Source organism: Actinoplanes sp. NPDC051537 (assembly GCF_055586105.1).
Genome location: NZ_JBVJIU010000004.1, coordinates 280787 through 336886 on the forward strand (window position 1 = coordinate 280787; position 56100 = coordinate 336886).

The window sequence follows — 56100 nt, forward strand, 5'->3', positions numbered from 1 at the left end:
GCTCAGCCGCCCGAATCGTCCCGGCCGGCGTCCGCCCCCGGGCGCCGCGCCGCGCACCCGCCCGGATCGCGCCGGTGGCCTCCGCGCTCACCACGCACCCGCCCGAATCGCGCCGGTGGCACCCGCGCTCACCACGCACCCGCCGGTCGCCCGGGCTTGCGCGACCGAGCCGGCGCGGCCCCGTCCGCGCCTTCCGCCGCCCGACCAGCACCCGGCGCCGCCCGACCAGCACCCGGCGCCGCCCGACCAGCACCCGGCGCCGCCCGACCAGCACCCGGCGCCGCCCGACCAGCACCCGGCGCCGCACGACCGGCACCCGGCGCCGCCGCCGTCTCGGCCGCCAGCGTCACCCCGTCACCGGTCAACCGGTACAGGTGGCGTGGCGGCCGCCCGGCCGGCGGCGCCGACTCCCACGAGGACTCCAGCAACCCGCGGTCGTGCAACCGCATCAGGATCGGATAGAGCGAGCCGGCCGGCAGGCCGACCTGCCGGCCCAGCTCGTAGCCGTAGCGCCAGACGGCGGGCCGCTCGGCCAGCGCGTGCAGCACCGCGGCGGTCTGCGGCGAAGGTCTCCGGGATCGGGTCACGCCGGTAACTCTATATAGGTAGAATAACGCCCGTCAATCCAGCGGCGAGCGAGCGATCGCCGGCGGTTCCCGGCCCGCCAGCAGCCAGGCGGCCACCGCCGCGATCAGCGGCAACCCGACGATCAGGCCGGTCAGATGCTCGACCGGCACGTCGGCCAGGGCGTGCAGGTTCTTGTGGTACCAGGCGATCAGCGCCGCGTACGCCCCGGCCGTGCCCAGCACCGCGCCCAGGACGGCCAGGGCCAGCGCGGTCGAGGCGGTCAGCCGGCGCCGGGTGCCGCGGCCGGCGCCGTTGGCGGTGAGCGTGCGCAGGTCGCGGGCGCTCTCGCCGCGGATCAGGCCGACCGTCATGGCCAGCACGCCGAGCGCCACGATCGCGCCGACGACCACCGCGCCGGTGCGCACCCGGGAGAGGTCGGCGGCGAGCGGGCGGGTCTCCACCGACAGGGCCAATCCGGCCGTACGCGCGAGCTCCTCGGCCTTGTCGACCTGGGCCGGCGTGAGCTGCCGCGAGGACGTGACCAGCCAGCCGACCGGCTTCGTGGTGAGGCCGAGGGCGCGCATCCCGTGCTCGGTGAGCAGCGTGGTCGGGTCGGAGGTGAACCTCGGCAACGCGCCCGTGTGCTGCACCTTGGGCTGCCAGCTCTCACTTCCGCGGCCGGCGCCGATCAGCCGGTACGCGCCGAGGTCGCCGTGCGAGGTCAGCACGTCGGCCGCCGGGTCGATCGAGGACGCTGAGATCCCGTACCGCTGCAGGATCTGTGGTGTCGCCACCAGCAGTGAGATCATCTCGTCGCCGTGGTACTCGATGCCGTTGCCGCTGCGGTGCGGGATGCCGAGGGTGGCCACCGGCTTGCCTCGCTGCCCCTGTTCGTCGGTCATCGCGTCCGCGTTGGGGCTGAGGCCGCCGAGCATCGGCAGCGACGTCCCGCCCGGCATCGTCGCCACGATCGACGCCACCGCCGACCGGACCCGGGCCAGCTGAGCGGCGTCGAGCTGGGGCACCGGACCCATGGTCTGCCCGGGGCTGAGCCAGACGACCAGCTCGTCGTCGGGGAGGTTGCCGCCGGACGGCGACGCCTGGACCGACGCGCCGGCGCCGATGATGACGGCGGCCGCGATGCCGACGGCCATGCTGATCGCGGCCAGCGCGGCGCCCGAGCGGGCCCGGTAGCGGGCCAGGTCGCGCAGGGCGACGCGGGCCGCGACCGGGCAGGCCCGTGCGATCGGGGCGAGGGCCGCGACCAGCAGGGGAGCGAGCAGCAGCACCCCGGCCGCGGTGCCGACGATCCCGCCGATGTCGACGAGCGGGCGGTCCGGGCTCTGGAATCCGAGGGTGACGAGCCCGCCGGCCAGCAGCACCCCGCCGGCCACGGCGAAACGGTGCGCGGGCCGCGGCTGCGGCGGCCGGGACGAGAGGGCGGCCACGATCGGGACGCGGGCGGCGGCGCGGGCCGGCCACCAGGCGGCCGCGATCGCGGTGAGCACGGCCAGCCCGAGCGCGAGCAGCAGCGGCAGCCAGGCCAGGTCGAACCGGTCGATGCGGTGCTGCACGACCGTCTCGAGGCGGGGCGCGATCAGGAACCAGGCGGCCAGCCCGAGCGCGCCACCGGCCAGCGCGGCGACCCCGCCCACGACCGCGCCGTTGGCCAGCATGACCAGGCGCAGGTGGCGGTGGCGGGCGCCGACCGCGGCGAGCATGCCGAGGGAGCGCAGCCGGCGCTGCGCCAGCACGGTGAACCCGGCGGTGGCGAGCAGGCCGACGAACAACAGGCCGATGGTGGCGAGGATCAGCACCACGTACGCGGGATCGGTGCCGTCGCCGCCCTCGCCCCGCATCTGGATCTCGGCGTTCTCCGGCCGGCTCGCCGCGGCGAACTGCGCCGCCGTGGCCCCCACCAGCACGTTCACCCGCTGCGGAGAGCCGATTTGGCCGGGGGCGACCAAGGCGAAGGAATCCAAGAGGTTGTACGGGTTTTCCACCGTCCCCACCACCGACCAGCTCTGATCGCCGGCCCTCAGCGTGGAGCCGACCGCGACCTGCAGCAGGCGGGCGGCCCGGGCGGTGACCGCGATCTCGCCGGCCGCCACCGGGTAGCGGCCCGAGTCGAGCCGCAGCATCGCCCCGGCCAGCGCGCCGGACGGCGACTGGTCGCGCATGTCGACCCCGTTGGCCGTGCCCGGCGCCGGGATCGCCCGGTGGCTGATGACCTCGGCCTGCGGATAGGCGGTGCGGGCGGCGGCGACCTCGCTCGCGAGCATCCGGTCCTGGCCGCGGAAGACGAGCAGGTAGTCGGCGTCGCCGAACTGCGCGGAGCCTTCCGGCAGCCCGGCGCCGGCCGTGCCGAGCCCGAAGACGGTCGCGCCGACGGCGACCGTCAGCAGCGCCAGCACCAGCGCCTGGCGCCGCCACTCGCGCCGGAACAGCCGCCAGGACCAGCGCATCACCGCGACGCGGGCGCTCATCGGTCCGCTTCCAGCAGCGACTCGGGGCCGGGCGGCGGGACGGTGTGGTCGATGACCCGGCCGTCGCGCAGGAACACCACGCGGTCGGCCCAGGCGGCCAGCTGCGCGTCGTGGGTGACGATGACCGCCGCCACCCCGCGCTTGCAGGCGGTCAGCATGAGCCGCATGACGGCCTCGCCGGTGGCCGAGTCGAGCGCGCCGGTGGGCTCGTCGGCCAGCAGCAGCCGCCGCTCGCCGACCACCGCCCGGGCGATCGCGACCCGCTGGCGCTCGCCGCCGGAGAGCTGGTCGGGGAAGTGCCCGGCCCGGTCGGCGAGACCGAGCAGGTCGAGCGCCTCGAGCCCGCGCTGCCGCGCCCGGCGGCCGCCGATGCCGTCCAGCTCGAGGGGGAGCGACACGTTCTCGGCGGCGGTCAGGCCGGGCAGCAGGTTGAAGTCCTGGAACACGTACCCGACCGAGCGCCGCCGCAGCCGGGCCAGCTCGTCGCGGCTCATGCCGGCCAGATCGGCGCCGCTCACATGCACCGTGCCCGACGTCGGCGACTCGAGGCTGCCGGCGATGGTCAGCAGCGTGCTCTTGCCCGAGCCGCTGGGCCCCATCACCGCCACCATGCTGCCCGGATCGACGGACAGGTCCACGCCGGCCAGCGCGACCACTTCGGACGGCCCCCGGCCGTACACCTTGGTCACCTCGCGCATCTCCAGCACGCTCATCGCCGGCCTCCCACCCGCCGCCGCAGCTTGGGCAACGGCCCGGTGGCCGCCGCCCGGCTCGCCGCCGGCGCCTCGGCCGAGGCCCGCCGCAGCCGCCCGTCGGCGCTGTCGAGCCACCGGATCACCGAGTCGAGCCGGAACAGCTCGGCGTCGACCACCAGCGCGAGACCGAGGTCGGCGCCCCCGTCGTCGTCCTTGAGACGCGTCCACTGCTGCATGAGCTCGACCAGGTAGCGCCGGTGCACCTGAATGACCTCGTGCACGTCCACCCCCGGCATCCGCGCCGCGATCAGCACCTTGATGACAAGCTCGTCCCGCGGCGGCGCGGCCAGGTCGGGCGGCGTGCGCAGCCACCCCGAAAGCTCCTGCGAGCCGCCCTCGGTGATCCGAAACCCCTTCTGCGGCCCCGCGTCGGCGACCTCGCCATCGGACTCGACAAGCCCGTCCCGCTCGAGGCGCTGCAGCGTCGTATAGACCTGCCCGACATTGAGTGGCCACACCTCCCCGGTCCGCGCGACGAACTCCTCGCGCAGCTGAAGCCCGTACTTGGGCCCCTCGGCGAGCAGCGCCAGCAGCGCGTGCCGCACGCTCATGACATCGATCCCACGCGTATCATGCCGAGGATAATACTGAGTATATAGAAAGATCACCAGACCCGATCCCGACCCGGCGTGTCCTGACGACACCGCCCGGCTCCTCGATCCGATTGATCGTCCGGGGCAGCACTGCCACGCTTCACCGATGTCCGAACTCGACGCGGAACCGCTGATCGCGTCATACCTGGACGGTGGACGGCACGTACCCCGTGACTGGCTGGTCGATCGGGTGCGGGACGCCCTGGAATTGCCGCATGCCCGGTTCGTGCTGCTGACCGGGGAACCCGGGGCCGGCAAGAGCGCGCTGATGGCGCACCTGGCCCGGCTCCACCCGGACGCGGTTCGCCACTTCATCCGCCGCGACTCGGTCAGCACCTTCTCGGGCGGCGACGCACGCGAGTTCCTGTTCTCGGCCGGATACCAGGTCGGCCGGCGGCACCCGGAGCTCTTCGAGTCGCGGCACCTCGAGGTCGCGGTCCGCCAGCGCGCCGACCACATCGCGGCCGGCGCCCGCGTAGCCGGGATCACGGTGGACGACCTGCTGGCTTCGCCCTTCCAGCCCACCTCGTTGCGGGTGACGCAGCAGGCCGGGACCGTGGACGGTGACCTGGTGGGGCTCGCGGCGAGGCGGATGACCCTGGAGCCCCGCCTTCTCGAGCTGTCGAATCTGCAGTACCTGGCCCTGCTCGATCCGGCTCGGGCCCTCCAGGATCGGGATCCGCGGGCGCGGCTGCTGGTGCTGATCGACGCCCTCGACGAGATCCGGCGCGGCGTTCGCGGCGAGGACGTGCTGTCCTGGCTGGCGGACTGCCCCGAGCCGCCGGCCAACCTCCGGTTCGTGCTGACCGCCCGACCGGACGACGACCTTCTGCGCTCCTTCCGGCACGCCCGGAGCGCGGAGCTCGTGGAGCTGACGATCAGCGCGGAGCACCGCGACGAGATCCGGGGCGACGTCTGCCGCTTCTGGAGCGGGTGGTGGCCGAGCCGGCCATCGCGGAATCGCTGCGAACGCACGACATCGACGCGGTCGCCTTCGTGCGGAACGCCGCGGACCGGGCCGACGGCAACTTCCAGTACGCCACCGCCCTGGTCCGGGGAATCGAGGCGGCCACGCCGCATGTCGAGGATCTGCTGCGGCTGACCGGAATCCCGGCCGGCACGACGGAGCTCTACCGGTATTTCCTCGGCAAGATCAAGGAAAGGGCGGACCGGGCGCCGGTACGGGTTCCGAGCGGCCCGCTGACCGAACCGGTCGAGCGCCCGGCCTGGGACGCGCTGTTCCGCCCGGTGCTGTCCGTGCTGGCCGTCGCCTTCGAGCCGCTGTCCCCGGAGCAGTTGGGGGCCTACGCCGGGGCGCCGCCCGAGGCGATGCCCCGGGCGCTGGAGGAACTGAACCAGTTCTTCGACACCCAGCCCGATGGGCGGTTACGCCTCTACCACCAGAGCTTCCCGGAGTTCCTGACCGGCGACGGCGGGGTCGACGCCGGCTCGGCGCACGGACTCCTGGCGGGCCGCCTGTTGCGCCTCCACGACGACTGGGCGGCTTGCGATGATCGCTACGCGCTGGCGCACACCCCGGCGCACCTGATGCGTACGGTGTCCGCCTCGCCCGACCCCGGCGATCGGGACGAGGTCCGCGGCCGCCTCTTCGCCCTTCTCGCCGATCTCGGGTTCCTGGAGCGGAAGTCGGCGGTTCTCGGCGTGAACGCGGCGTTGACCGACTTCCGCGCGGCCGACCAGGCCGCCGCGCCGACGGCCGCCGCGCCGACGGCCGCCGCGCCGACGGCCGAGGCGGCGACCGCCCTGCGGCGCGTGCTGCTGCGCGAGTCCCACATCCTGTGCGAGTGGGACGCCGCCGCCCAGCCGGCGTTCTTCGCCCAGCAGATCTACAACCGGGCGACCGTCGAGGGTGCGGCCGGGCCGCGCGCGGCGGCGTCGCGGCGACTGCGATCGCTCGGCGCCCCCCACCTGGCGCTCGATTGGCAGATCGGCCCGGTGCAGCACGGCCTGGAGCGCACGCTTCTCGCCCCCGAGGGAATCCGGGCCATGGCCATGACGCCCGACGGCCGCCGGGCGGTCTCGGGCTCGCGGGGTGGATCGGTGCGCCTGTTCGACCTGGAGAGCGGGGAAACCGCGGTCCTCGGCTATCACGAGAAGAAGGTCCGGGCGGTGGCGATCTCGGCGGACGGACGTCGCGCCGTCTCCGGGTCCGAGGACCGCGGATTCATGGTCTGGGACCTGGTCGATCGCCGCCCGGTGACGGTCGTGCCGAGGGACGAGCAGATCTTCTCGATCGCGGTCACCGCGGACGGCGGCCGCGCGGTCTGCGGACTGAATCCTGTCCTGGAGGTGTGGGACCTCGACGAGGAGCGGCTGATCCGGACCCTGGACGGCCACCACGACGTGGTCTCCGCCGTCGCGGTCACGCCGGACGGCCGCTGGGCGGTGTCCGGCGGCATGGACGCGACCGTCCGGCTCTGGGACCTGACCTCGGGCGACCTGGCGCGGACCCTGACCGGCCACGATGCTCCCGTCTACGCCGTCGCCGTCACACCCGACGCCCGGCACGTGGTCAGCGGCTCGCTCGACCTCGCCATCAAGGTGTGGGATCCGGCCGAGGGCGTCCTGGTGCGGACCCTGACCGGTCACCGTCCCGCGCCGACCCGGACCGCCGGGATCAACTCGCTGGCCATCACGGCCGACGGCCGCGTGGCCGTCTCCGGCGCGGATGACGGCGACGTCCGGCTGTGGGAGCTCGACGGCGACGGGTCACGGGTGGTGACGCGGCACGAGAACGAGGTCCGGGCGGTCGCCGTCACGGCCGACGGCCGCCACGTCGCCTCCGGCTCGGACGACGAGGCGCTCAAGATCCTCAATCTCGGCCTCGGCCGCGACCCGGATCGGCGGACCGAGGCGGTCACGGCGGCGGCACTCGGGCCCGGCGGCCGGCAGGTCGTCGCCGGCACGCGGGACGGCCGCCTGTTCGTGTGGGACGCCGAGACCGGGACCGAGATCCAGGAGCTGGCCGGGCGGGATCTCCCGCTGGCGGTGACCGCCATCGGGGTCGGCGCGGACGGGCAACGGGCGGTTTCCGTGCAGGGCCAGGCCGTGGTCCGATCGTGGGACCTGCGGACCGGGCGCGAGATCGCGGCCGTGCCGGTGCGGGGATGTTCCGGGGTGGCGGTCGCCCCGGACGGCAGCCGGGCCCTTCTCGTCATCGCGCGCAAAGGCCTGTCCGGATGGGACACCGGGCACGGGACGGTCGAGGCGCTGCTGAAGGCCGATGACCAGGACTGGGCGGTGAGCTCGGACTTCGGCCGGGCCGTGTCGTGCAACTGGCTCGAGGGCTCGGTCCGGCTCTGGGATCTGGCGGCCGGGGAGGCCGTCGTCGCCGGAAACCACGAGCTGGCGATGGCGGTCGCGATCACTCCCGACGGTCGCACGGCCATCTCCGGATCCCAGGACGTCAAAGTGTGGGACGGCGTCGGCGGGAAGGAGATGGCGGCCACCCCGCCCGGTCATCGCGACCTGATCCTGTCGCTGGCCATCAGCCGGGACGGGCGGCGGGCCGTGTCGGGCGCGAACGACCGCACCGTGGCCGTCTGGGACCTCGAACGGCGGGAGCGGGTGGCCACGGCCACCTTCGGCGGCCGGATCCTCGCCGTCGCCACGGACGAGGACGGGAGCACCGTCCTCGTCCGGGACGGACTGGGCAACCTGACCTGTCTCCACCTCGCCGGCGGAGAGTGAAGCGGGCGGCTACCAGTCCTCGGGGTCGTCCGGCGGGAACGTCGGGAACGGCGGCGGCGTCACCGACGGGTCGGCCGTGGGCGGCACGTCCGTGGTGGGCGGCTGCGAGATCGGGTGGCCCGGCGGCAGCGGGAAGTCGGTGCAGTCGGGGTCGACCGGGTCGCACGGGTCGTCGCCGCCCGGCGGGAACGGCGGCGGGCTGAGGGTCTCGCCCGTCGGGGGCGTCGTCGGGTCGGGTGAGCCGGTCGGGATCGGCTTGTGGGGCGGCTCCGGGAAGCTGGGATCGACCGAGACGGTCGGCGTCGGCGCCGGCGTGGGATCGCCGGCGTAGGCGGGCCAGGCGCCGGTCAGCAGGCCGGCGGTGAGAGCCGCGACCGTGGCCACGGACAGAGCATGCTTGCGTCGCATCGCATTTCCCCCGTTTGGAAATCACGAACCGCCGGATGGCGGCCCGGCGCGGGAAAGATATCAATCGATGCGCGGCGCTCGCTGCCCCGTTTGTTGTGGTGTTCGACATGGCCTGCGAGGCTGATGACCATGAACATGGTCGCCTTCGCGCTGGTGGATGTCTTCTCCGATCGGCCCCTCGCCGGGAACCCGCTGGCGGTGGTGCCGGACGCCGACGACCTCGACGAGACGGTCATGCCGCGCATCGCCGCCGAGTTCAACCAGTCCGAGACCACGTTCATCGTCGCGCCCACCGTGGCCGGCGCCGACCATCGGCTGCGGTCGTTCACGCCGGCCGGGGTCGAGGTGTACGGCGCCGGGCACAACGCGCTCGGGGCGTGGTGGTGGCTGGCCGACAGCGGCCGGCTGGACCGGACCGGGGTCTGGCACCAGCAGCTCGGCGACGTCGTGCTGCCGGTCGAGGTGAGCGCGGACCGGATCGCCATGCGCCAGGAGCCGGCCCGGTACGGCAGCGAGGTCGACCCGGCGCCGCTGGCCGCCGCGCTCGGCGTCGACCTCGCGCCCGGCCTGCCCCGCCCGCAGGTCGTCGAGACGGGAGCGCCGCACCTGATGGTCGGCGTGCGTGACCGGGCGACCGTGGACGCGGTGCGACCGGACACCGCCGCGCTGCGGGCGCTGCTGCTGAAGGCCGACGGCGAGGGCTGCTACGTCTACGCACTGGACGAGAACGAGGCGTACGCCCGGTTCTTCAACCCCGTCGCCGGCATCGTCGAGGACCCGGCCACCGGCACCGCCGCCGGGCCGCTCGTCTGCCTGCTGCACGACCGCGGCCTGGCCGGCGAGACGGTCACGATCGTCCAGGGCGCCAAGCTCGGCCGGCCCTCGCGGCTCGAGATCAGGCTGGACGGCACGACCCCGGTGCTGTCCGGGCGGGCCGTGGTGAGCGCGACCGGAACGCTGAACCTGCCCTAGGGGATCAGGCTGCGCGCCACCTGCAGGTCGGTGATCAGGACGTTCACCCAGCCACCCCGCAGCGCGGCCCGGATCGCGGAGCTCTTGCGCGCGCCGCCGGCCACCCCGACCCGGCGGGGGATCGCCCGCAGCGTGTCGACGCCGATGCCGAGCACCCGGTCGTCGAGCTCGGAGTCGATGTGCCGCCCGGCCTCGTCGAAGAAGCGGATGCACACGTCGCCGACCGCACCCGCCGCGCGCAGGGCCGGCAGCTCGCTCTCGGCCACCGCGTTGCCGCTCTCGCGCAGCAGGGGAGAGGGCTCGATGCTGCCGATGCCGACCAGCGCCATGGTCAGGTCGTCGCAGGCGCGCAGCACCGGCTCGATGTTGGGATCGGTCACGAACATCTGCCGCATGTCGCCGGAGGCGAGCAGCCCGGGCGCCTGCAGGTAGACGGCCCGGGCGCCGGTCAGCGCGGCCAGCCGGCCGGTGATGCGGGTGGCCTGGGTCTGCGCCGTCACGTTGCCGACCCCGCCGATCATCTGCACGACCTGATCGGCGACCGGGGTCGGGCGCGGGTGCATGGCCTCGACCGTGGCCAGGATCGTCGAGCTCCAGGACGAGACGCCGATGCGCTCGGCGCCCATCAGCGTGGTCTCCAGGTAGACCGCCGCCGCGGCGCCCAGCGCCCGGATCACCTGGGCCTCGTCGGCGTGGTCCTCGGTGTCGGCCACGATCACCTCGGTGAGCCCGTACGCCTGCTCGATCTGCTCCTCGAGCTCGGCATAGACCCCCCGCGGCGCGATCACCGTGGTGCGCACGATGCCGAGCTCGACGGCGCGTTTGAGCAGGCGCGACACCCGCGGCTGGGAGATGTGCAGCTGCTGGGCGATCTGCGGCTGCCGCATCCCGCGCTCGTGGTACATGCGCGCGACCTTGGTGAGCAGGCGGATCTGATCGTTGGCGATCTCCGCCGTGTAGCTGTCCACGCGACGAAGAATATCCATTCACCGGCGGATGAGAGCGCGCGGATGAGTGAGCACCAGTCGCAAGACCCGTTGACAAGCACGACATCGACCGTTCACAGTACAGGCATGGCCAGTCGCCCGTGAATGGATATTCAAGATGCAGATGATCGTACGCCGGATGGCCGCGCTGCTGACGGTGGCCGCCCTGACGGCGGGCTGTTCCAAAGTGCCGGGCGTCTATGTCTACGAGAAGGACGGCCAGGCCTCGGCGGCGAAGCCGGGCGCCACCGACCCGAAGTCGTACGTGGCCGGCAACTGGTCGTCGAAGATCGTGCCGACCGTGCACGACAAGGCCCTCGACGTGACCACGGTGGCGGCCGCGATCGCGAAGGACCCGGCGGCGGCGGGCAAGCAGTACGGCCACCAGTCCGGCACCGGGAGCCCGTACGCGTACCTGGTCAAGGGCGAGGGAACCGTCACCGACGTCGACACCTCGGTGCCCACCGGCCCGGTGACGGTGATGGCCGGCGACACCAAGGTCACCATCGCGACCGGCCCGGTCATCGCCGGCACCGCGATCCGCGACGCGGTCGGGATCGCGTTCGGCGACTTCACCAACCAGATCGACTACGCGAACGTGGCCAACCAGATCAATCTCAAAGTGAAATCCGACGTGCTTGCCAAGGTCGACGTCAAGTCGCTCAAGGGCAAGAAGGTCGCGTTCTACGGCGCGTTCTCGGCCCTGAGCCCGGGCACGATCTTCCTGGTCCCGACCGAGCTGACGGTGACGCCGTGAGTGAGATCGTCGAAGCCCGCGAGATCTCCAAGAGCTACGGCGGCGTGCGCGCTCTGAAGGACGTGACGTTTACCGCCTACCGCGGCAAGGTCAATGTCCTGGTGGGCGAGAACGGCGCCGGCAAGTCGACGCTCATGAAGATCCTCTCCGGCTCCGAGCAGCCGACCAGCGGCGAGATCCGGCTCGACGGCGAGCCGGTGACGCTGGCGAGCCCCCGCGATGCCCAGGCGCTCGGCATCGGCATCATCCACCAGGAGCTCAGCCTCTTCCCCAATCTCTCGATCGCCGAGAACATGTTCGCCGGCCGCGAGCTGCGTAAGGGACGCCGCTTCGTCGACGCCGCCGAGCAGAAGCGGCGCGCGGCTGCGGTCCTGACCCGGCTCGGCCAGCACGACCTGGACCCCGGCCGGGAAGTCGGCGACCTGCCGATCGGCCAGCAGCAGCTGGTGGAGATCGGGCGGGCGCTGCTCGAGGACGTCCGCGTCCTGATCATGGACGAGCCCACCTCGGCGCTGTCCAACCACGAGGTCGACGTGCTCTTCGAGGTGATGGCCGACCTGCGCGAGCAGGACGTCACGGTCATCTACATCTCGCACAAGCTCGACGAGTTCCGCCGCATCGGCGACTGGGTCACGGTCCTGCGCGACGGCAGCCTGGTCGCCCACGAGTCGATGAGCCGCACCGACACCGGCTGGATCGTGCGGCAGATGGTCGGCCGCGACCCCGATTCGCTCTACGTCCGCAACAGCTCCTCGACCGGCGACATCCTTCTGGACGTACGGGATCTGAGCGTCCCCGGCACGGTACCGGTGCACGACGTGTCCCTCACCGTGCGCGCCGGGGAGGTGGTCGGCATCTACGGCCTGATGGGCGCCGGCCGCACCGAGCTCATGGAGTGCCTGATGGGTATGCGTCGCGGCGCCGGCGACGTGATCGTGCGCGGCCGGAAAGAAGGGGAAGGCACGGTCCAGGCGCGGATCGCGGCCGGTCTCGCGCTCGTGCCCGAGGACCGCCAGCGCGACGGCCTGGTCCCGACCATGTCCGTGCGGGACAACATCGTGCTCGCCACCGTGGCCCGGCTGACGCGCGGCGGGCTTCTCTCCGGCGGTGCCGAGCAGCGCACGGCGGCCGCGAAGGTCAAGGACCTGGCGATCCGGATCCCGGGGCTGTCCGCCGCCGTCACCGCGCTCTCCGGTGGCAACCAGCAGAAGGTGGTGCTCGCCCGGGCGCTGCTCACCGAACCGGTGGTGCTGCTGCTCGACGAGCCGACCCGGGGCATCGACGTCGGCGCGAAGTCGCAGATCGCCGCCCTGATGGCCGACCTCGCGGCCCAGGGCTTCGGGGTGCTGTTCATCTCGTCCGAGCTGGCCGAGGTGATCGCCATGGCCGACCGCGTGCTGGTGATGGCCCGTGGCCGGATCACCGCCGAGTTCACCGCCGACACCGTCACCGAAGAGGCCCTCGTCGCCGCCTCCGCTTCCGACCGCGTCCTGGAGGGCCACTCATGACCGACACCCACGTCGCGACACCGTCCACGGCGGCGGCGCCCGAGCCGGAGCAGCCCCGCGGCCGGGCCCTCGCGCGGGCCGCGCTCCTGCTGCTGCGGGGGCGGACCCTGGTCGTCCTCGTGTTGCTGGTCATCTTCTTCAGCGCGATCTCGTCGGAGTACCTGACCCAGAGCAACCTGATCCTGATGACCAAGCACGTGGCGATCAACGCGATCCTCGCGATCGGCGTCACGTTCGTCATCCTCACCGGTGGCATCGACCTGTCGGTCGGCTCGATCGCGGGGCTGGCCAGCATGGTCGCGGGCGGCCTGCTGTTCAAGGGGCTGGGCGTGCCGGGCGGCACGGTCTTCTTCTCGGTGGCCGTCGTGGTCCTCATCGGCATCCTGGTCGGCGCGCTGGTCGGGGCGGTCAACGGCCTGCTGGTCACCCGGTTCAAGGTGGCGCCGTTCATCGCCACCCTCGGCATGCTCTACGTCGCCCGCGGCCTGGCCCAGCTGCACAGCAACGGCGGCACCTACCCCGACCTGGCCGGCGACCCGTCGCGGGGCAACACCGGCTTCCACTTCATCGGCGTGGACAGCCTGCTCGGCATCCCGGTCGCCGTCTGGATCATGGTGCTGGTCGCGGTGGCGGCCATCGTCGTCACCACCAAGACCCCGTTCGGCCGGCGGATCTTCGCGGTCGGCGGCAACGAGCGGGCCGCGATCCTGGCCGGCATCCGGGTCAACCGGGTCAAGGTCGCGGTCTACGTCATCTCCGGCGCCTGCGCGGCCCTCGCCGGCCTGCTGCTGACCTCGGAGCTGGGCGCGGCGTACCCGGACACCGCCACCACCTACGAGCTGAACGCGATCGCCGCGGCGGTCCTCGGCGGCACCGCCCTGAGCGGCGGCCGCGGCACCATCATCGGCACCGTCATGGGCGCCTTCGTCATCGGCTTCCTCAGCGACGGCCTGGTCCTGGTCGGCGTCTCCACCTTCTGGCAGTCCGTGGTGAAGGGCGCCGTGATCGTCTTCGCCGTCATCACCGAGCAGGCGCAGCAGCGCCTCCAGTCCGGCCTCGCCAAACGCACCGCCTGAAGTTCCCCTTCTGTGAAAGGACCGACCCCCTCATGTCGCGAAAGATGCGAAAAATCCTGATAGCTGCCGGTGCCGCCACCGTCCTCGCGCTGTCCGCGTGCGGCGGCGGCTCGGACGACAAATCCGATGACTCCGGACAGGCGAGCGCTTCCAAACTGATCGTCATCATCACCCCGTCCCCGGACAACGTCTTCTTCAAGGCCGAGCAGGACGCGGCGGCCGCCCAGGCCAAGAAGCTCGGCTACGAGACCCTGGTCCTCAGCCACGACGACGACCCGACCAAGCAGAGCCAGGAGATCGACACCGCGATCTCCCGCAAGGCCGCCGCGATCATCCTGGACAACGCCGGCGCCGACGCCTCGGTGACCGCCATCCAGCGGGCCAAGGACGCCAAGATCCCGACGTTCCTGGTCGACCGGGAGATCAACAAGACCGGCGTCGCGGTCGCCCAGATCGTCTCCAACAACGCGCAGGGCGCCGGCCTCGGCGGCACCGAGTTCGCCAAGCTGATGGGCAACAAGGGCGAGTACGCCGAGCTGACCGGCAAGCCCACCGACACCAACGCCGGCGTCCGGTCGCAGGGCTACCACGGCGTGCTCGACCAGTACCCGGACCTGAAGATGGTCGCCCAGCAGAGCGCAAACTGGGACCAGGCCGAGGCGCTGCAGAAGACCCAGACGATCCTGCAGGCGCACCCGACGATCAAGGGCATCATCGCCGGCAACGACACCATGGCGCTCGGCGCGTGGGCCGCGGTCCAGGCGGCCAAGAAGAACATCATCGTCGTCGGCTTCGACGGCAGCCCCGACGTCGTCTCGTCGATCGTGAAGGACGGCATCAAGGCGACCGTGCTCCAGCCGGCCAGCAAGATCTCGGAGATGGCCGTCGACCAGGCCGACGCGTACATCAAGAACGGCAAGGCCGACCAGCCGGAGAAGCAGTCGGTCGACTGCGTCCTGGTCAACCCGGACAACGCCAAGACGGTCTCCAACTTCGCGGTCACCGGTTCCTGAGCGAGATCAAGAAACACAGGAAGGAACACCCATGCTGGTCGCCGACCCCCGTACCGCCGCCGAGTGGCGCCGGCTTCGGCAGGAGATCGCCGAAGCCGGGCCCGAGCGGCGACGCGAGCTCCTGCGGGAGCGGGCCAACCAGTCCCGGATCACCGACCTGCGGATGATCGGGCACGCCGGCCTGGGCCACGTGGGCGGCGACTTGTCCGTCCTCGACATCCTCACCACGCTGTTCTTCGCGGTCCTGCGCGTCGACCCGGAGAACCCGGAGTGGGCCGACCGCGACCGGTTCGTGCTCAGCAAGGGGCACACCGCCGGCGCGCTCTACGCCACGCTGGCCGCGGCCGGGTTCTTCCCGGCCGCGGAGCTGGACACGTTCGCCGGCCCGCTGTCGCCGCTCAACGGCCACCCCAACCGGGTCAAGGTGCCGGGCGTCGAGACCAACACCGGCCCGCTCGGCCACGGCCTGCCGGTCTCGGTCGGCATGGCGGTGGCCGGGCGGCTCGCCGGCTCGTCCCGGCACGTCTACGTGGTGCTCGGCGACGGCGAGCTGCAGGAGGGCAGCAACTGGGAGGCGGCGATGACGGCCGGGCACCGCCGCCTGGCCAACCTCACCGCGGTGGTCGACCGCAACCGCCTCCAGCAGGGCGCGCGCACCGAGGAGACGAACACGCTCGACCCGCTCGACGACAGGTTCCGGGCGTTCGGCTGGGACGTCCGGGTGGTGGACGGGCATGATCATCTGGCCCTGCTCGACGCGTTCGCGGCGCCCCGGGGCGAGCGTCCGACCTGCGTCATCGCCAACACGACCAAGGGAAGAGGCGTCTCCTTCATGGAAGACCGCGTCGAGTGGCACCACAAGGTGCCGACCGCCGAGCAGATCAGCCTGGCCGGGGCGGAGCTGGCCCGATGAGCGCGCCGGTCCTCTCGCCCGAGACCTTCGACTGCCGGGTGGCGTTCGCCGAGACGCTGATCGACCTGGCCCGGGCCGACGAGCGGATCGTGGCGGTCTGCAACGACTCGGTCGGCTCCAGCAACCTGGTGGCGTTCGCCAAGGAGTTCCCGGACCGGATGATCAACGTCGGGATCGCCGAGCAGGACATGGTCGGCGTCGGGGCCGGCCTCGCGCTCAGCGGGTACGTTCCGTTCGTCTGCGGCGCCTCGCCGTTCCTCACCGGGCGCGCGCTCGAGCAGATCAAGGCGGACGTCGCCTACAGCCAGTCGCCGGTCGTCCTCTGCGGGATGAGCCCCGGCATGGCGTACGGGGAGCTCGGCCCCACCCACCACTCGATCGAGGACCTCTCCTGGCTGCGGGCGATCGCCGGCCTCGGCATCGTGGTGCCCGCCGACCCGCAGGAGACGCGCGAGGCCGTGCGCTGGGCGGCCGCCGCCGACACCCCGGTCTTCCTGCGGGTGGGCCGCTTCAAGGTCCCGGCGGTCACCGGCGACCGGCCGTTCACCTTCGGCGCCGCGACCCGGCTGCGCGACGGCGGCGACGTCACCGTGGTCGCCACCGGCACGATGGTCTCCCGCGCGCTCGAGGCCGCCGAGGAGGCCGCCGACCGGGGCGTCTCGGTGCGGGTGCTGAACATGTCGACGATCGCGCCGCTCGACGAGGAGGCGATCCGCGAGGCGATGCGCGAGACCGGGGCGATCGTCACCGCCGAGGAGGCGACCACGACCGGCGGGCTCGGCGCCGCGGTCGCCGCCGTCGTGGTCTCCGAGCCGCGCCCGGTGCCGATGCGGATGCTCGGCGTGCACCGCGAGTTCGCCCCGACCGGCAGCACCGCGTTCCTGCTCGAGCACTTCGGGCTGACCGCCGCCGACATCCGCCGGGCCGCGCTGGAACTGGCCCGCTGAGATGCCCGCCGACGGCCTCGTCCTCGCGATCGACCAGGGCACCAGCGCCACCAAGTGCCTGCTGGTCGCGCCGGACGGCGGAAAGGTCCGGGAGACCAGCGCGCCGGTGCCGATCCGCTACCCGCGGCCGGGCTGGGTCGAGCAGGACGCCGCCGAGATCCTCGGCAGCGTCCTCGCCGCCGCGGCGGAATGCCTGGACGGGGTGCCGCGCGACGCGGTGACGGCGGTCGGGCTGTCGACCCAGCGCGAGTCGGCCGTGGTCTGGGACCGGCGCACGGGCGAGCCGGCCGGGCCGGTGCTCGGCTGGCAGGACCAGCGGACCGCCGGCTACTGCGACACCCTGCGGGAGAAGGGCGAGGCGGACCGGGTCCGGGCGATCTCCGGCCTCCCGCTCGACCCCATGTTCAGCGCCGCGAAGCTGCGGTGGCTGCTCGACCGCACCCCCGGCGCGGCGGTCGGCACGGTCGATTCCTGGCTGCTGTACGCGCTGACCGGCCGCCACCAGATCGAGATCGGCAACGCTTCGCGCACCCAGCTCCTCGACGTCCGGGCCGGCACGTGGAGCCCCGAGCTGCTCGACGTCTTCGGCATCCCGGCGGCCGCGCTCCCCGAGATCACGCCCTCGTCCGGCGACCTGGGCCGCATCTCGGAGCGCGGGGGAGTCCTGGCCGGCCTCCCGATCACGGCCGTGCTCGGCGACTCGCACGCGGCCCTCTACGCGCACGGCGACGAGGGCGGGGTCAAGGTCACCTACGGCACGGGTTCGTCGGTCATGCGTCTCGGCGACCACCATGCCGTGAATGTCGGCCTGACCGTGGCCTGGAACGACCGCTTGGCCATGGAGGGCAACATCCGGTCGAGCGGCTCGACCGTCGCCTGGCTGGCCGATCTGCTCGGCGTCACACCCGCACGGATGGGACAAATCGCAGCGGACGACAGCGGCGGTGTCCACATCGTCCCCGCCTTCGGCGGCCTCGCCGCGCCCTGGTGGGACGACACCGCGACGGGCCTGATCAGCGGCCTCACCCTCGGCACCCGGGCGCCGCAGCTGGCCCGGGCCGCCCTCGAATCCATCGCCCATCAGGTCACCGACGTCATCGACGCGATGGGCGGCGCCGACCGCCTGCTCGCCGACGGCGGCGCCACCGCCAACGACGCGCTCATGCAGATCCAGGCCGACCTCGCCGGCGTCCCCGTCCGCCGGGCGCGCGACGCCAATCTCTCCGCCCTCGGCGCCGCGTTCCTCGCCGCCGGCATCAATCCCCGCCTCGGCTACGACGACTTCGCACCCCGTCCCAGCGACCCGGCCCGCCGCCACGCCTGGCGCGACGCGGTGAACCGGGCCCGAACCCCTTCCCACGGGAGCTGACATGACCGAGTACCCCCGCTTCGGCGCCGGCCTCTGGCACTTCGCCACCTACGTCGACCGGTACGCCACCGACGGCTACGGCCCGGCCCGCACCACGCTCGAGGCGATCGCGCTGGCCGGGCAGGTCGAGGACCTGTCCGTGGTCGACCTCAACTACCCGTTCACCCCCGGCGTCGGTCTCGGCGAGGTCAAGGACGCCCTCGCCGAGAACGGCCTCACGGCCATCGGCATCACGCCCGAGATCTACCTGCGCCGGTTCAGCCGCGGAGCGTTCACCAACCCCGATCCGGGCGTACGCAAGCAGGCCCTCGACCTGATGCACGAGGCGGCCGGCATCGTCCGCGAGATCGGCGCCGACTACGTGAAGATCTGGCCCGGCCAGGACGGCTGGGACTACCCGTTCCAGGTCGACCACCGCACGCTCTGGAAGCTGGCCGTCGACGGCTTGCGCGAGCTGGCCGGCGCCCACCCCGACCTCAAGTTCGCCATCGAGTACAAGCCGCGCGAGCCGCGGGTCAAGATGACCTGGGACTCGGCCGCCCGCACGCTGCTCGGCATCGAGCAGATCGGCCTCGACAACGTCGGCGTCCTGCTCGACTTCGGGCACAGCCTCTACGGCGGCGAGTCGCCGGCCGACGCGGCCCAGCTGATCATCGACCACGGTCGCCTGTTCGGCATGGACGTCAACGACAACCTGCGCGGCTGGGACGACGACCTCGTGGTCGGCACCGTGCACCTCACCGAGATCTTCGAGTTCTTCCACACCCTGCGCAAGAACAACTGGGAGGGTGTCTGGCAGCTCGACCAGTTCCCGTTCCGCGAGGACTCGGTCGACGCCGCCCGCACCTCGATCCAGATCCTCAAGCGCATCTACCGCGCCCTGGACCGGCTCGACACGACCGCGCTCGCCGAGGCGCAGGAGCGGCAGGACGCCATGGCCGCCCAGCGCCTCGTGCAGAACGCCCTCTTCGGGGAGGCGCCGGAATGATCCGCCGCGTTCTCGCGATGACCGCCGCCGCCGGGCTCGTGCTCGCCGCGCAGGCCACCCCGGCGTCCGCGCACCCGTCCGGCCACTCGTCCGGCCACGAGAGCACGAAACCGCGGACGGTCGTCACCACCGACATGGAACAGGACGACCTCGCCTCGCTGATCCGCTACCTGCTCTACACCGACCAGGTCGACACCGAGGGCATCGTCTACACCAGCAGCCGGTTCCACTGGGCCGGCGACGGCAAGGGCACCGAGTTCTTCCTGCCGGGCCGCGAATACACCACGCCGCAGACCTCCTGGCGATGGACGGGCACCCGCACGATCCAGGACCAGGTGCTCCCCGCGTACGCGAAAGTGTATGGGAATCTAAGGCGCAACGACGCCGGCTATCCGTCGCCGGGGGAGCTGCTCTCGAAGGTCCGCGTCGGCAACATCGTCTTCGAGGGCGAGATGAGCCAGGACACCCCCGGCTCGAACCTCATCCGCGACCTGCTGCTCGACCACGACCGCCGGCCGCTCTACCTGCAGGCGTGGGGCGGCACGAGCACGATCGCCCGCGCGCTCAAGTCCATTGAGGACCGCTACTCGCGTACGCCGCAATGGCCGTCCTTGCGGTCCCGGATCTCGGCCAAGGCGGTCATCCTCGCCAGCGGTTTCCAGGACGAGACGTACGCGAACTACATCGCCCCGCACTGGCCGGCCCTCCGCGTCGAGGAGCTGTCGGCCGGCTACGCGACCTGGGGCTACAACTGCAACTTCGGCGGCGTCGGCAACGTCCGCGGGCTGGGCGCCGACCACGTCTACTTCACCGGGGCGTGGATCAAGAGCAACATCCAGATCGGCCCGTACGGGAAGTTGTACCGCTCCTGGCTCGACGGCCAGTCCATGCCCGGCGACCCCCTCGACATCTTCGGCGACCCGGTGCTCGCCCCCGGCGGATGGTGCCCGCCGCTGGCGCCCTACGACTTCCTGTCCGAAGGGGACAATGTCGCCTTCAACCCGTTGCTGGACACCGGCATCCAGAGCCCGGGGAATCCGGCGCTCGGCGGGTGGGGCGGGCGCGCGTACCAGGTCAGCTCCTTGCCGAACCTCTGGAAGCTGGTCCCCACCGAGTCCGGCATCGCCAGCTACACCACCCTGCGCTGGGCCGGCGCCGCGCAGAACGACTTCGCGGCCCGCATCCAGTGGACGCTCGGCCGGCACGGCAACCACGCCCCCTCGGTCCGGATCCTCGGCTCGGACACCGCCCGGCCCGGCGCCACCGTCCGCCTGCGGGCGAAGGTCGCCGACCCGGACCACGACCGGGTCACCACCACCGTCTGGCAATACCAGGAGGAGGGCACCTATCCGGGTGCCGTCGCGGTCTCGTCCTCCGGCGTGCGGATCCCGGCCGACGCCAAGCCCGGGCAGACGGTGTCGATCATCGCGCAGGCCACCGACGACGGTCACTTCCCGCTGACCCGCTACGACCGCCTCGTCATCCACATCGTCTGAGGAGCTCCATGTCTGCCGAACGCCGGCGCCGCGTCATCGTCGACACCGATGCGAAGAACGAGGCCGACGACCAGTTCGCCATCGTGCACGCCCTGCTCTCGCCCTCCTTCGACGTGCGCGGGCTGATCCCCGCGCACTTCGGGAACCACCGCAGCGACCGCAGCATGGCGGAGTCCCGCGAGGAGATCGACCTGCTCCTGCGCCTGCTGGACCTCGCCGTCCCGGTGGCGAACGGCGCCGCGTCGGCCCTTCCGGACGAGACCACGCCGCGGGACAGCCCGGGCGCCCGGCTCATCATCGCGGAGAGCCTTCTCCCCGGACCGCTCTACGTCGCGTTCCTCGGGCCGCTGACCGACATGGCCTCGGCGATCCTGCTCGACCCCGGGATCGTCCACCGCGACGTGGTGGTGGTCTGGATCGGCGGCGTCGCCCACGGCGGCATCGACCCGCACCCGGGCCTGGAGTTCAACCTCGGCAACGACATCGCCGCCGCCAACGTGGTCTTCGGCTCCGGCATCACCGTCTGGCAGGTGCCGTCGAACGTCTACACCCAGGTCTCGGTGGGCTACGCCGAGCTGGAGGAGAAGATCGGCGGCACCTCCGACCTCGCCGACTACCTGATCAAGCAGCTGGTCGAGTGGAACGCGGCGCACCACCCCGAGCCGATCGAGTCCCGCTCGCTGGGCGACTCGCCGGCCATCTCCCTGATGCTCTTCCCCCGCGGCGCCCAGTTCCGCACGGTGCCCGCGCCCCGGTTCGGGCAGGAGGGTCACCACCTGCCCGGGACCGGCAACCCCATCCGCGTCGTCGAGCACGTCGACGTGCGGTTCCTGCTCGAGGACATGTTCGCCAAGATTCGCCGATTCGGCCGTCTCAAGGAGACATAACATGACATCCCCCCTCAGCCGACGCCGTTTCCTCTCCCTCGGCGGCGGCGCCGCCCTCGCCGCCGGGCTCACCGCCTGCACCGGCTCCACCGGTTCCTCCGGCGGCACCACCAATACCGGTTCCAAGGAGCTGCGCCTCTTCACCTACGAGGACAACTCGACGATCGACATCTTCAAGGCCCAGATCAAGGAGTTCGACGCCAAGAACGGCAGCACGACCACGGTCGACTCGCTGCCCGGCTCGGGCGCCGCCGTCTACCCCGACAAGCTGCGCACCGAGCTTCTCGGCGGCAAGGGCCCCGACGTCTGGCGCATCTGGGGCGGCCAGATCGGCGCCCCGTTCGTCAAGGCCAAGCAGGCCATGGATCTGAACCCGTACTACCAGAAGTACGGCTGGGAATCGAAGGTCAACCAGGCCGCCGTGGCCGGCATGACCTTCGACGGGGTCAAGGGTGGCCTGCCGTTCATCGCGAACGGCATCGGCTGCTGGTACAGCAAAGCGGCGTTCACCAAGGCCGGCATCAGCGCGCCGCCGGCCTCGTACGCGGAGCTGGAGGACGCCAACGCCAGGCTCTTGAAGTCCGGCATCACCCCGCTCGGCACCGGCGGAAAATACGGCTGGCACGTCATGCGCCTGTACGAGTACCTGCTGGAGGTCGCGGCCGGGCCGGAGCTGCACGACAAGCTGCTCACCGGGGACGAGAGCTGGGACCGTCCCGAGGTGGTCACGGCCTTCACGAACTTCAAGAAGTGGCAGGACCAGAAGTGGATCCCCGAGGGCGCGGTCGGCCTCGACCCGGCCGACGTCGAGCTCTGGTACGTCCAGGGCAAAGCGGCATACACCATCACCGGCACCTGGACCGAGGCGCAGGGCATTCAAGCCGGCGGCAAGAAGTCGGCGGACTTCGGCGTCTTCGAGTTCCCGACCGGCCACGATCCGCTGCGGCACTCCGGCTTCGTCGAGGGCTACATGATCAACGCGAAGGCCGGCAACCCGGACCTGGCCGCCGCCCTGCTCGACTTCCTGGACCAGCCGGCGACCCAGAAGGCCCTGAAGGTGACCGCCTCGGTGGTGGCCGGCGCCGAGCCGGATCAGGCGACACTGCCGCTGTCCTACCAATGGCAGGACGGCCCGGCCAAGAAGCCGTTCTACACGATCCAGGACCAGGCTTTCCCCAAGAAGGAGGCGGACCAGTACTTCGCCATCCAGAGCGACGTGCTGCAGGGCAAGACCGGTCCCGCCGACGCGGCCAAGAAGATGCAGGGCGTCATCGCGGCCTGGAAGAAATGAGGCGGCGCGGGGGCGCGGCGGCCTGGGTGTTCGCCGCGCCCGCCCTGCTCGTCTACTTCGTGTTCCTGGTCTACCCGGCGCTGTCGTCGCTGTGGTTCAGCTTCACCGACTGGGACGGCCTCAGCGCCGGCTACAACGTGGTCGGGCTCGGCAACTACAAGAGCATGACAAGCGACCCGGTGGTACGGCAGGCCGCCGTCAACAACCTGATCTGGGCCGTGGTCACGGTCGTCGTGCCGGTGGTGCTCGGCCTCGCGCTCGCGGTCGTGCTCAACGGCAAGGTCCGCGGCAAGCCGTTCCTGCGGCTGATCTTCTACACCCCGGCGGTGCTGCCGCTGGTCTCGGTCGCGTCGATCTGGGGCTGGCTCTACAACCCGCAGTACGGCGCGATCAACGCGTTCCTGCGCGGGGTCGGCCTGGACAGCCTGGCCCAGCCGTGGCTCGGCCAGGACTCGACGGCGCTGGCCGCCACCATGGTCGCCGCGATCTGGCTGCGGGTCGGCTTCCCGATGCTGCTCTACCTGGCCGCGTTGCAGGGCATCAGCCCCGACCTGTACGAGGCGGCGACCGTCGACGGCGCCGGGAGGTGGCAGCAGTTCTGGCACATCACGATGCCCGGCCTGCGCCCGGCGCACTACGTCGTCATCGCGCTCTCGGTGATCGACTCGTTCAAGGTGTTCGACCTGATCTACGCGATGACGTACGGCGGACCCGGCACCGCGACGCAGGTCATGGGCACCTGGATGTACTTCAACGTCTTCCAGTACAACCAGGCCGGCTACGGCACCGCGATCGCCGTGGTGATCACCGTGGTGGCGGTTCTGGTCAGCATCCCGTACGTCCGCTCGCAAACGAGGGAGCACGCGGTATGACCTCCGTCGCACCCACCGCTGCCCTGCCCGACGCCTCGGTCGCGGTCCGGGCGGATGCCCCCCGCAAGCGGAAGGGCGGCATCGGAGCGACCGTGTTGATGACCCTGGCCGCGCTCGTCTGGATCTCCCCGCTCGTGCTGCTGGTCATCACCGCGGTGCGGCCCCTCGCCGACTTCGTCTCGCACGGGCCGCTGTCCTGGCCGGGCACGGTCACCACGGCGAACTTCACGCAGGCCTGGGACATCGGCAACTTCGCCACGACGTACCGGAACAGCACCCTTCTGTTGGTCTTGAAGGTGCCGCTCGGCGTGTTCCTGTCGGCCATGCTCGCGTACGCCCTCGCCAAGCTGCGCATCCGGTTCGGCGCCGCCATCATGTATGTCGTGTTCCTGGGCCTCACGATCCCGATCTACATCACGATCGTGCCGGTGTTCGTGATGGCACGCAGCGCCGGCCTCACCGACAGCCTGATCGGCCTGATCGGGCCCTACCTGGCGTTCGGCATCCCGTTCGAGGTGCTGGTGCTCCAGTCGTTCATCCGGCAGATCCCGGACGAGATCGTCGAGGCGGCCCGGATCGACGGCGCCGGCGCGTGGCGGATCTTCCTGACCATCATCCTGCCGCTGTCGTTGCCGGCCCTGGTCACCGTGCTGATCCTGGACGGGGTGGCGACCTGGAACGAGTTCCTGTTCGCGCTGATCCTGCTCAACTCGGACGCGCACAAGACGATCCCGGTCGGGCTGCTCAACTTCCAGGGCCAGTTCTCGAACAACAGCACCGGCCTGGCCGCCGGGATCCTCATCGCGGTGGTGCCGATCCTCATCGCGTACACCTTCCTGCAGCGGTGGATCGTCGGCGGCCTCACGGCGGGAGCGTCGAAGGGGTGAGGGCCTGGGAGGAGACCACGCTGACGCTGACCGCGTCCTTCGACCACGACGACCCGTACTGGTCGGTGGATGTCGAGGCGACCTTCATCCACGAGGACGGTACGGCGTTACGGCGGCCGGCGTACCACGACGGCGGCCGCACCTGGCGGGTCCGGTTCGCGCCGCCGGCGGCCGGGCTGTGGCGCTGGGAGACGACCGCCGGAGTCGACGACGCCGGGCTGCACCGGGCCGGGGACCTGGTCGTCAAGCCCGGCGCCGGCGACAACCTCTTCCAGCGGCACGGGTTCTGGCGCATGTCGCCGGGCGGCCGCAGCCTCGTGCACGCCGACGGCACGCCCGCGCTGCTGGTCGCCGACACCGCCTGGGCGCTGCCGTGGCGGGCGACCTCGTCCCAGGTGCGCACCTACGCCCGCGACCGGCAGGCCAAGGGCTTCAACGCCGTGCTGCTGATGTCGGTGCAGCCGGACATGCGCGCGGTCGGGCCGCGGGACCGGACCGCCGACGAGGGCTTCGACGTCGGCTTCGACGACCTGCCCTCGGGACGTCTGCGCCGGCCGAACTACGACTACTTCCGCTACCTCGACGGGCTGCTCGGCATCCTCGTCTCGCACGGCATCGTCCCGGTCCTCCAGCCGGTCTTCCAGGGCTTCGGCTGGAAGGGGCTGGACGTGGCCGGGACGGTCGTGCCGCCGGACGAGTACGCCCGCTACTGCCGTTACCTGGTCGCCCGCTACGGCGCGCGGCCGCTCATCTATCTGGTCGGGGCGGACGGGTCGGGGCACGAGCCGCAGATCGAGGCCGGCGGCCGCGAGGTGCACACCACCGACTGTTACGGGCAGCCGACCGGCATCCACTACCGGCCGCACGCCCGCGCCACCGCCCACCAGGACGCGGACTGGCTCGACTTCCAGTGGTGCCAGACCGGGCACGGCGGCGAGCACGTGCCCGAGCGGGTGGCCGACATGTGGCGGTCGCTGCCGGTCAAGGCGGTGGCGAACGGCGAGCCTACGTATGAGCTTCCTTCCCTGGCGGCCGGCTGGTGGCAGGGGCACGAGGCGTGGAGCAACCTGTGCGCGGGCGGCACGATGGGCGTCGTCTACGGCGCCGCGAACATCTGGCAGTGGGTCCAGCGCGACGGCGAGCCCGGCCACGCCCCGTACTTCCTGGCGCCCTCCGGCAGCTGGGAGGACGCGCTCGGGTGCGAGGGCTCCACGTACGTCGGCCTGGTCGGCCGGATTCTCGCCGGCCTGCCCACCACCGACATGGCGCCCGACTGGGAGACCTTCATCGCCCCGCGGGCCCTCCGCGCGCCCGGCCTGCACATCGTCTATCAGGAGCTCGGCGGCCGGCTCTGGTCCTCAGTTTCCGCCGCCTACCGGGTCGTCGACCCCCGCACCGGCGAGATCGTCGCCACCGGGGCTCTGTCTCCCGGCGAGGCGATCGAGGCCGGCCCTCTCCGCCGGCCGCGCGTAGTGATATTCCACGACTTGGCCGATTGAGCTGCGGCCGGGATGGTGAACGGTCGAAGGTGAACGGGTGCGGGTTGGCCGGTTGCCGCGGATGTGGTGGAAGTTCCTGGCCCTTCCGCTGGGGATCTGGCTGCTGCTGACCGCCGGCGGGACGGCCGGTTTGGCGTTGACGCAGCACCGCAGCCGCGAGGGCGTCGTCGACCGGTTCGACGCCCGCCTCGCGCTGCTCGACGACTTCGTGACGAGCTACACCGCCGACCTGATCCAGCGCGAACGCGTCCTGGCCCAGGCCTTCCTCAAGGACCGTGTCGTCGGGCAGAGCACGTTCGCCCGCACGGTGGCGGCCTTCGGCTACCCGGCGGCGGTGCTGCTCGACAAGGACGGCCGGCTGATCCAGGCCGTGCCGCCGGCCCCCGCCCAGATCGGTCAGGACCTCACCGGCCGGTACGCCCACCTGCGCACCGCCGTGCGGGAGGAGACCCCGGCGATCTCGGCGGTGGTCGCCTCGGCCGTGCGCCGGGACCCGGTCGTGGCGTTCGCGGTGCCGTTCGAGACTCCCTCCGGGCGCCGCGTGTTCTCCGGGGCGGTCGCGATCACCGGCAGCCCGCTGTCCACGTACCTCTCGTCGGCGTGGAGCCTGCCCGGCATCCGGGTGCAGCTGACCGACACCGCCGGGGTCATCGCGGCCAGCAACCGGACGGTCGACCCGGACGCGCCCTCGCTCGACGAGCACGACCATCCGCTGGCCGCCGCGCTGGCCGGTCACGCGCAGGGCCGCTACCGGGTCGACGGCCGGTGGTGGCGCTACTCGTCGCTGCCCGTTCCCGGCGCGCCGTGGCGGTTGTCGGCCGCCGTCCCCGAGGAGGTGCTGTACGCCTCGATCCGGGGCAACGAGATCGCCGGGCGGGTCGCCGTCGCCACCGCCGCCGTGGTCGGCCTGCTCGTCGTGGGCGCGTCCGCGCGTACCCGCCGGCACCGGCACGAGCTGGAGCTGAGCGAGCAGCGTTTCCGCAAGGTCTTCGACCACTCCCGGATCGGCATGATCATCTCTGATCCGCGCGGCCGCTTCATGCGGGTCAACCCCGCGTTCGGGCGGATGCTCGGCCGCCCGACCGACGAACTGGTCGGCAAGCACTTCGCCGACATCACCCACCCCGACGACAAGGCCACCGGCCTCGAGGTGCTGGCCGACTGCCTGGCCGGCCGCATCGACAGCTTCGAGCTGGAGAAGCGCTACCGCAACGCCGCCGGCGACGTGATCGAGGTGATCGTCACCAGCGTCCTGATCCGCGAGCCCGGCGGCCCGCCGCAGTTCTTCGCCACCCAGATCGTCGACATGACCGAGCGCCGCGCCCTGGAACGGGCCCGCGACCGCCAGCAGGCCGAACTCGAGCAGTGGGCCCAGCAGCTCCAGCAGGCGAACCGCCAGATGGCCGACTTCATCGCGATGCTCTCGCACGACGTCCGCCAGCCCCTGACCGGCGTGGTGGCCCGCGGCGAGCTGCTGCTGGAGAGCTGGCCCGAGCTGTCGGACGACGAGCGGACCCGCTACGTACGCCAGATGACCGCGGCCGGCCACCGAGCCGAGCAGCTGGTCGAGGAGATCCTCACCCTGGCCCAGCTCGACGCCGGCGCGATGGTCGCCCGCCCCGTGCGCCTCGACCTGACCCACTCGGTGCGCCAGTCCATCGCCGCCCTCGGCCCCGACCAGCCGATCACCGTGCTCGCCCCCGACCAGGTCGTGGCCTTCGCCGACCCCGCCCACCTGCGCCTGGTCCTGGGCAACCTGCTCAGCAACGCCCTCAAGTACGGCGCGCCGCCGGTGACCGTCACCCTGACCCACCGCCAGGACAACGCCGACATCAAGGTCACCGACAACGGCGAGGGCGTGCCGCCGTCCTTCGTGCCGCACCTGTTCGAACGCTTCACCCGCGCCGGCACGGGGGTCGCGCTGGTCAAGCCCGGCACCGGAATCGGCCTGTATCTGGTTCGCCAGCTTGCGGACGCGAGCGGGATCGGCGTCGCGTACCAGCCGCATGCGCCGCACGGTTCGACGTTCATCGTGACGGTGCCGTGCCGGCCTTCCGTTTCGGCGGGGGCCGCGTCCCCGACGTGGCGCCACGACGCGGCTGCCGTCCCCACCGACGGCTGACGTCGTCCGAGGTCCCGGCCCGCTGGCGCGCGCAAGTCGCCGCCGGCCGTCGCGTTTCGCTCTCCTGGTCGTCGGTCGTTGCTTTCGTGTTGCCGCCGTTCGGTGGCCTGTCCCTGTCCCCGTCCCTGTCCCCGTCCCTGTCCCTGTCCCCGTCCCCGTCCGTCCCCGTCCCCGTCGCCGTCCGTCCCCGTCGCCGTCCGTCCCCGTCCCCGTCGCCGTCCGTCCCCGTCCCCGTCCCCGTCCCCGTCCCCGTCCCCGTCGCCGTCGCCGTCGCCGTCCGTCCCCGTCCCGTCGCCGGATGACGCTGGTGCCGCCGTCCCGCCGCTGGGTTGTCGCTTCGCCGAGCGTGACATCGCGATCGGCCGACGACCGAACCACCCCCTTTAGTGAGTGGGATCAGACCAGGCCGCCGGACGACATTGTCGGCTTGTGACCGATGTGTGGGTGGATTCCTGGCGGCGATGCGATAGCGCCAGCATGCGTCGCCGGGTCGACGTGATGGATCGTTCTCGTCGTTTCGGGCCGGGCGGTACCCGGCTGCGTTTCCGATCCGTCTCCACGTCCCCTTTGCGGGCGAAGGCCGGCAGTGGCGATTGCGGCGAAATAACGCGTCCGGAAATATGCAGACCGCCGGCGAATGGTCATTCGGTGATCTGGGGGTGAAGGCCGGTTCGGCCGATGCCATCGCCATCGCCGTCCGCGTGGGTAGCGCGGTGACCGGCGGCAGCTGCGCATCCGATGTGTATACCCAGGCGGCCCGGCCCGCCGCCGCGAGCGCAGCCGGCGCCGATCCTGCGAGCGCAGCCGGCGCTGATCCTGCGAGTGCTGCCGGCGCTGATCCTGCGAGTGCTGCCGGCGCCGATCCCGCGTGTGCTGCCGGCGCTGATCCTGCGAGCGCTGCCGGCCGATGTCGGGGCTGCCACCTCGGCCTGCGGAGCTTCCCGCCGGTACCGATCCTGTGGGCGTCGTCGTGGCCTGAGCCCGCAGGCATAACCGGCGCCGATGCTGCGGGCGCGGCCTCGGCCTGCGCCGACGCTGCCGGTGTCGAGGTGGGCGCGGGCAGGGTCGGTGGGCGGGTCACCGGCGGCTCGGGCACCGCCTGCCCGGAAGCAATCGGTGCACGGCTCTCCCGCGACTCGCCATCGATGCCGGTCGACCGGGATGTGTCCCGCTCACCGACCACGTCCCTCTCACCTGTCCGGCGCAGACGGGCGGCGTGCCGGCGCGCCAAACCCCACTCCCGATGCCGCACATGCTCACGCCGGAACCGGTCACTCACCGGCGACCAGGTGCGAGATCTGCGGCGGTCACGCACAGCGGCCAATTCAACCGAACTGAACAATTGCATCTGCCGCATACATAAAATTGTCCCGCCCTCCGCCGGTGCGCGGTAAGCGTTCGATCATGCCATTCCGAGATCGGCGAACAATTTTCCCGAATACATGATCGGACCAATTCGCCGGCGTGTCACGAGGCGTCCTCCGATGCTACCGACCGCGCACATGTCGCGTCGTCGGCATCGGTGAGCGGTACCTGACCTGCCCAGCATGCCGGCGACGACGAAGACGCAGCGGCGGCACCAGGACCACGTGCCTACTCGGTGCCGGGTGCGATCGTCGGGCGGGGTGGCGCAGGTGGTGCCGGCTCAGATCCGCGGCGGATCAGCGCCGTCGTGGTTCGGCGCCGGCTCAGGCCCGAGAGCAATGCGGCCTGGTTGCGCCCGGTCGGCGCCATCCCGGTCACCTACGGCGACGATCTCGTAGGCGGTCGGGTGCCGGCTCGATTCCGTGGCGGTCGAGTGGCGGCTGAATCCCGTCGCGGTCAAGCGCCCAACCCAACCCCGACCCACCGCCCCACCCCACCCCGTTACTGGGTGGGACGAGATTAGCCCGCGGGTACGACATTTTCGTCCCGCCCGTCCACAACCACCGACGTGCTGACCTCTTCGGCCCGGCCCGGCCCGGCCCGGCCCGGCCCGCCCCGGATGGTTGGTGCTGAGGGCGTCGACCTCGGTCGGGTGGATCGCCGATGGGCGTCGGCCCTGATCGGCGGGATGAGTAGCGCCACTGTGGCGGCCGTGTCGCCGGATGGGTGGCGGAGCGGGTTGCAGGCCCCCTGAACCGATGGGTGGCTGGCGCGGCGAGCTGCCGGCCCCCCGGACCGATGGGTGGCTGGCGCGGCGAGCTGCCGGCCCCCCGGACCGATGGGTGGGTGGCGCAGCGGGGTGCCGGCCCCGGACCGACGGGCGGGTGATGCCACCCCTTCGCGACCCCGGACCGGCCGGCCCCGCCCCCAGTGCACGCCCACCACGGAAACCATCGACCACACACCTTGACGAATCTGGCTAACGGCATTAGCTTATAGCTAACGACATTAGCTAGCACCTGGAGATCACGATGACCGAGTTCCTCACCGTCGATGGCGGCACGATCGCGTACGAGCTCGCCGGCGAAGGCCCCCTGGTGGTGCTCGCGCACGGCATGGGCGACAGCCGCAAGTCCTACCGGTTCGTCATCCCGCAGCTGGTCGCGGCCGGCTACCGGGTCGCCGCCGTCGACATCCGGGGCGCGGGCGAGTCGAGCGCGTCGTGGCCCTCCTACAGCCGCACCGACATCGCCGGGGATCTGCTCGCGGTCGTACGCCACCTCGGCGGTCCGGCCGTGCTCGTCGGGCACTCGATCTCGGGCGGGGCGGTCACCATCGCCGCGGCGCAGGCGCCCGAGCTGGTCGAGGGGATCGTCGAGCTGGCGCCGTTCACGCGGAAGATGTCGATCAACCTCGGCGACCTGCGGGTGAAGCGCTACCGCACCGGCGCGACGCGGCTCGTGCTGACCGGCGTCCTGGGCAGCGTGAAGTGGTGGCACAAGTACTTCGACCTGGCCGTGCCGGGCCGCCGCCCCGCCGACTGGGACGAGCAGCTGCGCGACATCGCGACCATGCTCGCCGAGCCGGGGCGGATGAAGGCGTTGCAGCGCATGGGTCAGTCCGCGCCGGTCGACGCGGGGGCGCAGCTCGGCAACGTCCGCAAGCCCGCTCTGATCATCGAGGGCTCGCTCGACCCGGACTGGGTCGACCCGCGCGCCGAGGGCGAGGCGATCGTGGCCGCCATGCCGGCCGGGATCGGCACGGTCGAGGTCATCGAGGGCGCCGGTCACTACCCGCACACCCAGTTCCCCGACGAGACCGTCGCCCTGCTGCTGCCGTTCCTCAAGGCGTACGCCCGTGCCTAGGGCCGGCCTCGACCCGGCGGCCGTGGTCTCCGCCGCCGCCGGTCTCGCCGACGAGGTCGGTCTCGCCAACGTCACCATGGGCCTGCTCGCCGAGCGGCTCGGCGTGCGCGCGCCGTCGCTCTACAAGCACGTCACCAGCCAGGCCGACCTGAACCGCCGGATCGCCGCGCTCGCCATGACCGAGCTGGGCGACGAGTTGCGGGACGCGTTGCAGGGCCGGTCCGGGCGGGACGCGCTCGCCGCCGCCGCGCGCACGATGCGGGCGTACGTGGTCGGGCACCCGGGCCGGTACGCCACGATGATCCGCGTCGACGCCGCCTCGCCCGACGATCCGGTGGCGGTCGCGGGTGGCCGGGTGCTCGGCTCGCTGGCGGCGGTGCTGGCCGGCTACCGGCTCGACCCGGCCGACACCGTGCACGCGCTGCGGATGCTGCGGAGCCTGTTCCACGGCTTCGCGGTGCTCGAGGCGGCCGGCGGCTTCGAGATGGACACCGACGTCGACGAGAGCTTCGAGTGGCTGATCGACTTCGTGGACCGTGGCCTCACCGGGTCCTCGATCCGATAGATCCGGGCGCGCCGGGCTGGGATCATCCACTGATGATCGAGGTCGAGGAGCGGGACGGGGTCGCCATCGTGCGGCTCGCACACGGCAAGGTCAACGCGCTCGATCTCGAGCTGCTGCACGCGATCACGGCCACCTTCGGCGAGCTCGACCGGGGCGACGCGGCCGCCGTCGTGTTCACCGGAACCGGCCGGGCGTTCTCGGCCGGCGTCGACCTCTGGCGCATGATCGACGGCGGCGCCGCGTACGTCCGCGAGTTCCTGCCCGCGCTCGACGCCGCTTTCCTGGCGGTCTTCACGATCGGCAAGCCGGCGGTGGCGGCGATCAACGGGCACGCCGTGGCGGGCGGAGCGATCCTGGCTGCCGCCTGCGACCAGCGGGTGATGAGCGCCGGCACGATCGGCGTGACCGAGCTGCTGGTCGGCGTGCCGTTCCCGCCGAGCGCACTGGGCATTCTCGGACACGCCCTCGGCGATCGCCCGGCGCGAGAGGCGGTACTGAGCGGCGCGACCCTCACCCCCGAGGCGGCGCTGGCGGCCGGCCACATCGACGAGATCGGTCCCGTGGAGGCGGCCATCACGCGCGCCCGGGCGCTCGCCCAGGTCCCGCCCGACACCTTCCGGCTTTCCAAGGATCAACTGCAGGCCGCGGCCGTACGCCGTGAGCCCGACCCCAGGGTGGAACAGCTCTGGATCCGCGCGGTCGAGGACGGCCGCATCGAGCGCTACATGACGCGAACAGTCCGGCGCTGACCGTCCCCGCCACCCAGGATCAGCCGTCCGATCGCCCGGGGGACCAAGGTCCCGCCGTATTCGGGTGGTTCGGCCCGGGTGCCCGCCGCGCGCCCGGAGAAGAGTTCGAGGCATAGAGATGGATTGAGGAGGACACCATGACCACCATCGGCCGGGACACCGCCGTTCACCTCGAGCGGGTCGAGGCGCCCGGCTCCACGCTCAGCCTCGCCGCCGCCCGCGCCCTCGCCGTGCTGCGCATCACCACCGGGTTCGTCTTCCTGTGGGCGTTCCTCGACAAGACCTTCGGCCTCGGCTACGCGACGCCGGAAGCCAGGGCCTGGATCCACGGCGGATCGCCCACCAAGGGCTTCCTCGCGAGCGTCGACGTCGGACCCACCGGGCTCCAGTCCTTCTTCCACTCCATCGCCGGGAACCCGGTGGCCGACTGGCTGTTCATGCTCGGCCTGCTCGGCATCGGCGCCGCCCTCATCCTCGGCATCGGCCTGCGCATCGCCGCGGGGGCCGCGGTGGCCATGATGGCTCTCATGTGGCTGGCCGAGTGGCCGTTCGCCAAGGGCTCCTCGAACCCGCTGATCGACTACCACGTCACCTACGCGGTCGGCGCGATCGTCCTGGCCCTCACCCAGGCCGGCCGCACCTGGGGTCTGGGCCGCTGGTGGTCCGAGCTGCCCGTGGTCCGCAAGAACCGCTGGCTCATCTGATCTCCGCCCCGTGCCCGGCCCGGACGGCTCACGTCCAGGCCGGGTCGTGGCCGTCGGCGCAGCGGGCGCCGAACCCGCCGCCGGGCAGGATCTCGCGGATCGCGGCCAGGTCGGCGTCGTCGAGCGCGAACTCGGCGGCGGCGCCCTCCCGGTCGCCCGCGGGCCCGTAGGCGAGGTTGATGTCCATCGCGCCGATGGCGGAGACGGTCAGGCCCTATTTCCGGCCGTCGGCGGGTCGTAGGCAGCAGTCCCGGCAGATCTTCGGGCGCGGCAGCGTGAACGCCAGGCAGCAGGTCCGGCGGCGCGCACCGCCGGGCACCACCTCGATCAGGTCGTCGAGGCCGAGCGCGGCCAGCAGCCGTACGGTCTCGACCGGGTCCGCGGCCCGCAGCCCGGCCGCCGCGATCGCCGAGGCCACCGAGCCCAGCAGGGTGCGCCGGCCCAGCCGGACCGGCTCGCCGATCGCGTCGAGCAGCGGCATCAGGTGCTCGTCGAGCAGCGTGCGGCGCATCGTGTCCAGCGGATCGGGAACGACGAGGAGGCCGCCGTCCGTCCGGTCCGCGGCGCGCACGGCCACCGGGATGCCGGCCCGCAGGCCGACCGTGACGAGACCCGGGCGGTCCAGCCGGACCAGCACGTTCGCGGCGGTGAGCAGGGGGACGCGGCGGGCGGCGAGCCATCCGGTCACCGCGGGAAGACAGACCCAATAGGTGTACGCCTTCCAGGCCAGCGCCGCCGCCGTTGCCGGCCGGGCCTGCCACTGGCGCCGCGCCTTGGCGAGCAGCTCCTCCAGCAGCGGGCCGCCGCCCAGCGCGCTCGCCGGATACCAGCCGGCCTCGTGGGCGACGATCAGGTCGGGCGCCAGGCCGGGCAGGAGGGTGCTCGTGCCGTACAGGACCCGCAAGGTCTCATTGATCGGCGTGAGCGGGCACACACCCGACCGTAACAGCGATTATCGATCCCGGCGATTCGTGAGCTCGCCCGTCCCGGCCGGCCTCCACGGCCGCGCCGCGGGCCCGGGGCGGGTTCCCCGGGCCCGCGACACGTCAGGCGACCGTGGCCGGGAAGCGTTCCCAGACCCGGTGCGCGGCCAGCAGCGGCTGCATCTCCGCCAGCGCCGCCGGGCCGGCGTCGGCGACGACCACGCCCGGCGTTCCGGCGATTCCCGCCGCGTCGAGGACGGCCTCGCCCGGGCCCCACGCGCCGATCGCCTTCGCGTGCCGCCAGGCCTCGCCGGCCAGCAGCAGCACGCGCGGGTCGATCGCCGGCGTGACGGGCGCGCCGGCCTTGGCGTCACGGGCCGAGGACGGGGCCGCGGCCTTGGCGTCGCGGGCCGAGGACGGGGCCGCGGCCTTCGCGTCGCGGGCCGAGGACGGCGCAGCGGCCTTCGCGTCGCGGGCCGCGATCGCGTCGGGGGCCGGCGGCGGGGCGGCGGCGAACAGCAGAGCGTCGAACTCGACCGAGCGGGCGGTCGCGTACGTGCGCTGCACGGTCAGCCCGCCGACCGTGCCGCCGTGCTCGGCGATGACCAGCGGGACCATGCCGGCGGCGAGGATCGCCTCGCGGACCGCGGCGGCGCCGGCGGACGACGAGGACGAGATGACGATGCCGATGGTCCGGCCGTCGCCCGGCCACGCTCGGCCGATCTGGGACAGGGCGGGGCTGGGGTCGGGGTCCTCGAGCGTGATCGACGGATCGGGCACGGGCAGGCCGAGGGCCGCGGCGACCTGGGCGCAGAGCTCGGGGTCGACGTTGGCGAGGCAGCCGAGCTGCCGTTCCTTGATCGCCTGCTCGTAGCACTTGCCGAGCTCGAAGGCGTACGCGCTGATGATGTGTTCCTTCTCGACCGGCGTCATGCTGCGCCAGAAGAGGCGGACCTGGCTGTAGTGATCGTCGAAGGACACCGGGTTCGCGCGGATCTTGGGGGCCTCGGCGACCCGGACCGGCACGTCGACGAAGGCGCCGTCGGGGGACGTGAACGGGTTGCCGCCGTCGAGCGAGTTGGGCCGGTAGGGCGCCACCCCGGCGTGCACGGCGTGCTGGTGGAGGCCGTCCCGGAGCATGTCGTTGACCGGGGCGTGCGGGCGGTTGACCGGGATCTGCGCGAAGTTGGGCCCGCCGAGCCTCGTGAGCTGCGTGTCGACGTACGAGAAAAGCCGCCCTTGAAGCAGCGGGTCGTTGGTGACGTCGATGCCCGGCGGCAGGTGCCCGAGGTGGAACGCGACCTGCTCGGCCTCGGCGAAGAAGTTGGTCGGCGTCCGGTTGAGCACCAGACGTCCGACGGGTTGAACGGAGGCGAGCTCCTCCGGCACGAGTTTGGTCGGGTCGAGCAGGTCGATGCCCGCGAACGTCTCCTCCGGCGTGTCCGGGAAGACCTGCAATCCCAGCTCCCACGAAGGGAACGCGCCGGCCTCGATCGCGTCGTAGAGGTCGCGGCGGTGGAAGTCGGGGTCGAGGCCGCCGATCAGCTGCGCCTCGTCCCAGGTCAGCGAGTGCACGCCGAGCTCGGGCTTCCAGTGGAACTTGACCAGCACGGTCTCGCCGGCGTCGTTGACCAGCCGGAACGTGTGGACCCCGAAACCCTCCATCATCCGGTAGGAGCGGGGGATGCCCCGGTCCGACATGTTCCAGATGGTGTGGTGCTGGGCCTCGGTGTGCAGCGAGACGAAGTCCCAGAACGTGTCGTGCGCGCTCTGCGCCTGCGGGATCTCCCGGTCCGGGTGCGGCTTGGCGGCGTGGATGATGTCCGGGAACTTGATCGCGTCCTGGATGAAGAACACCGGGATGTTGTTGCCGACCAGGTCGAACGTGCCCTCGGCGGTGTAGAACTTGGTCGCGAAGCCGCGGGTGTCGCGCACGGTGTCGGCCGAGCCGCGCGAGCCGAGCACGGTCGAGAAGCGTACGAAGACCGGGGTCTCCACGTCCTTCTTCAGGAAGCCGGCCTTGGTGATCGGCGCGGCGGTGCCGTACGCGGTGAACACGCCGTGCGCCGCCGTGCCCCGCGCGTGCACCACGCGTTCCGGGATCCGCTCGTGGTCGAAGTGCGTGATCTTCTCGCGGAAGTGGTGGTCCTGAAGCAGGATCGGGCCGCGCGGGCCGGCCTTGAGCGAGTGGTCGGTGTCGGCCAGCCGTGTCCCGTTCGCCGTGGTGAGATACGCACCCTGCTGGCCCTTGGCGGTGGGCGGCACGCCGGTCTCGGCGCCGGTCGGCGTCACGGTGTCCGGGGTGCCTTGCTCCTTCTTCGGCGGCAGGGGCTCCCGCGGCGTCGTGGGCTCGTCGAGCGTGGGGGTGCCGCTTCCCGGCGCGCCGGGCACAGCCGGGCTCACCGCGTCGGCAACCTTCGCCGCGGCGGCTTCCACCGCATCCTTGACCGCTTTGACGGGCTTGCGCGATTCCATGGGGCTCCTCATTCGATGGGCGAGCCCGCCGGATACCCGGGTAAATCCGGACCTAACATCCGCCGGGATTGACCGCCCGACCACCGGGTATCTCCCCGCCGTGCTGATGATCGCGTTACCCGACCTGCCCCTTCCCGGGCACGGCGCCACCCTCGAACGGTTCCGGGGCCTCGCCGCGCTCGCTCGTGAGGACCTGGTCAAGGCCCGGCTCGGCGAGGGCCACGCGGATGCGGTGGCGATCCTCGCCGAGCTCGGCGGCCAACACCACGAGGGGGAGCGCTGGGGCGTCTGGGCGGCGGCTCCTTCGTCCGTACGCGCGGAGCACACCAGCGGCGGCTGGCGGCTGACCGGCGACCGGCCGTGGTGTTCCGGGGCGGCCTGGTGCACGCACGCGCTCGTCACCGCGGCGGCCGGCGACGGCACCCGGCTGTTCGCGGTGCGCAACGAGCCGCCGCATGCCCGCCCGCTCGACGACACCTGGCCGGCCGTCGGCATGGCCGCCAGCGACAGCCGCACCGTGCGCTTCGCCGACGCCCCGGCCGGGCCGGTCGGCGGCCCCGGCGACTACGTGAACCGCCCCGGCTTCTGGCACGGCGGCGCCGGCGTCGCGGCCTGCTGGTACGGCGGCGCGCTCGGCGTCGCCGACGCCCTCTACGCGGCCGCCGGCGCCAAGGGCCCGCACGCCCTCGCTCACCTCGGCGCCGTGCACGTCGCGCTCGGCGCCGCCCGGGCCGTGCTGGCCGAGGCCGCCGCCGCGATCGACGCCGACCCGCGCGCCGACGCCCACGAGCTCGCCGTCCGCACCCGCCTCACCGTCGAGGCGGCCGCCACCGAGGTCCTCGACCGGGTCGGGCGGGCGCTGGGCGCCGGCCCGCTGTGCCGCGACGCCGCGCACGCCCACCGGGTCGCCGACCTGACGGTCTACCTGCGGCAGAGTCACGCCGAGGGCGACCTCGAGCAGCTCGGCGAGCTGGCGACGCCGTGGTGAGGGCGATCGTGGGGGAGGGGACCACCGAATCAGCGTGGCAGGCCTGGCCGGCGATGGCCGCCTGGCCCGAGCTGGACCTCGACCCGCCCGCGCCCCCGGTGGTGGTCGCCCCGCACCCGGACGACGAGATCCTCGGCGTGGCCGGCCTGATGCGCCGCCTCGGCGCGGCCGAGCTGGTCGCGGTCACCGACGGCGAGGCCTCGCACCCCGGTTCGACCGTCTACACCCCGGCCGAGCTGGGCGCGCTGCGCCGCACCGAGACCGCCGGCGCGCTCGACCGGCTCGGCCTCGGCGGCATCCCCGTGCACCACCTCGGCCAGCCCGACGGCGGCATCGACGAGGACGCGCTGACCGCCGCGCTGACCTCGCTGCTGGCGCCCGGCCGCTGGTGCCTGAGCACCTGGCGCGAGGACGGCCACCCCGACCACGAGGCGGTCGGCCGTGCCGCCGCCCGCGCCTGCGCGGCCACCGGCGCCCGCCTGCTGGAATACCCGATCTGGGCCTGGCACTGGGCCGCGCCCGGCGACGATCGGGTGCCCTGGCAGCGCGCCCGCCGCATCCCGCTGGCACCCGCGGATCGGGCGGCGAAGGCGGCCGCGATCGCCGCGTTCCCCAGCCAGATCGCCCCGCTCGGCCCGGCCGAGGCCGACGCGGCCATCGTCCCGCCGCACGTCGTCGCCCGGTTCACCCGCACCTTCGAGGTGGTGTTCGCATGACGACCCCGATCGGCTACTTCGAGGGCATGTACGCGGCCAGCCCCGACCCGTGGAGCTTCGCCACCCGCTGGTACGACGCCCGCAAGCACGCGCTCACGGTCGAGTCGCTGCCCCGGCGCCGCTACCGGTCGGCGTTCGAGCCCGGCTGCTCCACCGGCATGCTCACCGCCCGGCTGGCCGAGCGCTGCGAGCGGCTGCTGGCGGTCGACGCGATCCGGGCCGCGACCACCGCCGCGGCCGCCCGGGTGGCCGCGTTCCCGCACGTCACGGTCGAGACCGCGCGGATGCCCGGGGACTGGCCGGCCGGCCCGTTCGACCTCGTGGTCCTCTCCGAGCTGGGCTACTACTTCGACGACGCCGACCTGACCACGCTCGTCGACCGGGCGGTGGCGTCCCTGCAGCCCGGCGGCGACCTGGTCGCCGTCCACTGGCGCCGGCCGGTCGAGGAGCACGCCCGCTCCGGCGACGACGTGCACGCCCGGCTGGCCGCGACGCCCGGCCTGGCCCGGCTGGCCCGCCACGAGGAGGACGACTTCCTGCTCGAGGTCTTCGCGCGGGTCCCGCCCGGGGCCCGCTCGGTGGCGCAGCGCGAGGGCCTGGTGTGAACCGGATCGCCGTCGTGGTGCCCGCTCATGACGAACAGTCCCTGTTGCCCGGCTGCCTCGCGTCGCTTTCCGCGAACATGCCGGCCGAGTTGATCGTCGTGGCCGATGCCTGCACCGACGACACCGCCGCCGTGGCCCGCGCCGCCGGCGCCGAGGTGGTCGCCATCGACGCCCGCAACGTCGGCCGGGCCCGCGCCGCCGGCGTGGCCCATGCGCTGCGGCACGGCCCCGCCGGCCTGTGGCTGGCCACCACCGACGCCGACAGCCGCGTCTCCCCGTCCTGGCTCCGGTGGCAGCTGTCCCACGCCGGCGCCGACCTGGTCGCCGGCACCGTGGAGGTCGACGACTGGGAGGCCTGGCCGCCCTGGCTACCGGCCCGCTACGAGTCCCGCTACCGCCGCGGCCCGGCCCACGTGCACGGCGCGAACCTCGGCTTCTCGGCCGTCGCCTACCTGGCCGCGGGCGGCTTCCCGCCGCTGGCCCACGACGAGGACCAGCTGCTGGTGGCCCGCTTTCGCGCGGCCGGCCGGCGGGTCGTGGTCGATGGGAGCTGCCCGGTGCGCACCAGCGGCCGCGCGCGCGGGCGGGCGCCGCACGGCTTCGCGGCCTACCTATCCGACCTGGCCCGCGAACCGCTTCTCGGCCTCGTCGATCGCGGCGATCTGAGCGACGATCTCGCCCGGCGACGAGTCGCCGACGACCCGCTGCAGGAACGGGGTGTGATCCAGGACCGCGTCGCGCAGGGCGCGCAGCGGGCCCGGTGCGTGGTGGAAGACCTTCCCTAGCGCGTACGCCTGCTGGACCTGCCGTGCGGTGTGCGGCTTGCGTGGCGCCTCGAAGTCGTCGAGGGCGGCCCGGACGGCGGCGTGATCGGTCAGGTCGACGCCGGCGAGACGGCGGCCGAGGAAGTAGCCGTCCTCGGTGGCCATGCCGGCGCCGTAGGCCGCGTACGGCGAGGTGGGGTGCGCGGCGTCGCCGACCAGGGTGGCCCGGCCCCGCGACCACTGCGGAATCGGCTTGCGGTCGCGCAGCACCCAGCGCTGCACGTGGCCGGGCTCGGTTGCGGCGATCAGCTGCGGCAGCGGCGCGGCGAACCCGGCGCCCATCGCGGCGGCGGTGGCGTGCGGGTCGCCGGCGAAGGCGGCGCGGGCGTCGTGCGCGCCGAGCACCCACCACTGGTACCCGTCGCGGCCCCGGCTGCGGATCGAGGTCCAGCTGCCCTGCACGGTGCGGCCGTGCGAGACGACGCACAGCCCGGGGGTGGCGGCCGGGACGCCGGCGAACGTGTAGCCGCCGAAGATGTGCAGGTGGTGCTCCCGTTTCGGGGTGTCTCCCCAGAGCGTGCGGCGCACCAGCGAGTCGATGCCGTCGGCGCCGACGACCAGGTCGGCCTCGATCGTGTCGCCGGCCGCCATGTGCAGCCGCACGCCGGTCTCGTCCTGCTCGAAGCCGTCGACGCCGCGGCCGGTGTGCAGGATGCCGGGCGGCAGGGCGGCGAGGAGCCGCGCGTACAGGTCGGGCCGCAGCAGCCCGATGAAGCCGCCGCCGTAGTCGCGCACCACGTCGTCCGGCAGGTTGACCCGCACCCGGGTGCGCCCGGCGGCCGTGCGGAACTCCGAGTAGCAGGGCGCTCCGAGATCCTCGGTGTCGACGCCGAGCAGGCCGAGCGCCTTGATCGGCGGCGGCCACAGATTGAGGATGTTGCCCGCCGGCCGGGCCTCACGGTAGCGCTCGAGCAGCAGCACCTCGTGCCCGGCCTGGTGGATCGAGAGGGCGGCGGCCATGCCGGCCGGCCCGGCGCCGATGACGGCGACGCGGCCGCGGGGGAGAGGACTCATCAGCACTCCTCGTCGTTAACCGTAGCGTGCGCTACGGTTTGGATGAGGACGAGGATGCGGGTCACCGCCCGCCGATGTCAACCGGGAGAATCGGCTCATGACCGGCCTGGAGATCCGGCCCCCGCTGCAGCAGCGCAGCCGGGAGGCGTGGCAGCGGATCCTCGATGCCGGCGTGGCCCTGCTCGAGGACGGCGGCTACGAGGCGTTCACCATCGCCGCCGTCTGCGAGCGCGCCCAGGTGCCGCCGCGCGCCCTCTACGCCCGCGTCGACACCAAGGACGGCCTGTTCCTGGCCGTCTACGAGCACGGCATCGCCCGCGTGCGCGCCGGCCAGGCCGCCCTCGCCGCCGGCGACCCCTGGCGCGGCCTGCCCGCCGACCGGGTCGTGGCCGAGGCGGTCCGCGTGGTGACCGGCATCTTCACCACGCACGGCGCCTTCCTGCGCGCGGTCGTGCTGATCTCCGGCGCCCACCCCGAGGTCCACCGCCGTGGCGCCGCCTACAGCCGCGAGCTGGGCGACCAGTTCACCGCGCTGCTCCTGGCCGCCGGCGCGGGCGCGGGCGAGCCCGATCCGGAGGCCGCGGTCCGGGCCGCGTTCAACGCCGTCTTCGCCACCCTGGTGCTGCGCACCGCGTACGGCCCGGAGTTCGCCACCCCCGAGGCCGACTTCCTCGGCACCCTCACCGCGATGGTCGGCCGCTACCTGCTGCCCGCCTAGGCCAGGGTCGCCCGCACCCGCCAGCCGCCGTCCGCGGTCGGGCCGGCCGTGAGCTGCCCGCCCATCTGCTGCACGCGCTCGCGCAGCCCGGTCAGGCCGCGCCCGGTGCCGGTCACCGCGGGCGGGTCACCGAGCGCCGGGCCGTTCTCGACGCTGATCGTCAGCCCCCGGGCGCCGCCGCCGACCAGCACTTGCACCGCCGAGCCCGGCGCGTGCCGCAGCGCGTTCGTGAGGCTCTCCTGCACGACCCGGAACGCCAGATGCGCGGCCGGCGCGGCCACCCCCTCGCGGTCGCCCTCGAACCGGCACCTGACGTCCAGGCCGCTGCGGGCGGCCCGGGCCACCACCTCCTCGATCAGCGCCAGGTCGGGGCCGCCGACGTCGGTGCCGCCGAGCAGGTCGACCAGCCTCCGCAGGTCCTCACGGCCCTGCCGGGCCGACTCGGCGATCGCGCCGAACGCCTCGCCGGTCCGCACCGGGTCGCGGTCGACCAGGCGCTGGCCGGCCGCGGCCTGGATGATCATCACGCTGATCGCGTGGCCGACGATGTCGTGCAGCTCGGCGGCGATCCGCGCCCGCTCGTGCCGCAGCGCCAGGTCGGCGAACAGCTCCCGCTCCTCCTCGAGCTCGCGGCCGCGCTCGGCCAGCTCGTCGGCCGCCTCCCGGCGCAGCCGCAGCACCGTGCCGGCGAAGAAGCCGGGCACGCTGAACATCAGCAGCGCCACCGGACTGCTGTCCAGCCGGATCAGGTAGAGCACCGCCAGGAACGCCAGCAGCCCGGCCCCGGCCACCCACGCCGCCCGGCCGCTCCACGCCAGCGCGGCCACCGTGGACAGCAGCGCCATCAGCACGAACGCCAGGTCGGGGAAGTAGCCGCCGGCGCCGACGGCCGCCGTCGCCAGCCACAACGCGCCGCCCGCCACCACGACGACCCGCGGGTGCGAACGCCACCAGATCAGCGTCAGCCCGCTCGCCACCAGCAGGACGGTGCCCACCGACCAGCCGCCGTGGATCGCCGTCGGCACGACGACCACCAGCAGCACGAGCAGCACCGGCGCGAGCACGGCTCACCCCAGCACGGGCAGTTGCGCCACCACCCGCGCCTGCCCGCGCGCGACCTTCACCGCGACCGAGCCGTGCAGCAGCTTGGCCCGCTCCCGGGCCCGGGCCACCGCCGCCTTCATGTCGGCGCCGCGCCCGACCGAGCCGCGCACCTGGATCTCCAGCGCGTCGTCCGCGAACCGCACGGACACCTCCACCGGCTCGCCGGGACGGTCGGCCAGGGCGGTCACCAGGTACTCGACGATCCGGTACGCGGACAGCTCGACCGCCGCCGGCAACGACCGGGCATCGCCGCTGACCGTCAGCCGCGAGCCCGGCGACCGGTGGCGGGCCAGCAGCGCGTCCAGGTGCGCGACCGTCGGGGCCGGCGCCAGGTCGACCTCCCCGCCGCGCAGCAGCCCGACGATCTCCCGCATGTCGTCCATCGTCAGCCGGCTGCCCGACTCGATGTCCTCCAGCAGCGCGCGGGCCTGGGCCGGGGCCAGCCCGTCCGCCGACTCGGCCGCCGTGGTCAGCTCGGCCAGCCGTTCCTGGAGCATGCCGTCGAGCTGCCGGGACAGCCGCGCCCGGTCGTCGGCCACCATCAGCGCCGCCCGCTCGTCGCGCAGCTGCCGCAGCTCCTCGTCCCGGACCTTGAGCTCCTGGTTCAGCACGCTGCGGTGCCGGGCCGCGCGGCCCACGCCGAAGACGATCACCACCACGGGCAGGGCCAGGATCAGCGCGGTCGGTCCGGCGCTCGCGTCCACTGCCAGAACCGCCACCGTCAACAGAGCGCCAAGAACGGCGACAACCCATGCGCGCGTACGCCGATAAGCCAGCGCCCCCAGAAAGACCAGCACGAACGCCACCGGCAGCCCGGCGCCGCACCGGGTCACCCACCCGAAGAGCAGGTCGTGCAGCACCATGACGGCCAGCGTCACGACGGTGACCGCCAGGACGCTCCGCCGCCACCACAGCACCGGGATGGTCGCGCCGGCGAACACCGGCACCAGCCACCAGGAGGGCGAGTCGACGGTGTGGACCATCGTGCCGTTCGCCACGTCCCGGGCGGTCCCGGTCGCCGTCGACCCCACGTTGGCCAGCATCAGGACGGCGCCGAGCGCGGTGAGGGCTCCCGCGAGGAGCCAGTCGCGGGCCCGGATGCCGCGGAAGACCTCACCCATCGCCGTTCTCCTTCGCATCGCAGGGTCAGGCGGCCGCGCGCTCGGGCCGGGGCGCCGCGGTGGCCCGCTGCCGCTGCTTCCTGCTGACCCGATTCTGGACGTAGATGCCGGCGCCGTAGAAGAGCGCGACGCCCGGAAGGGCTATCGGGAGGGCATCGACGACCCGATCGATGGAGGAGTCGCGCACCAGAATCTCCAGCAGCAGGATCACGATGCCGGCCAGGCCGAGCAGATGGTCGCGCCGGCCACGGGCGAACCGGGCCACGGCGTACGCGAGCGCGAAGGCCAGCGGCAGCACGACGCCGCACCGGGTGAGGTAGTCGAAGGCGAGCACGTGGGCCCCGGCGGCGACGACGGTGACCCCGACGACCGCCGTCACGTTGCGCCGCCGCCACAGGATCGGCAGCGTCACGAGCAGGAACGCCGGCACGATGACCCACGACGTGGTGGAGACCGGATGCGGCAGCGAGGCGTCGTCCCCGCCGTAGATGTTCTCGATCATCAGGAAAACGCCGGCCGCCGTCATGAGGGCCGCGAGCAGGTAGTCGGATGGGCGTACACCCTGGAAGATTTTCTGCATGTCCCTGTCCTCCCTAAGTTGGCTTCGACGCTAGGGATCGGGGGCTGTGGCTCTCGTCTGCCGCAAGGACGATGTTCGCGGGCGGCATCCTCCGCAGGGATGACCCGGCTCGTCGTCCGGGCCCGGCAGAATCCTTGGCGTGTCCGAGAAGATCCGGGTCCTGATCGCCGATGACCAGACGCTCGTGCGTACCGGCTTCCGGGTCATCCTCGAGGCGGAGGGCGACATCGAGGTGGTCGCCGAGGCCGGCACCGGCGCCGAGGCGGTCCGGCAGGCCCGGCTGGCCGAGCCCGACGTGATCCTCATGGACATCCGCATGCCCGAGCTCGACGGCCTGGCCGCCACCGAGGAGATCCTCCGGCACCCCGATCCGCCCACCGTGGTCGTCCTGACCACCTTCGACCAGAACGAGTACGTCTACCGCGCCCTGCACGCGGGCGCGGCCGGTTTCCTGCTCAAGGACGCCCCGTCGAGCCGCCTGATCGCCGCCGTCCGCGCGGCCGCCACCGGCGACTCCCTGATCGAGCCGTCGATCACCCGCCGCCTGGTCGAGCGGTTCGCCGTGCCCGCCGAGCCGGTGGCGCGACCGACCGAGCTGGCCGCCCTGACCGAGCGCGAGCTGGACGTGCTGCGCCTGGTCGCGCGGGGCCTGTCCAACGCCGAGGTGGCGGCCGAGCTGGTCGTCGCCGAGACCACCGTGAAGACGCACGTGGCCCGCATCCTGACCAAGCTCGGCGTCCGCGACCGGGTCCAGGCGGTGGTCGTCGCCTACGAGACCGGATTCGTCGCCCGCGGGACTTGAATCCGGTACCCGGGTACCGGCTTACCGTCTACGTATGCCGTTCACCGTTCCGGAAGCCTGCACCCTTCCCACCGCCGAACAGCCGCTGCGCATGGCCGAGTGGGACGCCCTGTTCGCCACCGCCGTGCGCCGTGCCGAGTCGCTGAGCCCGACTCACGCTCGCCTTTTTCTGGAGGGCGCGCCCGGCCCCGTGCTCGACCTGACCGCGCGCGAGACCGAGTGCTGCTCGTTCTTCACGTTCACCCTGTCCGAGTCGATGGTCCTGGACATCGAGGTGCCCCCGCGGCACGCCGGCGTGCTCGCCGCACTTTTGGAACGGGCCGCGTGAGGACCAGCGAGGTCGCCGAGCTGGCCGGCGTCAACGTGCAGACCCTGCGCTACTACGAGCGCCCCGGCCTGCTCGCCGAGCCGGCCCGCTCGCTCGGCGGCCACCGCATCTACCCGGCCGACACGGTCGCCCTGCTCACCGTGATCAAGGCGGCCCAGCGGCTGGGCTTCACCCTCGACGAGGTCGCCGACCTGCTCGACACGAGCCGGCGCCGCCACCCGACCCCGGACCTTCGCCAGCGGGCGATCGACAAGATGGCCGAGATCGACGCGAAGATCGCCGACCTGACGTCGATCCGCGGGGCGCTGTCCGAGGTGGTCGAGGCCCGATGCGACAGCCTCACCAACTGCACCTGCGCCGACTGCCCGATGCCGTTCGTGACCATCGGGGAGCGCCCGTGAGCGCCCCGCTGGGCAGTCGCGTGACCGGCGGCCTGGCCGCCCTGGCCTGCGCCGCGTGCTGCGCCCTGCCGGTCCTGATCGCCGCCGGCCTGCTCACCGCCGGCGGCGCCGTGATCGTGCGGCAGGTCCTGATCGCCGTCGCGGCCGGCCTGGCCGCGATCGCACTCGGGATGTGGTGGCTGCATCGCCGCCGTGCGGCCTGTGCTTGCGGCGGGGCCGGATGCGCCGTCACCGACCGATGAGGAACAGCACGCCCGCGACGACCAGCCCCGCCTCCACGAGGGCCGTGAAGAACGAGTCGGAGATCCGCCCGACGATCTTCTTGCCGGTCCACGCCCCGGCCAGCGTGGCCGGGGTCAGCGCGGCCCCGAACAGCAGAATCCGCCCGGTCAGCAGGTCACCCGCGCCGTAGGCGGCGATCTTCGACAGGTGCATCGTCAGCGCGCTCGCCGCCTCGGTGCCGATGTAGGCCGCGCGGGCCAGCCCGTAGGCGAGGAAGAACGGCGCGGACAGCGGCCCGGTCGAGCCCAGCAGCGCCGAACCCAGGCCGGAGGCCGCGCCGACGGCGGCGAAGCTGCGATCGGACGGCTTGCGGGGGTGCGGCCGGACCCGGCGCCAGACGACCACCCCGATCAGGAACAGGCCGAGCAGCCGCTTCAGCGGTCCCAGCGGCGCGCGCGCCAGCAGCAGCCCGCCCGCGACCGCGAACGGCACCGCCCCGAGCGCGAACCAGCCGATCAGCCGCCACCGCAGGTCGTGCCGGTTGAGCCAGACCCGGAAGCCGTTGCTCGACAGCTGCGTCAGGGTGAGCATCGGCACGGCGACGCGCAGCCCGAACAGGGCGGTGAAGACCGGCAGCAGCAACACGCCGCCACCGAAGCCGGCCACCGCCGACAACAGCGCCAGCGCGAACGCCGCCACCGACGCCACCGCCAGGATCGGCGCCTGGTCGAGAGCCACCCGGATCCGCCCTCCCGCGAAAGCCCGATCCTGATCGGTGGCGCCCGGTCGCCGCAATCCATTAGTCCGGTCAGCCGCCGGTGGTGATGACGCCGTCGAACTCGAACACCGGGTTCGGGACGTCGTGGCCGTCCTTGCCGGTGATGGTGGCCAGGCCGACGATCTTCGAGGGGCCGCCGGCGACGTACGTGGCGTCGGTCTTGACCGTCACCTCGAACTTGCCGTCCTGATGCTTTCCCTGGTTGTCGGTCCAGCTCATCATGCAGATCCAGTTCGGGCCGGCGCCGGTGTCGGCGACCTTCGGGCCGCCCTTGTCGCAGGCGGTGGTCGCGCCGACGGTGGCGGTCGTGATGCCGGGGATGCCGAGGATGCCGGCCTGCCGGACGTACAGGTTGGCGAACGTCGGAGCGAGCGCCCGCTCCAGGCCGGCCTTCGTGATCTCGGGGTGGCCGGCGGCGATGGTGGCCGCGACGGCGGCGCCGGTCGCGACCACGGCGGCGATGCGGATGACGTACGGGCGCATGGTCTAGCCTCCGGTGATGTCGCGGCGGCGCACCGAGACGTAGGCGCTCGCCAGGCAGATGAGGGTCCAGCCGGCGCTCACGGCCAGGCCGGTGAGCAGCGGCCCGTGGAACGGGTGCTCGGCGAACAGGCCGTGCCACGCCTCGAACGGCGTGGTGAGCAGCAGCTTGCGGGTCAGGTCGAGGCCGCCGACGCTGCCGAGCAGCTGCATGGCAAAGCCGATCACGACCGGCGCGGCGATGCCGAGGGCGGGATTGCGGGTACGCACGGAGAGCAGCAGCGCCAGCGAGGTGAACCCGATGATCGGCGGGATCGCGGTCGCCCACGCGGCGACGACCAGCCGCAGCGCCGCGCCCGAGGCGATGGTCTGCCCGGACAGGCCGGTCAGCGGCTGATCGCCGATGATCAGCAGGCTCGACCCGATCGTGCTCGCCGCGAAGACGGTCAGCACCAGCAGGTTGTAGAGCAGCGCGGTCAGCGTCTTGGCCCAGAAGACCTGGCCGCGGCCGACCGACCGGGTGAGGATCGTCTTCCAGGTGCCGTGCTGGTCCTCGGCCGCGAAGATGTCCCCGGCCACGACGGCGGCCAGCAGCGGCAGCACCCACTGGGCCGCGAAGGCGAGCATGAGCAGCGGCATCGCGTACCCGCTGAGGTGGATGAGCTTGCCGTAGATGGTGTCCGAGGGCGGCTGCTCCTGCCCGTTCAGGACGGCCACCACCACGATCGGGACGACCAGGGCGGCGGCGAGCAGGGCCCGGCTGCGGACCTGGGCGGCGAGCTTGACGACCTCCCAGCGCAGCGCGGCGCCGAGGCCGGGCCGCCGGGCCGGGGCCGGCGCCGGCCGGATCACGGTGGCGGTCATCGGACGGCCCCGGCGAGGTCGCGGTCGAGATCGGCTTCGGGCTCGGTCAGCATGAAGAACAACGCCTCCAACGGGGTTTCGCGGCGGGCCAGCGCGCGCATCGCGATGCCGCCGGCCACGACCTCGGCGACCAGCGCGTCGATCTCCGGCTGCGGGCCGCGCACGGCGAACCCGTGGTCGAGCCGGTTGACCTCGAGCCCGCGGGCCGCGGCCAGCCGGGCGGCGCGGTCGTCGTCGGTGGTCTGGATCTCGTGGGCCTGCTCCGGCGCCCGGGCGCGCAGCGCGGCGATCGAGCCGTGGTAGACGACCGCGCCGGTGCGCATGATCGTGACGTCGTCGCAGATCTCCTCGACCTCGCCCATGTCGTGGCTGGACAGCAGGACCGTCAGCCCGCTCGCGGCCAGCCGTTTGACCAGCGCCCGCATGTCGCGGATGCCGGCCGGGTCGAGGCCGTTGGCCGGCTCGTCCAGCACCAGCAGCCTCGGGTCGCGCAGCAGCGCGGCCGCGACGCCGAGCCGTTGCCGCATGCCGAACGAGTAGCCGCCCACCTTGTCGTGGGCGCGGTCGCGCAGGTCGACCGTCTCGAGGACCTCGTCGACCCGGGTCCGGCTCGCGCCGCCGTCGAGGCCGGCGAGCAGCCGCAGGTTCTTCCGGCCGCTCAGCCCGGGGTAGAACTTCGGGCTCTCGATGAACCCGGCCACCCCGTCCAGGGTGCCGACGCCGTCGCGGGCCCAGCCGCGGCCGAAGATCCGCAGGGTGCCCGCGTCGGGGCGGATCAGGCCGAACAGCATGCGCAGGAAAGTGGTCTTGCCGGCCCCGTTCGGGCCGAGCACCCCGTACACCTCACCCTGGCCGACCCGCACGCTGAGCCGGTCGACCGCGGTGAGCGTGCCAAAGGTCTTGGTGAGGTCGATAGCTTCGACCGCCAGCACGTCGCTCATGCCCGGCGACGCTAGGGATCGGGCATGAAGGTCACATGAAGCCGCGCCCGTACGAGCAGCGCACCCGCCGCCAGCAGCAGGGCGAGGACCCCGAAGCCGTACGGGAGACCGGCCGCCGTGGCGACGCCGGCGACCAGCAGCGGGCCGCCCGCGTCGCCCAGCTCCCGGCCCAGCTCGGCCGCGCCCATGGTCTGCCCGAGCCGCTCGGCGGGCGAGCCGGCGGCCAGCGCGGCGAACCCCAGCGGCGTGAGGAGCCCGGTTCCGGCGCCGATCAGGACCGCACCGGCGAGCACCCCGGCCACCCCCGGCAGCATCGCGGCGGCCGCCCCGGCGGCGGCGATCGCCAGGCCCGCGGTCAGGCCGGTTCGCAGCGGCAGGCGCCCGTCGTCCAGCGCCCGCCCGGCCCGCGGCTGCACCAGCGCCGCGGTCAGGGCCAGCACCGACACCGCGGCGCCGGTCGCGACCGGGCCCAGCCCGGCCGCCCGCCCCGACACCGGCAGGAAGCCCACCCCGACCGAGAGGGCGGCGGTGGCGGCGGCCAGCGCGCCGGTCGGGCCGAGGAACGCCGGGTCGGCCAGCCGGCGGGCCAGGTCGGCGAGCGTCTGCCGGGCCCGGGGGAGCGGCGGCACCGCGGGCACGGCCAGCAGCGCCCAGACCGCGACCGCGGCGCCGAGGGCGGTGAGCACCACGAACAGCAGCCGCAGGCCGCCGGCCCACACCAGCAGGCCGCCGAGCAGCGGCCCGGCCGTGTAGCCGATCGACTTGTAGAACCCGTACGAGCCGAACGCCCGTCCCCGCTTGGCCGCCGGGTTCAGGCGGGCGACCAGCGCCGACGCGGCGGGGGAGAAGGCCGAGGCGGCGGCGCCTTGCCCGAGCCGGGCCACCCACAGCCAGCCGGGGCTGTCGGCCACCACGTAGACGGCGGAGGCCAGCGCGAACGCGACCAGCCCGCCGAGCAGCACCGGCCGCGCCCCGACCCGGTCGGCGAGGCCGCCGAAGACCGGCTTGAGCAGCACCTCGGCGCCGTCGTAGAGGGCGAGCAGGCCGCCCAGCACCAGCAGCGAGGTGACCGGGCCGGCGCCGAGGTTGGCCGCGATCGCGTGGGCGCCGAACGCGGTGGTGAACCCGGCCGCGTACAAGGGCCACATCGGCATGATTCTCCCCGGCGAGCATGAAAGGCAGATGAAGCCCGTACGCAGCATGATGCACTGGCCGCGGTACGGCGGCACGCTCATCCGGCGAAGGGAGGAACGGCGGTGCGGGTGCTGGTGGTCGAGGACGAGCGGCGGCTGGCCGACCTGCTCGCCCGTGGCCTGCGCGAGGCCGGTCACGCCGCCGACGTGCGGCACACCGGCGGGGACGGGCTGCTGGCGGCGACCGGGGGCGAGTACGACGCCGTGGTGCTCGACGTGATGCTGCCGGGCCTCGACGGGCTGGCCGTCTGCCGCAAGCTGCGCGACCGCGGCGTACGGGTGCCGGTCCTCATGCTCACCGCCCGCGGCGAGATACCGGACCGCGTCGCCGGCCTCGACGCCGGCGCCGACGACTACCTGGGCAAGCCGTTCTCGTTCGACGAGCTGCTGGCCCGGCTGCGCGCCCTGCACCGGCGCAGCAGCGACCAGGCCGGCGCCGTGCTGGAGGCGGGCGATCTGCGGCTCGATCCGGGCACCCGGCGGGTGTTCCGGGACCAAACGGAGATCACCCTCTCGGCGCGCGAGTTCGACATCCTCGCCCTGCTGATGGGCCGGGCCGGGCAGTGCGTGACCCGCTACCAGATCCTCGACGAGGTCTGGGACGGCGAGACCGACCTGCGCTCGAACGTCATCGACGTCTACATCGCCTCGGTGCGGGCCAAGGTGGACAAGCCGTTCGACCGGCACGCGATCACCACGCTGCGCGGCGCCGGCTACCGGCTCGAGGCCGGCGGCGGGTGACGATGGGCTCGATTCCCCTGCGCGTACGCCTCATCGCCGCCTTCGCCGCCGCGATGCTGATCGTGCTCACCGCCGCCGGCGCGTTCGTCTACCTGCGGGTGCGGTACGCCCTCGACCTGCGCCTCAACGAGGACCTCGCGGCCCAGTCGACCCTGCTCGACCGCGCCGTCGCCGGCGGCGTCGCGCCCGCCCTCGCCCCCGGCACCGAATATCAGATCCTCGACGCCACCGGGCGCGTCCGGTCCGCCAGCCCCGGCCGCGCCGGCGCCGCGCTGCTGACCCCGGCCCAGGTCGCCCGGGCTCGCGCCGGCCCGCTGCACGCCGACCGCGGCGATCTCTTCCCGATCCGCGCCGGCACCCTGCGCCTCTACGCCGTTCCGCTCACCCGGTCGCCCTCGAGCCCCGCGACCGTGGCCGTTCTGGCGACCCGGCGGGACCAGCGCGACGAGGCCCTGCGCGAGCTGATCGGCCAGCTCGTCCTCGCCAACCTGGCCGCGCTGGCCGTCGCCTCGCTGGTCGGCTACCGGCTGACCCGCGCCGCGCTCGCGCCGGTCGAGCGCTACCGCACCGAGGCCGCCCGCATCGCCGCCGGCGCCACCGCCCTGCGCCTCGACGTGCCGGACCGGCGCGACGACGAGCTCAGCCGGCTCGGGCACACCCTCAACGACATGCTCGCCGCCCTCGACGCCGCGCTCGTGCGGGAGCGCCGCCTCGTGCACGACGCCAGCCACGAGCTGCGCACCCCGCTCACCCTGATCAGCACCGAGATCGAGCTCGCGCTGCGCCGGCCCCGGCCCGCGGCCGAACTCGAGGAGACGCTGCGCAACCTGGCCGCCGACACCGATCGGCTGCGGCGGCTGGCCGACACGCTGCTCGCCGTGGGCACGCCGGGCGCGCCGTCGACCACCGACACCGACCTGGCCGCGCTGGCCCGCGAGGTCGCCGTGCCCTACCCGGGCGTGCGCGTCGACGCGGCCGGCCCGGTGACGGTGCGGGCCGACCCGATCCGGCTGCGGCAGGTGCTCACCAACCTGCTGGACAACGCCGTGCGCCACGGCGCCGCGCCGATCACCGTCACGCTGCGGGTGGAGGGCGAGGTGGCGACGCTGGCCGTGCACGACGCCGGGGCGGGCATGGACCCGGACTTCCTGCCGCACGCGACCGAGCGGTTCACGCGGGCGGACACGGCGCGTACGACGGAAGGGTTCGGCTTGGGATTGTCGCTGGTCGAGACCATCGTTCTGGCGCACGGCGGGACGCTGCGGCTGTCGTCGGATCCGGGGCGGGGCACGACGGTCACGGTGTCGCTTCCGGTGGCCGGCGCATGAGCTTTCCGCCGCCTGGCTTCAGAACACGAGCACGATGACCACGCCGGCCGCCGCCGCGGCGAGGAGCGTCAGCACCGGGCCGTGGCGCAGCGGGAGGGCCAGGATCGCGGCGCCGGCCAGGACCGCGTACTGCCAGGGTTCGTCCAGGGCGCGGGCCAGCGGGATCGCCGAGCCGAGGATGGCGCCGATCGCGGCCGGGCCGGCGCCGTCGAGGAAGGCGCGCACGCGCGGGTCGGCGCGCAGCCGGTCGAAGCGGTCGGCGCCGAGCAGGATGAACGCGAACGACGGGCTGAACGCGACGACCGAGGCGAGCACGCCGCCGACCAGGCCCGCCGCGGCGTAGCCGACCACCGCCACGGTCTGCACGACCGGGCCCGGGGTGATCTGGCCGAGCGCGACGGCGTTGAGGAACTGCGCGTCGGTCATCCAGTGGTAGTGGCCGACGGCGTCGGCCTGCATGAGCGGGATGATGACGAAACCGCCGCCGTACGAGAGGGCGCCGACCTTGATCGCGACCCAGGCGACCGAGAGCAGGACGCCGCCGCCGAGGCCGGTCGCGGCCAGCACGGGCAGCGCCGGCCGTCGCGCCGGGCCGACCGGCAGGCGCTGGGCGAGCACCTCGGCCAGGCCGAGCGCGATCAGCAGCAGCACCAGCCAGGGGCCGACCGTCGCCGCCGCGCCGGCGCCGAGCAGCAGGTAGAGCACCCAGCGCGGGCGGCTGCCGGCCCGGCGCCAGCTCGGCGGCATGAGGCTCCAGCCGGCCTGCACGGCGACGGCGGCCACCGCGGCGCCGGCCCCGGCGCCGGCCGCCGTGACCCAGGCCGGCGGGTTGCCGGCGAGGAACAGCGCGGCCAGGGCGAGGATCACGACCAGGCCGGGCAGGATGAACGCCGCGCCGCCGACCAGCGCCCCGGCGCGGCCGCGCACCCGCCAGGCGCAGAAGATCGCCAGCTGGGTGGAGGCCGGCCCCGGCAGCAGGTTGCAGGCGGCGATGGCGTCCTCGAACTCCGCCGGGCTGATCCACTTCCGGTCGTCGACGCAGAGCTTGCGCAGCAGCGCGATGTGCGCGGGCGGCCCGCCGAAGCCGATGCACCCGATCCGGCCCCACTCCCGGAGCACGGTGCCGAGCGAGATCACAGCGTGTGCACCAGGTATCTGATGCGCCCGTCGAGCTCGCCGGCCACGGCGTCGAAGTCCGCACGGGCGACGGGCTCGGGCACACTCCAGTGGACGGTCTCGGCCGGGAACTCCGGGCACACTTCCCGCACCCGGTCGCAGAGGGTGACCACCCGATCGAAGCGCTCGCCCGCGAACTCGCTCAGGTGCTTGGCGCGGGCGCCGCTCACGTCGATGCCTCGCTCGGCCATGGCGTTCACCGCGTACGGATGAATCGCCTTGGGTTTGCTCCCGGCGCTGCAAGCCTCGACGCGGCCCGCCGTGCGCCGCCGCAGGAGCGCCTCGGCCATCTGCGAGCGCGCACTGTTCCCGGTGCAGAGAAACAACACGCGCCCGTACGCCGTGAGCCCCGCCCCGGGCGCCGACAGCCGCAGCCCCGGATGCAACGCGCCCCCCGTCTCCGCGAGAAGCGCCGAGCAGCGGCCCAGATCGAGCGAGTAGTACGTGTCCCGCCGATCCGCGCTGCTGCGCCGGGCCGTGACCAACTCCGCTTTCCGCAGCCGCGCCAGGTGGTAGGAGACGAGGTTTTGCGGCTGCCCGACCAGCGCCGTCAGCTCGTGCACCGACCGGTCGCCGCGGGCCAGCGCGCCCAGCAGCCGCCACCGCACCGGATGCCCGGCGGCGGCCAGGAAGACCGGGGGCTCAGTCATCGCCGCAGATTACATCAAACTGATTTGATGCAATACGGGGGCTGTCGTGGCCGATGGCGCTGCTCTGCTTACCGATACGCGCGCGCAGGCGCTGCTCTGCTTACCGATACGCGCGCGCAGGCGCAGCTCTGCTTACCGATACGCGCGCGCAGGCGCAGCTCTGCTCACCGATACGCGCGCGCAGGCGACGCCCGCAACCTGCGCACCTGCTCAGCCTGCTGGTCGCGTTCGGTGCCACCCTCGCTGAGCCGGTCCGGGCACCCGGCGGAGACCCACGGTTCGCCGAGATCGTGCGCCGGTACGGGCCGATCGACCGGCATTCCGCGATCTGCACCGTGCTCGACGTGCGCACGGGGCCACCCGACCTGAGACCTGGTGGCCGAGATGGCCGTAAACGCGTCCTACTGGCAAGCTGATCAATGGTCGACCCGCCATCTCACCCGGCAGTTCGCCCTCGGCGTGGTCTCCAGATGACGCCGGAAGGTCGGCTGCAACGCCCGGGTGCTGACGCAAGCCACCCCGGGGCCGTCGCCGACCAGGTCGCGGACGTGCGCACGGGGGTCGCGCCAGACCCGGCGTCGCGGGGCGTTGCCGGGCCCGCGCCCCTGAACCGCACCGGCTCGCCGGCCAGCCGGGTGAGCCGGGCCGGGCCGGGCGCCACGAACTCGACGTCGACCGTCCCGCCCAGCACCTGGCTCAGGTGGTACTCGGCGAGCGGGGTGCTCTCGGAGTCCCTCCCTGACGCGCCACTTTCGAGATCGCGGGCGGATGTGGTCGTCTGGATGACACCGCAGCCACACCCGCGCCGCGCACACTGTGGCCATGGGCGTTGACTTGGGAAGCGTGCAGCTCTACGCCGGACCGCCGGTTCTCGGCGCGCCGGACGATCTCGATCAGGTGATCCGGGACTTCATCGGCGGGGCGACCACGTCGTTGCTGATCGCCGTGCAGGAGCTGGACTCGCGGGCGATCGCCGAGGCCATCCTGGCGGCCAAGGCGCGCAAGGTCCGCATCCAGCTGATCCTCGAGGGCGACTACCTGGTCGAGGAGCCGCCGATCGCCAACCCGTGGAGCCTGGACGGACCCAACGAGGGCAACCGGGTGATCCACGGCGCGCTGCTGCGGGCGGGCGTCAACCTGGTGACCGACCTGAACCCGGCGATCTTCCACCAGAAGTTCATCGTCCGGGACTCGGGCAAGCCGACCGCCGCGGTGCTGACCGGCTCGACGAACTTCACGCTGACCGACACCGGCACCAACCCGGCCGACCAGCCGGGCAAGCCGGGCAACAACCTCAACCACATCGTGGTGCTGCACGGGCAGAAGGCCGCCGACCTCTACAAGGACGAGTTCGACCGGCTGCGCAGCGGCACGTTCGGCGCCCTGCACGAGCGCCGCGAGCCGCGGCCGGCCGAGTTCCGCCTCGGCAAGATCCGGGTCAAGCCGATCTTCGCGCCGGATCAGGGCCCGGAGATGGAGATCATGAAGCAGATGCTCAAGGCGAGCGAGCGGATCGACTTCGCGATGTTCACCTTCGCGCAGTCCTCCGGCATCGACGACACCATGGGCGTGCTGCTGCGCTCCGGAATTCCGATCCGCGGGGTGCTCGACCGCGGGCAGGGCAGCCAGAAGTGGGCGGCCACCCAGCCGTTGAAGGCGGCCGGCGCCGAGCTCTACGAGAACGCGCCCGGCACCGGCGTGCGCAAGGTGCACCACAAGCTCATGGTGATCGACCAGCAGCTGGTGATCGCCGGCAGCTTCAACTACACCGACCCGG

The 56100-nt window shown here is 73.0% G+C and carries 53 protein-coding genes and 1 pseudogene (1 of these 54 running past the window's edge); 34 read left to right on the forward strand and 20 right to left on the reverse strand.

Features of this window, described 5'->3' with window-relative positions; genetic code table 11:
* Positions 1–128: 128 nt before the first annotated feature.
* From ACZ6TB_RS11030 to ACZ6TB_RS11045, 4 genes are read right to left on the reverse strand one after another with little or no spacing between them, the layout of a single operon-like run.
* The gene (locus ACZ6TB_RS11030) at positions 129–587 is read right to left on the reverse strand and encodes a PadR family transcriptional regulator (protein WP_465553058.1); all 459 of its coding nucleotides are present in this window, start codon (positions 585–587) and stop codon (positions 129–131) included.
* Between the two features lie 33 nt (positions 588–620).
* Positions 621–3053 (reverse strand): FtsX-like permease family protein, encoded by a 2433-nt coding sequence (locus tag ACZ6TB_RS11035; RefSeq protein ID WP_465553060.1) that lies wholly within the window; start codon positions 3051–3053, stop codon positions 621–623.
* The gene (locus ACZ6TB_RS11040) at positions 3050–3766 is read right to left on the reverse strand and encodes an ABC transporter ATP-binding protein (RefSeq protein ID WP_465553061.1); all 717 of its coding nucleotides are present in this window, start codon (positions 3764–3766) and stop codon (positions 3050–3052) included. Before ACZ6TB_RS11040 ends, ACZ6TB_RS11035 begins: the two co-directional genes overlap by 4 nt.
* A complete protein-coding gene (locus ACZ6TB_RS11045; RefSeq protein ID WP_465553063.1) occupies positions 3763–4359 on the reverse strand; it encodes a helix-turn-helix transcriptional regulator in 597 nt (198 codons plus the stop codon). The genes ACZ6TB_RS11040 and ACZ6TB_RS11045 overlap by 4 nt, the downstream gene beginning before the upstream one ends.
* 148 nt (positions 4360–4507) lie before the next feature.
* Here ACZ6TB_RS11045 and ACZ6TB_RS11050 point away from each other — a divergent pair, with 148 nt between their 5' ends.
* Complete coding sequence (locus tag ACZ6TB_RS11050) at positions 4508–5503, forward strand: ATP-binding protein (RefSeq protein ID WP_465553065.1); 996 nt, start codon at positions 4508–4510, stop codon at positions 5501–5503.
* 446 nt (positions 5504–5949) lie between these two features.
* Entirely contained in the window at positions 5950–8112 is a 2163-nt protein-coding gene (locus tag ACZ6TB_RS11055) for a hypothetical protein (protein WP_465553652.1), read from the forward strand.
* A 9-nt stretch (positions 8113–8121) separates the two neighbouring features.
* Here ACZ6TB_RS11055 and ACZ6TB_RS11060 read toward each other — a convergent pair whose 3' ends face one another.
* On the reverse strand, positions 8122–8520 hold the full coding sequence (locus ACZ6TB_RS11060; protein WP_465553067.1) for a hypothetical protein: 399 nt from the start codon (positions 8518–8520) through the stop codon (positions 8122–8124).
* A gap of 129 nt (positions 8521–8649) precedes the next feature.
* Here ACZ6TB_RS11060 and ACZ6TB_RS11065 point away from each other — a divergent pair, with 129 nt between their 5' ends.
* Complete coding sequence (locus tag ACZ6TB_RS11065) at positions 8650–9492, forward strand: PhzF family phenazine biosynthesis protein (protein ID WP_465553069.1); 843 nt, start codon at positions 8650–8652, stop codon at positions 9490–9492.
* Here the strand turns inward: ACZ6TB_RS11065 and ACZ6TB_RS11070 are convergent.
* Positions 9489–10460, reverse strand: a complete 972-nt coding sequence (locus tag ACZ6TB_RS11070; RefSeq protein WP_465553071.1) for a sugar-binding transcriptional regulator — start codon at positions 10458–10460, stop codon at positions 9489–9491. The genes ACZ6TB_RS11065 and ACZ6TB_RS11070 overlap by 4 nt on opposite strands.
* Before the next feature lie 136 nt (positions 10461–10596).
* On the opposite strand from ACZ6TB_RS11070, the gene ACZ6TB_RS11075 reads away from it, so the two are divergent.
* The 19 genes from ACZ6TB_RS11075 to ACZ6TB_RS11165 all read left to right on the forward strand — a co-directional run bounded on the left by ACZ6TB_RS11075 (position 10597) and on the right by ACZ6TB_RS11165 (position 33351).
* Positions 10597–11235: a DUF2291 family protein gene (locus ACZ6TB_RS11075; protein ID WP_465553073.1), complete on the forward strand. Its 639-nt coding sequence runs from the start codon at positions 10597–10599 to the stop codon at positions 11233–11235.
* Complete coding sequence (locus ACZ6TB_RS11080; RefSeq protein WP_465553075.1) at positions 11232–12743, forward strand: sugar ABC transporter ATP-binding protein; 1512 nt, start codon at positions 11232–11234, stop codon at positions 12741–12743. The genes ACZ6TB_RS11075 and ACZ6TB_RS11080 overlap by 4 nt, the downstream gene beginning before the upstream one ends.
* Positions 12740–13819: an ABC transporter permease gene (locus ACZ6TB_RS11085; RefSeq protein WP_465553076.1), complete on the forward strand. Its 1080-nt coding sequence runs from the start codon at positions 12740–12742 to the stop codon at positions 13817–13819. The genes ACZ6TB_RS11080 and ACZ6TB_RS11085 overlap by 4 nt, the downstream gene beginning before the upstream one ends.
* Positions 13820–13863: 44 nt before the next feature.
* Entirely contained in the window at positions 13864–14832 is a 969-nt protein-coding gene (locus tag ACZ6TB_RS11090; protein WP_465553078.1) for a substrate-binding domain-containing protein, read from the forward strand.
* Positions 14833–14863: 31 nt separating this feature from the next.
* Entirely contained in the window at positions 14864–15745 is an 882-nt protein-coding gene (locus ACZ6TB_RS11095) for a transketolase (protein WP_465553080.1), read from the forward strand.
* Positions 15742–16692, forward strand: coding sequence for a transketolase family protein (locus ACZ6TB_RS11100; RefSeq protein WP_465553082.1), 951 nt, complete (start codon positions 15742–15744; stop codon positions 16690–16692). The genes ACZ6TB_RS11095 and ACZ6TB_RS11100 overlap by 4 nt, the downstream gene beginning before the upstream one ends.
* A gap of 1 nt (position 16693) precedes the next feature.
* Positions 16694–18061, forward strand: a complete 1368-nt coding sequence (locus ACZ6TB_RS11105; protein WP_465553084.1) for an FGGY family carbohydrate kinase — start codon at positions 16694–16696, stop codon at positions 18059–18061.
* Position 18062: 1 nt separating this feature from the next.
* The gene (locus ACZ6TB_RS11110; protein ID WP_465553086.1) at positions 18063–19049 is read left to right on the forward strand and encodes a sugar phosphate isomerase/epimerase family protein; all 987 of its coding nucleotides are present in this window, start codon (positions 18063–18065) and stop codon (positions 19047–19049) included.
* Positions 19046–20545, forward strand: coding sequence for a DUF1593 domain-containing protein (locus ACZ6TB_RS11115; RefSeq protein WP_465553088.1), 1500 nt, complete (start codon positions 19046–19048; stop codon positions 20543–20545). The genes ACZ6TB_RS11110 and ACZ6TB_RS11115 overlap by 4 nt, the downstream gene beginning before the upstream one ends.
* 8 nt (positions 20546–20553) lie before the next feature.
* Positions 20554–21432, forward strand: coding sequence for a nucleoside hydrolase (locus ACZ6TB_RS11120; RefSeq protein WP_465553090.1), 879 nt, complete (start codon positions 20554–20556; stop codon positions 21430–21432).
* Position 21433: 1 nt separating this feature from the next.
* The gene (locus tag ACZ6TB_RS11125; protein WP_465553092.1) at positions 21434–22723 is read left to right on the forward strand and encodes an ABC transporter substrate-binding protein; all 1290 of its coding nucleotides are present in this window, start codon (positions 21434–21436) and stop codon (positions 22721–22723) included.
* Entirely contained in the window at positions 22720–23595 is an 876-nt protein-coding gene (locus ACZ6TB_RS11130; protein ID WP_465553093.1) for a carbohydrate ABC transporter permease, read from the forward strand. The genes ACZ6TB_RS11125 and ACZ6TB_RS11130 overlap by 4 nt, the downstream gene beginning before the upstream one ends.
* The gene (locus ACZ6TB_RS11135; protein ID WP_465553095.1) at positions 23592–24482 is read left to right on the forward strand and encodes a carbohydrate ABC transporter permease; all 891 of its coding nucleotides are present in this window, start codon (positions 23592–23594) and stop codon (positions 24480–24482) included. The genes ACZ6TB_RS11130 and ACZ6TB_RS11135 overlap by 4 nt, the downstream gene beginning before the upstream one ends.
* Positions 24479–25981 (forward strand): glycoside hydrolase family 140 protein, encoded by a 1503-nt coding sequence (locus ACZ6TB_RS11140; protein WP_465553097.1) that lies wholly within the window; start codon positions 24479–24481, stop codon positions 25979–25981. The genes ACZ6TB_RS11135 and ACZ6TB_RS11140 overlap by 4 nt, the downstream gene beginning before the upstream one ends.
* A gap of 37 nt (positions 25982–26018) precedes the next feature.
* On the forward strand, positions 26019–28103 hold the full coding sequence (locus tag ACZ6TB_RS11145) for a sensor histidine kinase (RefSeq protein WP_465553099.1): 2085 nt from the start codon (positions 26019–26021) through the stop codon (positions 28101–28103).
* A 2396-nt stretch (positions 28104–30499) separates the two neighbouring features.
* Positions 30500–31333, forward strand: a complete 834-nt coding sequence (locus ACZ6TB_RS11150) for an alpha/beta fold hydrolase (RefSeq protein ID WP_465553101.1) — start codon at positions 30500–30502, stop codon at positions 31331–31333.
* On the forward strand, positions 31326–31898 hold the full coding sequence (locus ACZ6TB_RS11155; protein ID WP_465553103.1) for a TetR/AcrR family transcriptional regulator: 573 nt from the start codon (positions 31326–31328) through the stop codon (positions 31896–31898). Before ACZ6TB_RS11150 ends, ACZ6TB_RS11155 begins: the two co-directional genes overlap by 8 nt.
* Positions 31899–31930: 32 nt before the next feature.
* Positions 31931–32647 (forward strand): enoyl-CoA hydratase/isomerase family protein, encoded by a 717-nt coding sequence (locus ACZ6TB_RS11160; RefSeq protein ID WP_465553105.1) that lies wholly within the window; start codon positions 31931–31933, stop codon positions 32645–32647.
* 137 nt (positions 32648–32784) lie between these two features.
* Positions 32785–33351: a hypothetical protein gene (locus ACZ6TB_RS11165; RefSeq protein WP_465553107.1), complete on the forward strand. Its 567-nt coding sequence runs from the start codon at positions 32785–32787 to the stop codon at positions 33349–33351.
* A gap of 28 nt (positions 33352–33379) precedes the next feature.
* Here the strand turns inward: ACZ6TB_RS11165 and ACZ6TB_RS11170 are convergent, their stop codons facing one another.
* The 3 genes from ACZ6TB_RS11170 to ACZ6TB_RS11180 form a co-directional block, all read right to left on the reverse strand.
* The gene (locus ACZ6TB_RS11170) at positions 33380–33538 is read right to left on the reverse strand and encodes a hypothetical protein (protein ID WP_465553109.1); all 159 of its coding nucleotides are present in this window, start codon (positions 33536–33538) and stop codon (positions 33380–33382) included.
* A gap of 27 nt (positions 33539–33565) precedes the next feature.
* The gene (locus ACZ6TB_RS11175; protein ID WP_465553111.1) at positions 33566–34255 is read right to left on the reverse strand and encodes a hypothetical protein; all 690 of its coding nucleotides are present in this window, start codon (positions 34253–34255) and stop codon (positions 33566–33568) included.
* A gap of 142 nt (positions 34256–34397) precedes the next feature.
* Complete coding sequence (locus ACZ6TB_RS11180) at positions 34398–36749, reverse strand: catalase (RefSeq protein WP_465553113.1); 2352 nt, start codon at positions 36747–36749, stop codon at positions 34398–34400.
* A 106-nt stretch (positions 36750–36855) separates the two neighbouring features.
* On the opposite strand from ACZ6TB_RS11180, the gene ACZ6TB_RS11185 reads away from it, so the two are divergent.
* From ACZ6TB_RS11185 to ACZ6TB_RS11200, 4 genes and pseudogenes are all read left to right on the forward strand, one after another.
* Entirely contained in the window at positions 36856–37737 is an 882-nt protein-coding gene (locus ACZ6TB_RS11185; protein ID WP_465553654.1) for an acyl-CoA dehydrogenase, read from the forward strand.
* Between the two features lie 8 nt (positions 37738–37745).
* Complete coding sequence (locus tag ACZ6TB_RS11190; protein ID WP_465553115.1) at positions 37746–38453, forward strand: PIG-L deacetylase family protein; 708 nt, start codon at positions 37746–37748, stop codon at positions 38451–38453.
* Entirely contained in the window at positions 38450–39058 is a 609-nt protein-coding gene (locus tag ACZ6TB_RS11195; RefSeq protein ID WP_465553117.1) for an SAM-dependent methyltransferase, read from the forward strand. The genes ACZ6TB_RS11190 and ACZ6TB_RS11195 overlap by 4 nt, the downstream gene beginning before the upstream one ends.
* A 14-nt stretch (positions 39059–39072) precedes the next feature.
* A pseudogene (locus ACZ6TB_RS11200) lies at positions 39073–39459 on the forward strand (glycosyltransferase family 2 protein); the annotation flags it as partial.
* 210 nt (positions 39460–39669) lie between these two features.
* On the opposite strand, the gene ACZ6TB_RS11205 reads toward ACZ6TB_RS11200, so the two are convergent.
* Positions 39670–40896: an FAD-dependent oxidoreductase gene (locus tag ACZ6TB_RS11205; RefSeq protein ID WP_465553119.1), complete on the reverse strand. Its 1227-nt coding sequence runs from the start codon at positions 40894–40896 to the stop codon at positions 39670–39672.
* Positions 40897–40993: 97 nt separating this feature from the next.
* On the opposite strand from ACZ6TB_RS11205, the gene ACZ6TB_RS11210 reads away from it, so the two are divergent.
* Complete coding sequence (locus tag ACZ6TB_RS11210; RefSeq protein ID WP_465553121.1) at positions 40994–41614, forward strand: TetR/AcrR family transcriptional regulator; 621 nt, start codon at positions 40994–40996, stop codon at positions 41612–41614.
* On the opposite strand, the gene ACZ6TB_RS11215 is transcribed toward ACZ6TB_RS11210, so the two are convergent.
* The 3 genes from ACZ6TB_RS11215 to ACZ6TB_RS11225 are packed head-to-tail and all read right to left on the reverse strand — an operon-like array spanning position 41611 to position 44419.
* The gene (locus ACZ6TB_RS11215) at positions 41611–42678 is read right to left on the reverse strand and encodes a sensor histidine kinase (RefSeq protein WP_465553123.1); all 1068 of its coding nucleotides are present in this window, start codon (positions 42676–42678) and stop codon (positions 41611–41613) included. The genes ACZ6TB_RS11210 and ACZ6TB_RS11215 overlap by 4 nt on opposite strands.
* 3 nt (positions 42679–42681) lie before the next feature.
* The gene (locus tag ACZ6TB_RS11220) at positions 42682–43839 is read right to left on the reverse strand and encodes a sensor histidine kinase (RefSeq protein WP_465553125.1); all 1158 of its coding nucleotides are present in this window, start codon (positions 43837–43839) and stop codon (positions 42682–42684) included.
* A 25-nt stretch (positions 43840–43864) separates the two neighbouring features.
* Complete coding sequence (locus ACZ6TB_RS11225) at positions 43865–44419, reverse strand: hypothetical protein (RefSeq protein WP_465553127.1); 555 nt, start codon at positions 44417–44419, stop codon at positions 43865–43867.
* Positions 44420–44558: 139 nt separating this feature from the next.
* Here ACZ6TB_RS11225 and ACZ6TB_RS11230 point away from each other — a divergent pair, with 139 nt between their 5' ends.
* Genes ACZ6TB_RS11230 through ACZ6TB_RS11245 form a run of 4 tightly spaced genes read left to right on the forward strand, consistent with a single transcriptional unit; the run spans position 44559 to position 46192 of the window.
* Positions 44559–45221, forward strand: a complete 663-nt coding sequence (locus tag ACZ6TB_RS11230; protein WP_465553129.1) for a response regulator — start codon at positions 44559–44561, stop codon at positions 45219–45221.
* A gap of 34 nt (positions 45222–45255) precedes the next feature.
* The gene (locus tag ACZ6TB_RS11235; RefSeq protein ID WP_465553131.1) at positions 45256–45549 is read left to right on the forward strand and encodes a hypothetical protein; all 294 of its coding nucleotides are present in this window, start codon (positions 45256–45258) and stop codon (positions 45547–45549) included.
* Entirely contained in the window at positions 45546–45950 is a 405-nt protein-coding gene (locus ACZ6TB_RS11240; RefSeq protein ID WP_465553133.1) for a MerR family transcriptional regulator, read from the forward strand. The genes ACZ6TB_RS11235 and ACZ6TB_RS11240 overlap by 4 nt, the downstream gene beginning before the upstream one ends.
* Complete coding sequence (locus ACZ6TB_RS11245) at positions 45947–46192, forward strand: hypothetical protein (RefSeq protein WP_465553135.1); 246 nt, start codon at positions 45947–45949, stop codon at positions 46190–46192. Before ACZ6TB_RS11240 ends, ACZ6TB_RS11245 begins: the two co-directional genes overlap by 4 nt.
* Here the strand turns inward: ACZ6TB_RS11245 and ACZ6TB_RS11250 are convergent.
* The 5 genes from ACZ6TB_RS11250 to ACZ6TB_RS11270 form a co-directional block, all read right to left on the reverse strand.
* Positions 46179–46910 carry a sulfite exporter TauE/SafE family protein gene (locus ACZ6TB_RS11250; RefSeq protein WP_465553137.1) on the reverse strand — a complete coding sequence of 244 codons (732 nt, stop codon included), beginning with the start codon at positions 46908–46910 and terminating at the stop codon, positions 46179–46181. The genes ACZ6TB_RS11245 and ACZ6TB_RS11250 overlap by 14 nt on opposite strands.
* Positions 46911–46980: 70 nt before the next feature.
* Positions 46981–47433, reverse strand: a complete 453-nt coding sequence (locus ACZ6TB_RS11255) for a hypothetical protein (RefSeq protein WP_465553138.1) — start codon at positions 47431–47433, stop codon at positions 46981–46983.
* A gap of 3 nt (positions 47434–47436) precedes the next feature.
* Complete coding sequence (locus ACZ6TB_RS11260; protein WP_465553140.1) at positions 47437–48294, reverse strand: ABC transporter permease; 858 nt, start codon at positions 48292–48294, stop codon at positions 47437–47439.
* Complete coding sequence (locus ACZ6TB_RS11265; protein ID WP_465553142.1) at positions 48291–49235, reverse strand: ABC transporter ATP-binding protein; 945 nt, start codon at positions 49233–49235, stop codon at positions 48291–48293. Before ACZ6TB_RS11265 ends, ACZ6TB_RS11260 begins: the two co-directional genes overlap by 4 nt.
* An 11-nt stretch (positions 49236–49246) precedes the next feature.
* Entirely contained in the window at positions 49247–50383 is a 1137-nt protein-coding gene (locus ACZ6TB_RS11270; RefSeq protein ID WP_465553144.1) for an MFS transporter, read from the reverse strand.
* A gap of 108 nt (positions 50384–50491) precedes the next feature.
* Between ACZ6TB_RS11270 and ACZ6TB_RS11275 the strand changes: the two genes are divergently transcribed.
* Both ACZ6TB_RS11275 and ACZ6TB_RS11280 read left to right on the forward strand, forming a co-directional pair.
* A complete protein-coding gene (locus tag ACZ6TB_RS11275) occupies positions 50492–51169 on the forward strand; it encodes a response regulator (protein ID WP_465553146.1) in 678 nt (225 codons plus the stop codon).
* A 2-nt stretch (positions 51170–51171) separates the two neighbouring features.
* Positions 51172–52497, forward strand: coding sequence for a sensor histidine kinase (locus ACZ6TB_RS11280; RefSeq protein ID WP_465553148.1), 1326 nt, complete (start codon positions 51172–51174; stop codon positions 52495–52497).
* Positions 52498–52515: 18 nt separating this feature from the next.
* Here the strand turns inward: ACZ6TB_RS11280 and chrA are convergent, their stop codons facing one another.
* Entirely contained in the window at positions 52516–53634 is a 1119-nt protein-coding gene (chrA, locus tag ACZ6TB_RS11285) for a chromate efflux transporter (protein ID WP_465553150.1), read from the reverse strand.
* Positions 53631–54323 carry an arsenate reductase/protein-tyrosine-phosphatase family protein gene (locus tag ACZ6TB_RS11290; RefSeq protein WP_465553152.1) on the reverse strand — a complete coding sequence of 231 codons (693 nt, stop codon included), beginning with the start codon at positions 54321–54323 and terminating at the stop codon, positions 53631–53633. The genes chrA and ACZ6TB_RS11290 overlap by 4 nt, the downstream gene beginning before the upstream one ends.
* Before the next feature lie 822 nt (positions 54324–55145).
* Here ACZ6TB_RS11290 and ACZ6TB_RS11295 point away from each other — a divergent pair.
* Positions 55146–56100 carry the 5' portion of a phospholipase D-like domain-containing protein gene (locus ACZ6TB_RS11295; RefSeq protein ID WP_465553154.1) on the forward strand. It continues 146 nt past the right edge of the window, so the window shows 955 of its 1101 coding nt (coding positions 1–955); the start codon lies at positions 55146–55148; the stop codon falls past the right edge of the window.

Bases quoted from the DNA above. Each gene is read 5' to 3' on its own strand.
- ACZ6TB_RS11225 (WP_465553127.1), bottom strand. From the start codon at position 44,419: ATGCAGAAAATCTTCCAGGGTGTACGCCCATCCGACTACCTGCTCGCG.
- ACZ6TB_RS11085 (WP_465553076.1), top strand. From the start codon at position 12,740: ATGACCGACACCCACGTCGCGACACCGTCCACGGCGGCGGCGCCCGAG.
- ACZ6TB_RS11105 (WP_465553084.1), top strand. From the start codon at position 16,694: ATGCCCGCCGACGGCCTCGTCCTCGCGATCGACCAGGGCACCAGCGCC.
- ACZ6TB_RS11210 (WP_465553121.1), top strand. From the start codon at position 40,994: ATGACCGGCCTGGAGATCCGGCCCCCGCTGCAGCAGCGCAGCCGGGAG.
- ACZ6TB_RS11130 (WP_465553093.1), top strand. From the start codon at position 22,720: ATGAGGCGGCGCGGGGGCGCGGCGGCCTGGGTGTTCGCCGCGCCCGCC.
- ACZ6TB_RS11100 (WP_465553082.1), top strand. From the start codon at position 15,742: ATGAGCGCGCCGGTCCTCTCGCCCGAGACCTTCGACTGCCGGGTGGCG.
- ACZ6TB_RS11095 (WP_465553080.1), top strand. From the start codon at position 14,864: ATGCTGGTCGCCGACCCCCGTACCGCCGCCGAGTGGCGCCGGCTTCGG.
- ACZ6TB_RS11045 (WP_465553063.1), bottom strand. From the start codon at position 4,359: ATGAGCGTGCGGCACGCGCTGCTGGCGCTGCTCGCCGAGGGGCCCAAG.
- ACZ6TB_RS11075 (WP_465553073.1), top strand. From the start codon at position 10,597: ATGCAGATGATCGTACGCCGGATGGCCGCGCTGCTGACGGTGGCCGCC.
- ACZ6TB_RS11035 (WP_465553060.1), bottom strand. From the start codon at position 3,053: ATGAGCGCCCGCGTCGCGGTGATGCGCTGGTCCTGGCGGCTGTTCCGG.
- ACZ6TB_RS11185 (WP_465553654.1), top strand. From the start codon at position 36,856: ATGATCGCGTTACCCGACCTGCCCCTTCCCGGGCACGGCGCCACCCTC.
- ACZ6TB_RS11115 (WP_465553088.1), top strand. From the start codon at position 19,046: ATGATCCGCCGCGTTCTCGCGATGACCGCCGCCGCCGGGCTCGTGCTC.
- ACZ6TB_RS11110 (WP_465553086.1), top strand. From the start codon at position 18,063: ATGACCGAGTACCCCCGCTTCGGCGCCGGCCTCTGGCACTTCGCCACC.
- ACZ6TB_RS11120 (WP_465553090.1), top strand. From the start codon at position 20,554: ATGTCTGCCGAACGCCGGCGCCGCGTCATCGTCGACACCGATGCGAAG.
- ACZ6TB_RS11260 (WP_465553140.1), bottom strand. From the start codon at position 48,294: ATGACCGCCACCGTGATCCGGCCGGCGCCGGCCCCGGCCCGGCGGCCC.
- ACZ6TB_RS11235 (WP_465553131.1), top strand. From the start codon at position 45,256: ATGCCGTTCACCGTTCCGGAAGCCTGCACCCTTCCCACCGCCGAACAG.
- ACZ6TB_RS11195 (WP_465553117.1), top strand. From the start codon at position 38,450: ATGACGACCCCGATCGGCTACTTCGAGGGCATGTACGCGGCCAGCCCC.
- ACZ6TB_RS11090 (WP_465553078.1), top strand. From the start codon at position 13,864: ATGCGAAAAATCCTGATAGCTGCCGGTGCCGCCACCGTCCTCGCGCTG.
- ACZ6TB_RS11170 (WP_465553109.1), bottom strand. From the start codon at position 33,538: ATGGACATCAACCTCGCCTACGGGCCCGCGGGCGACCGGGAGGGCGCC.
- ACZ6TB_RS11150 (WP_465553101.1), top strand. From the start codon at position 30,500: ATGACCGAGTTCCTCACCGTCGATGGCGGCACGATCGCGTACGAGCTC.
- ACZ6TB_RS11050 (WP_465553065.1), top strand. From the start codon at position 4,508: ATGTCCGAACTCGACGCGGAACCGCTGATCGCGTCATACCTGGACGGT.
- ACZ6TB_RS11060 (WP_465553067.1), bottom strand. From the start codon at position 8,520: ATGCGACGCAAGCATGCTCTGTCCGTGGCCACGGTCGCGGCTCTCACC.
- ACZ6TB_RS11290 (WP_465553152.1), bottom strand. From the start codon at position 54,323: ATGACTGAGCCCCCGGTCTTCCTGGCCGCCGCCGGGCATCCGGTGCGG.
- ACZ6TB_RS11040 (WP_465553061.1), bottom strand. From the start codon at position 3,766: ATGAGCGTGCTGGAGATGCGCGAGGTGACCAAGGTGTACGGCCGGGGG.
- ACZ6TB_RS11205 (WP_465553119.1), bottom strand. From the start codon at position 40,896: ATGAGTCCTCTCCCCCGCGGCCGCGTCGCCGTCATCGGCGCCGGGCCG.
- ACZ6TB_RS11135 (WP_465553095.1), top strand. From the start codon at position 23,592: ATGACCTCCGTCGCACCCACCGCTGCCCTGCCCGACGCCTCGGTCGCG.
- ACZ6TB_RS11220 (WP_465553125.1), bottom strand. From the start codon at position 43,839: ATGGGTGAGGTCTTCCGCGGCATCCGGGCCCGCGACTGGCTCCTCGCG.
- ACZ6TB_RS11160 (WP_465553105.1), top strand. From the start codon at position 31,931: ATGATCGAGGTCGAGGAGCGGGACGGGGTCGCCATCGTGCGGCTCGCA.
- ACZ6TB_RS11055 (WP_465553652.1), top strand. From the start codon at position 5,950: ATGCGTACGGTGTCCGCCTCGCCCGACCCCGGCGATCGGGACGAGGTC.
- ACZ6TB_RS11280 (WP_465553148.1), top strand. From the start codon at position 51,172: ATGGGCTCGATTCCCCTGCGCGTACGCCTCATCGCCGCCTTCGCCGCC.
- ACZ6TB_RS11180 (WP_465553113.1), bottom strand. From the start codon at position 36,749: ATGGAATCGCGCAAGCCCGTCAAAGCGGTCAAGGATGCGGTGGAAGCC.
- ACZ6TB_RS11125 (WP_465553092.1), top strand. From the start codon at position 21,434: ATGACATCCCCCCTCAGCCGACGCCGTTTCCTCTCCCTCGGCGGCGGC.
- ACZ6TB_RS11065 (WP_465553069.1), top strand. From the start codon at position 8,650: ATGAACATGGTCGCCTTCGCGCTGGTGGATGTCTTCTCCGATCGGCCC.
- ACZ6TB_RS11255 (WP_465553138.1), bottom strand. From the start codon at position 47,433: ATGCGCCCGTACGTCATCCGCATCGCCGCCGTGGTCGCGACCGGCGCC.
- ACZ6TB_RS11265 (WP_465553142.1), bottom strand. From the start codon at position 49,235: ATGAGCGACGTGCTGGCGGTCGAAGCTATCGACCTCACCAAGACCTTT.
- ACZ6TB_RS11270 (WP_465553144.1), bottom strand. From the start codon at position 50,383: ATGTGGCCCTTGTACGCGGCCGGGTTCACCACCGCGTTCGGCGCCCAC.
- ACZ6TB_RS11165 (WP_465553107.1), top strand. From the start codon at position 32,785: ATGACCACCATCGGCCGGGACACCGCCGTTCACCTCGAGCGGGTCGAG.